The sequence below is a fragment of the Stenotrophomonas maltophilia genome (genome assembly GCF_003970865.1).
Classification (GTDB): domain Bacteria; phylum Pseudomonadota; class Gammaproteobacteria; order Xanthomonadales; family Xanthomonadaceae; genus Stenotrophomonas; species Stenotrophomonas maltophilia_AR.
In genome coordinates this window covers 1-43,281 of sequence record NZ_RXLZ01000043.1, presented here as the reverse complement: position 1 = coordinate 43,281, position 43,281 = coordinate 1, and the positions used below count along the sequence as shown (strand labels likewise).

The window sequence follows — 43,281 nt, the reverse complement described above, 5'->3', positions numbered from 1 at the left end:
TCCTACTACGCTGACTTGGGGTCGGTGTGTTTTTGTAGCACTGGGGGGGATGCTCGAGAGTCTAACCGGGATGATCAGGGGGGCACGTCAGGTGGGTATAAGGGCCAGGGCGTGAGCGCCATGGGCCCGAGGCATGCCTCGGGCCCATGGCGCTCACGCCCCTGCAACCGGACCCACCCCGCCTTCGACAGGTTCCTGCGATCTGTCGGAAGCGCATCCCGCTCTGGTAGGTGTCGACCTTGGTCGACACGCTTTCCCAAGGGTCAGAGGGGGTTCAGTGCCACGCGCTGAATGCGCGCCCCGGACGGGTAGACTGTGGCTCTTGCTCCCATGAATCCCGGTTGCCCGATGTCCGCCAAACTCCGCTGGTTGCCCCTGTTGTGCCTGGCCCTGGCGGGTTGCAGTCAGCTGGAAAATCCAGGCAATGTGACTGCTGCCGACAAGGCGGCGCGGGCGCCGGCCAGCGATGGCGAGAACATGGTGTCGATCAATGCGGCTGACGCACCGCCACCGCCGGCGCCACCGCGCAGCCGGGCGGATCGGCCATGGCCGCAGGCGCAGCTGGAGAATGGCCGCGCCTGGGTCAGCTGCAGCACGGAATATGCTGGCGATGCCGGCGACGGCGTCGAGCTGGAGGGCCTGCAGCGCGAGCAGATCACCCAGGCCCTGGCGCCGTGCGCCGAACGTGGCCTGATGCGCGTGCGCTACGCCGGCAAGATCAATCCGGGCTTCGCCGAAATGATGTGGCGGTTGGCCGTGGTCGCTGACGATCAGAAGATCCACAAGCGCATCCTCGATCTGGATTCCAGCGGCGGCCAGGTGGAATCGGCGATCGTCGCCGGTGACAGCATCGGTGAATCCGGCTGGACGATCTGGGTGCGCGAAGGCTCGATCTGCCACAGCGCCTGCGTCTTCGTGCTGGCCGCCGGTGACAACCGCCTGCTGTCGGGCAAGGTCGGCATCCACCGCATGATGCGCATCAGTTCCAAGGCCACCTCGCGCGCGGAACTCAACCGCGAGCTGCACGAGGTCTACGACAACGTGAAGGACTACCTGCAGCGCAACGGCGTGGCGGTGGGCGTGGCTGATCTGATGATGACCGTGCCCAATCGCAGCCTGCGGCTGCTGACGCCGGACGAGCTGCGCCAGTACGGCCTGGATGGCACCAACGCGGTGCAGGACGATCTGGAACGGATCAAGCAGATGCGGGCCTGCGGCGATGATTTCGTGCAGCGCAAAGATGCGTTCCTGATCGCCTTCGACCAGCAGTGCAAGCGCGAAGGCGCCGACATGGAATCGATCAACAGCTGCGGCCAGGCACTGAAGCAGCGCTTCGGCTTCCCGGATGCGGTGTGCCCGGAAGAAAGCCCGCTGTCGGAGATCGATGTGGCAACGCTGCCACCGGCACCGTCGGAGCCGCCGCCGGTGGCCGAACAGGCGCCGGCAGACACCGGCACGCCCGCCGCGCAGGCCGATGCCGCAGCGGTGGAAGGCAGCGCCAACGCGCGCTGACGGACAACTCACCGTGCTGGCGTAGACTGCGGTTCTTTCCCGAGAACCGGCGGTGTCCATGAAGCGCGTGCTCCTGCTGCTGTCCCTGATGCCCATGCTCGCGTTGGCGCAGACGCCAGCGCCCGCCACGCCCGCCCCGGCGCCCGCGCGCCCGGCACCGGCCTCGCCGTCGGCTGCAAAACCGGCCACCGCCGGTGCTCCGGCGTTGACCGCCGCGCAGCAGGCACAGGTGCAGAAACAGGATGCGGAAATGGGCGCGGCCGCAGTGAAGGCGGCGCAGCTGGTTGATGCCAACCGCGCCGGCGACTTGTGGGACGGCGCTTCGGCCGTCGCGCGCCGTGCAGTACCGAAGGCCGCTTTCGTCAGCCAATTGACCGCCGAGCGCACGCGTCTGGGTGCGCTGGCCGGGCGTGGCCAGCCGACTATCACCCGGGTCAAGTACAGCGCCGGTGCCGCGGTGCCGGAAGGGCTGTACATCAACGTCAGCTTCCCGACCCGTTTCGCCAACAGCGCACAGCCGGTGCGCGAGCTGGTCTCATTCCGTTTCGACGAGGACCAGGTGTGGCGCCTGGCCGGTTACAGCCTGCGTGCGTCGGCACCCTGAGGAGATGAATGATGGCAACTGAACTGACGATGCTGGCCTGGTCGGTGCTGCTGGGCTTCGTCTACATCTTCGCCACCTCCACGGTGGTGACCCGCGAGCGCGGGATGAAGTGGAATGCCTCGGCACGCGATGGCGATGCGAAGCCGGTCAGCCCGCTGGCCGGGCGCCTGCAACGTGCCCAGACCAACTTCCTGGAAACCTTCCCGTTCTTCGCCGCCGCCGCCATCGCAGTGGTCGTGGCCGGGCGCGGCAACGACACCACGGCGCTGGCCGCGCAGGCCTACTTCTGGGCGCGCGTGGTCTACCTGCCGCTGTATGCCGCAGGCGTGCCCTATGTGCGCAGCCTGGTGTGGGCGGTGTCGCTGCTGTCGATCCTGGCGCTGGTGTTCGCGTTGTTGTGATCCCGGCCTGATCCAGATCAAGGCCGGTCAGGTGCGTGGCGCTATGCTGGCCCGGACTGAATCAACGGCAGGAGGCGCGCATGCGCAGGATGGACGTGGTGGTGGTCGGCGCCGGACCGGCGGGTCTGTGTTTCGCGCGTGCGCTGGCCGGTAGCGGCCTGCAGGTCGGGCTGGTCGAAGTGCAGCCGCGCCAGGCGCTGGCCGAGGCCGCCTTCGATGGCCGCGAGATCGCGCTGACCCATGCCTCGCGGCAGAGCATGGAGCAGCTGGAGCTGTGGCAGCGCCTGCCGCAGGCTGAAGTCGCTGAACTGCGCGATGCCAAGGTGATGAACGGCGGCTCGCCGTTCGCGCTGACCTTCGCCAGCAGCCAGGTTGACGGCCAGCCGCTGGGCTGGCTGGTGCCCAACCATCTGATCCGCCGCGCTGCATGGGATGCCGTGCAGGGCCAGGACGGCCTGGAACTGTTCGATGGGCGCAAGGTGCAGGGCGTACAGGCCGATGCACAGGGCCATGTGGTCAAACTGGATGACGGCAGCCAACTTCATGCGCGGCTGCTGGTAGCCGCTGACAGCCGCTTCTCCGCCACCCGCCGCATGCTTGGCATCGGTGCGCAGATGCGCGACTTCGGCAAGTCGATGCTGGTGTGCCGCATGCAGGTCGAGCGCGACCATCACCACACCGCCTGGGAGTGGTTCGGCTACGGCCGCACGATGGCGTTGCTGCCGCTCAACGAGGGCCAGGCATCGGCGGTGATCACGCTGCCGCCGCGGCAGATTGAGGAGCTGCTGGCGATGGACGAGGTGGCCTTTGGTGAGGCCATCAGCGGTTGCTTCGAACACCGCTTGGGTCGCATGCAGCCGGTGGCCACGCCGCAGGCCTATCCGCTGGTGGGGGTGTACGCGCACCGCTTTGTCGGCGAGCGTTCGGCACTGATCGGCGATGCCGCCGTCGGCATGCACCCGGTCACCGCGCATGGCTTCAACCTGGGACTGGCCAGCGCACAGCGGCTGGCGCAGGGCATCGTCGAGCAGCAGCGTCGCGGTGCCGATATTGCCGCGGCCGGCATGCTGGGCAGCTACCAGCGGGGTCACCGGCTGGCGTCGCGGCCGCTGTACGAAGCCACCAATGCGATCGCCAGCCTGTACACCGACGATCGCCGTCCGGCGCGCCTGCTGCGGGCGGCCGGCCTGCGCCTGGCGCAGGGCGTGGCACCGTTCAGGCAGCTGATTGCCTCGCACCTGACCCAGCGCGTGGCCTGAACCGGTTCAGATCAGCCCGTTCAGATCAGCCGGCGGCCAGCACCCGGATCTGGCTGTCGGCGAATTCGACCACTTGGCCTGCGCGGATCTTGCAGGCCTTGCGCAGTTCGACTTCGCCGTCCACCCGCACCTGGCCGTCACTGATGACCATCTTGGCTTCGCCGCCACTGGTGACCAGGTCGGCCAGCTTGAGCAGCTGCTTGAGTTCGACGTAGTCACCGTCGAGGTCGAATTCGAGAATCTGCATGGAGCGGGGTTCCTGGGAAGAGGGCGCAGGCCAGCGGCCGGGCCGGGAAGAGGGCGCGTATTGTGCGCCAGCACGGGGCATGACGGCACGCGCACGGCAAGCTGTACGCCTTGTTCAGGATCAATGCGGTATGATTCCGCTCTGAGCGAGTGAAATCTCCTCCAACCGAGCAGCGCCAGGGCACGCGATAAGAAGGGCGCCCAAAGCGCGGACCATCACCTTTTTTATCGCACTGCCAGGAAGACGGCAGTGTCTTCGGAGTTCCCCATGTCCCAAGATTCCCAAGCGCCGCTGCAGTTTGCGCAGCTCGGCCTGTCCGAGCCCGTGATGCAGGCGGTCACCGCCATCGGCTACGAAACCCCGTCGCCGATCCAGGCCGCCACCATCCCGGCGATGCTGGAAGGCCGCGACGTGCTGGGCCAGGCCCAGACCGGCACCGGCAAGACCGCAGCGTTCGCGCTGCCGGTACTGTCCAACATCGACCTGCAGCAGATCAAGCCGCAGGCCCTGATCCTGGCACCGACCCGCGAACTGGCCATCCAGGTTGCCGAGGCGTTCCAGTCCTATTCGTCGAAGATCCCCGGCTTCCGCGTGCTGCCGGTGTACGGCGGCCAGCCGTATGGCCAGCAGCTGTCGGCCCTGCGCCGCGGCGTGCACATCGTGGTCGGTACTCCCGGCCGCGTGATCGACCACCTGGATCGCAGCACCCTGGACCTGTCCGAGCTGAAGACGCTGGTGCTGGACGAAGCCGATGAAATGCTGCGCATGGGCTTCATCGACGACGTCGAAGCCGTGCTGAAGAAGCTGCCGGAGCAGCGCCAGGTGGCCCTGTTCTCGGCCACCATGCCGCCGCAGATCCGTCGCATCGCGCAGACCTACCTGCAGGATCCGGTCGAGGTCACCATCCAGGCCAAGACCACCACTTCGGCCAACATCCGCCAGCGCTACTGGTGGGTGAGCGGCATGCACAAGCTGGACGCGCTGACCCGCATCCTGGAAGTCGAGCCGTTCGACGCGATGATCATCTTCGCGCGTACCAAGGCCGGCACCGAAGAACTGGCCAGCAAGCTGCAGGCCCGTGGCCTGGCCGCTGCCGCCATCAACGGTGACATGCAGCAGGCCCAGCGTGAGCGCACCATCGCCATGCTGAAGGAAGGCAAGCTGGACATCCTGGTCGCCACCGACGTGGCCGCCCGCGGCCTGGACGTGGAGCGCATCAGCCACGTGCTGAACTACGACATTCCGTACGACACCGAAAGCTACGTGCACCGTATCGGCCGTACCGGTCGTGCCGGCCGCAGCGGCGAGGCGATCCTGTTCGCCACCCCGCGCGAGAAGGGCATGCTGCGCCAGATCGAGCGCGCCACCCGCCAGCCGATCGAAGAGATGCAGCTGCCGAGCGTGGAAGCGGTCAACGACAACCGCATCAACAAGTTCACCACGCGCATCACCGAAACCCTCGGTGCCGGCGGCCTGGACTTCTACCGCCAGCTGCTGGAACGCTTCGAGAACGAGCAGAACGTGCCGGCTATTGAAGTGGCTGCCGCGCTGGCAAAGATGCTGCAGGGCGATACCCCGTTCCTGCTGCAGCCGCCGGTGCGTGCCCCGCGTGAAGAGCGCGCGCCGCGCGAGCGTTTCGACCGTGGCGACCGTCCGGAACGTGGCGATCGCTTCGACCGCAACGAACGTGGTCCGCGCTTCGAGCGTGGCCCGCGTCGCGATGACGCCGAAGGTGGTTTCGAGCAGCGTCCGCGCCGTGAGGTTCCGCCGCGTGGTGCGCCGGAGCAGGGCATGGAGACCTACCGTATTTCGGTGGGCCACCAGCATGGCGTGAAGCCGGCCAACATCGTCGGCGCCATTGCCAACGAGGCCGGCCTGGAAAGCCGCTTCATCGGCCGCATCGACATCCACGACGACTTCTCGCTGCTGGACCTGCCGGCACAGATGCCGTCGGACGTGCTGTCGCACCTGCAGAAGGTCTGGGTGTCCGGCCAGCAGCTGCAGATGCGCGCGCTGGCCCCGGGTGAAGACACAAACCCGGCGCCGCGCCCGTTCAAGCCGCGCTTCGACAAGCGTGGTCCGGGCGGTCCGGGTGGCCCGCGTCGTGGCGGCCCGGGTGGTCCGGGTGGCCATGGTGGCGACCGCGGCGGTGACCGCGACAGCCGCCCGCCGCGTCGTGACGGCTTCAAGCCGCGCGGCCCGCGCAGCTTCTAAGCCGCGCCCGCAGCCGTCCTGATCAACGCCAGCCTCCGAGCTGGCGTACAGAAAAGGGGACGGAGGGGATTAAGTCGTATATGGCAGGCCATGCGCTTATGCCGAAAACGACTTAATCCCCTCCGTCCCCTTTTCGCATGGCAAACACATTGCCGGTCATAGGCTGGGCCAGTTCCAAGGGAGGTTGTCACCGCAGCACATTCGGGGGGATCCGGGATGGGTAGAAGTGGCACGGACCAGCAGAGCCGGCGGGTGCCGATGACCCGTGGCCTGGGATTGCGCTTTGCGTTGTTGACGGGCATGGCGATCGGGTTGGTCGCGTTGTCCGCGTTGATCCAGGAACTGCAGGCGGCCTCGACGGCCTGGATTGCCGGCCAGGGCTACTGGTCACGGGGGCAGCAGGATGCAACCGCTGCGCTGAGCCGCTACCTGGCGCGTGGCCATGCGCAGGATCTGGATGACGCGCGCCAGGCCCTGCGGATTCCGTTGGGGGATCTGCAGGCCCGGCTGGCGCTGGAACAGGCGGTACCGGACGAGGAGAAGGCCAGGCAGGGCTTCCTGCAGGGCGGCAACGCGCGCGCCGATATTCCGCGCCTGGTGTTCTCGTTCCGCTATGCACGCGACATCGGTGCATTCCGGGAAGCAACCACGCTGTGGCGACAGACCGATGATGAACTGTTGGCCGTGCAACGGCTGGTCGCCGAGCTGCAGTCGGGACACGCCCAGGGTGCGCTGCCAGTGGCCGACCGCGACCGGTACCTGCAACAGCTGCGTGATCTGGACCGGCGGCTGCAGGTGCAGGCGCAGGCATTTTCCCAGGCGTTGCTGCGCATGGCCACGATGGTGCGGATCGCCACGCTTGCCGTCGGCGGGCTGTCGGTGCTGGCGATCAGCCTGATGGCGGTGGCGCTGGCGCGTCGCGTCGGCAAGGACCTGACCGAGCATGAAAGCCGCTTCCGCGCGGCCTTCTACCAGGCCAATGTCGGCATGCTCAAGCTCGACACCGATGGAAAGGTGATCGAAGCCAACCAGGCGATGGCCGATATCCTCGACTACCGACGCGACGTGCTGCTGCAGATGTCGCTCGGCGATCTGCTGATGGAGGGCGAACTGGTCATCGATGGTGTCGGCCGCATTGACTGGGACCGGCAGCTGCGGCCGAGTGAGCTGCGCTTCTGCCGCCGCGATGGCAGCCTGGTGTGGGGGCGCTGGAGTGGCACCGGTGTGCGCAGCGCGGGAGGTGGCCTGTCGGTGTTTGCGATCATCGAGGATGTCAGCCAGAACCATGCCCTGGCACGCGAGATCGAACACCATGCCAGCCACGATCCACTGACTGGCCTGATCAACCGGCGCGAGATCGAGCGGCTGCTGGAGCGTTCGCTGCTGCAGGTGCGCAGCGACGGCGGTACGCATGCGCTGTGCTACATCAACCTGGACCACTTCAAGCTGGTCAACGACAGCTTCGGCCACGCCGCCGGTGACCAGATGCTGCGCAGTTTCGCCGACTACCTGGTGGCGGCGGTACGTGACGGTGACTGGGTTGGCCGCCTGGGCGCCGACGAGTTCGCCGTGTTCCTCGCCCATGCCGGGCAGGACGAGGCCAAGCGGGTGCTGCAGCGGGTGATCCGCAACCTGGGCCAGGCCACGTTCCCGATCAGCGAGGGCAGCCCGCAGCTGAGCTGCAGCATCGGCGTGGTTGAAGTCAGCGCCGACGCCCCCGATGTGAACTGGCTGATGAGTGCGGCTGACAGCGCCTGCTATGCCGCCAAGCAGGCCGGGCGCAACCGCGTGCACTGCTTCAATGAGAACCGCATGGCGCTGGAGGAGCGGCGGCAGGAGGCCGAGCGGTTGCAGGGCGTCAGCCTGGCGATGGCCGAGAACCGCATGCTGTTGTATGCGCAACGCATCGCCCGCGTGGGCGATCCGACCTACCTGCACTACGAGGTGCTGGTGCGCATGCGGGGCACCGACGGCAGCCTGCACCTGCCCGGACAGTTCATGCCGGCGGTAGAGCGCTATGGCATGGCGGTGGCGCTGGACCGTCACGTGCTCGGGCTGCTGTTCCGCCACCTGCAGGTGTGCCCGGCACACGTGCGCCAGCTGGGCCTGTGCAACGTCAACGTATCGGCGCAGTCGATCGCCGAGCCGGGATTCCTCGCCTTCGTCTGCGACCTGCTCGAGCGCAACCGCGCGCTGGCCTCCAAGCTGTGCTTCGAGATCACCGAAACCGCGGCGATCAGCAATCTCAGCCAGGCCCGTGCCTTCATCGATGCGGTGAAGGCGCGTGGTTGCCGGATGGCCTTGGACGATTTCGGTTCCGGCCTGTCCTCGTTCGGCTACCTGCGCCAGCTGCCGGCGGACATCCTGAAGATCGACGGCGCCTTCGTGCGGGACATGGATACCGACCCGGTCAGCCACGCCACGGTGCGCGCGATCAGCGAGCTCGGGCGCGAGCTGCAGATGGAGGTGGTGGCCGAGTGGGTGGAGACCGCCGAGGTTGCCGGTGCGCTGACCCGGCTTGGCGTACAGGGGCTGCAGGGCTATGCCATCGAACGGCCGCAGCCGCTGGAGCGGCTGACCCTGGCCGATCTGCGCCCGGTACGGCTGGTCGCGGTGAAGGGGCCGCCGGGGGCTGGCTGAACGGCGTGGCGGCGACTTTGGTCTACACGTGCGGCGCACGTCCGGCTGCGATAATGCCGGCCAGGGGCGACGCGCAGTGGGCGCGGGCGTAAGCAACAACAGGATGTGGCGTGGGCGGCAGGCAGTGGCAGTACGGAACAGGAGCGGTGCTGGTCGTACTGCTGGCGTGGTTGGCGACGCCGTGGCCGCTGCAGGCCGCAGCGGTGGAATCGGGGCGCGATTACCTGCTGGTCGGTGGCGCTACCGATGAGCCCACCCCGCATCGTGCGTGCACGCCGCGCATGCTGTCCGGCCCGCGCCAGCAGGTGCTGGTACCGGCTCCGCCACAGGGCTGGTCGGGCCAACCGCAGGCGCTGGACGTGTTCAACGTGTTTGCCGGTGAAGTCCGGGTGCAGCACGGTGACCGCGAGATCTGCGGCAACATGAACGACGCGCGCACCCGCGATTCACGTTTCCGGGCCGGTATCGGCCTGGTGGCCGTACCGCCGGCCGGCAGCCATGAGCCGTTCCTGGTCTCCTGGCAGACACCGCTGAAGACACGTTGGGTACCGACCCTGCGGCTGGGCGCGCCCAGCCCGGTGCAGCAGAACGACACCGCCCGCCTGCTGGTGCGCGCGGCCTGCATCGCGGTGGCGATCGCGCTGGCGCTGTCGGCGTTGATGGCCTTCCTGACCACCCGGGATCGCAGTTTCCTGGTCTACATCGCCGGCACCACCGTGATGGTGCTGTGGCAGGCCATCCTCGGCGGGCTGAGCGGCTATCCGGAACCCTGGCTGCCAGTGGGCGAGCGCGGCGCCTGGTGGCTGCTGGCGCTGACTGCTGCAACCCAGGCACTGGTGTTGCCGGCGCTGTGGCGGCTCAATGGCGGTGACCGTGTGCTGCCGCGCTCGCGGCCGCTGCAACAGGCCGTGCTGTGGGGCATGCTGGCGCTGGCCGCGCTGGTGCCGTGGCTGCGCTGGGAACATCTGGCGTGGGTCGCGCAGACCCTGCAGGTGTCGTACGTGCTGGGCTGTGGCCTGGCGTTGGGGGCCGGTATCTGGGCCTGGCTGCGGGGTGACCGCTGGGCGCAGGCGGGCTTGGCCGCACTGGCGCCGCTGCTGGTACTGATCATCGCTGACGCCTGCGGCGCCGAGTGGCTGATGGAGTACCGGGTGGAGGCGCTGCAGCTGGCGGTGACCTGGCTGCTGATGATGGCCGCCTATGCGTTGAACCAGCGGCTGGGCCGGCTGCGCCAGCAGCGTGATGAACTGCGCCAGCTGGCCGAGACCGACGGCCTGACCGGGCTTCCCAACCGCCGCGCCGGCCTGCAGCAGTTGGCCCGCCACCTGGAACGGGTTGACCGCGAGCGTGGCCCGTTGGTGATCGGCTTCCTCGACATCGACCTGTTCAAGGACATCAACGACCGCCATGGCCACGCGGTGGGCGACCAGGTGCTGGTGGCGGTGGCGCGTGCCCTGCGCACGGCGGTGCGCAGCCAGGACGAAGTGGTGCGGATGGGCGGCGAAGAGTTCCTGCTGCTGATGCCGGGCATGCCGCGCGAGGCGGCGTCGGCGCGGTTGGACCGGCTGCGCCAGCGCATCACCGAGGCCGGCCAGGCCCTGCAGGTGCCGGGGCTGGAAGTGACCGCCAGCATCGGCCTGGCGCAGTGGCGGCCGGGCGAGGACGATCTGGCTGGGCTGCTGCGGCGGGCCGACCATGCCATGTACGTGGCCAAGCGGGCGGGCCGCAACCGGGTCTTCGATGGCGAGGAGCTCGATCCGCCTGCCCTGGCATGAAGCGCAGCGGGCGGCGATGCCGGATAATGGGCCAATGACCACCCGACTCAACAAACATATCGCCGACACCGGCTTCTGCTCCCGCCGCGAGGCCGATCGCCTGATCGCCGCGCGCCGCGTTACCGTCAACGGCCACCCGGCCGGTACCGGCGCGGTGGTGGGCGAGGAAGACCAGGTGCTGGTCGACGGCCAGCCGCTGCGCGCGCGCGTCGCACGCAAGCCCGGCGCCCGCCGCCACGTCTACATCGCGCTGAACAAGCCGGTAGGCGTCACCTGCACGACCGAAACCTCGGTCAAGGGCAACATCGTCGACTTCGTCGGCCACGAACAGCGCATCTTCCCGATCGGCCGCCTGGACAAGGAATCCGAGGGGCTGATCCTGATGACCAGCAACGGCGACATCGTCAACCAGATCCTGCGCGCCGAGAATGGCCACCAGAAGGAATACCTGGTAGCGGTGAACAAGCCGGTTACCGATGAGTTCCTGCGCGGCATGGCGCGCGGCGTGCGCATCCACGACCAGATGACGCTGCCGTGCAAGACCTCGCGCATCGCCAAGTTCGGTTTCCGCATCACCCTGCAGCAGGGCCTGAACCGGCAGATCCGCCTGATGGCTGCCGAATTCGGCTATCGCGTGACCCAGCTGCGCCGCGTGCGCATCGACAACATCAAGATCGGCGCGCTGAAGCCGGGCCAGTGGCGCAACCTGACCGAACAGGAACTGCAGGGCCTGCTGCCGAAGCAGCTGGACTGGTAACGCGCGGTAGTGCCGGCCGGCGGCCGGCTGCACCAGGCATCGAATGAGCACGGGATGCCGGCCAGCAGCCGGCACTACCCGTTGTGCGGATTACGCACCGGCTTCGGCTAGACTCCGCAGTGACCTGCCGGAATGTGACGCTGCATGATCAAGCCCGACAAGCCTGCCAACGAAGCCCTTCGGCTCGAGGCGCTGTACCGTTACCGGATCCTTGATTCGCAGCGCGAGAAGTCATTCGACGACCTGGTGGCGATCGCCAAGGCGGTCTGCGGTACCTCGATGGCGGCGGTGACCCTGATCGACGTCGAACGGCAGTGGTTCAAGTCGATCCAGGGCATCGATGCGGCGGAGAACCTGCGCAGCGAATCGATGTGTGGTCACGCCATCCTGCAGCCGCAGGAAATCATGGTGGTCGAGGACGCGTTGCAGGACATCCGCTTCCACGACAATCCGGTGGTGACCGGCGACCCGCACATCCGCTTCTACGCCGGTGCGCCACTGATCAGTTCCGATGGCCTGCCACTGGGTACGTTGTGCGTGTTCGATGCGCATCCGCAGCACCTGCCCAGCGACAAGGCCGAAGCACTGGCCGCTCTGTCACGGCAGGTGATGCTGGTGATGGAGCTGCGCCGTTTCGCGCTCGACATCCAGAAGCACATGCTGGAACGCGATGACTACGAGCGCCTGCTGTCGGAGTACCAGGACGTGCTGCTGGCGCAGAATGCCGACCTAGCCGAACAGAGCCGCACCGATGCATTGACCGGCCTGCCCAACCGCCGCGCGATGGCGGCGGCACTGGAAGAGGCGGTGGCGGAGATCGATGGGCAACCGGGAGTGGCCTGCGTGGCCCTGCTGGACATCGACCACTTCAAGCACATCAACGACTTCCAGGGCCACGCCACCGGCGACCGGGTGCTGGCCGAGCTGGGCGTGCTGCTGCGCTCGCACTTTGCCGGTCGTGGCATGGCCGCGCGCTATGGCGGCGAAGAGTTCGTGGCGGTGATGCCGGGCACCGATCTGCGCACGGCCGAACTGCAATGCGAGTTCCTGCGCCTGGCCGTGGCAGACCTTCCGCTGGGTTTCCCGGTCACGATCAGCATCGGCGTTGCACAGCACCAGGCAGGTGAAAGCGTGGATGACATGCTGGCGCGCGCCGACAAGGCGCTGTACCGGGCCAAGGGCAATGGTCGCAACCGGGTGGAACCGGCCGGCTGAGCCCCGCATGCAGTAGATCCACGCCAAGCGTGGATGCTCTTGCCGATGGGGCAACGCCGTGTCGCGGCCTGTGCGATTGCGCCCGGCGAAGATGCCGTTCCTGTTCCCACGGACACCGACCATGCTGCAGACCCTGGCCATCGCTCACTATCGCTCGCTGCACGGGCTGGTACTGCCGCTACAGCAGTTGAATGTGGTGACCGGTGACAACGGCAGTGGCAAGTCCAGCCTGTACCGCGCGCTGCGCCTGCTGGCGGAGACCGCACAGGGCGGCGTCGCGGCGGTGCTGGCCCGCGAAGGGGGGCTTGGTTCGGCGCTGTGGGCCGGCCCCGAATCCATCGATCGCCGGGTTGCGGCGGGCGAGATCCCGCTGCAGGGCGGGCCCCGGCAGGCGTCGGTGGGGCTGAAGCTGGGCTTCACCACCGACGAGTTCGGCTATGCCATCGACCTGGGCTACCCGCCGCCCAGCCGTTCGGCGTTTGCGCTGGATCCGCAGATCAAGGCGGAGGCGATCTGGGCCGGGCCGTTCCTGCGCAGCGCCAACCTGCTGGTTGATCGCCGTGGGGCAATCGTGCGGCAACGCCAGGCGCGCGGCTGGGATCTCGTGGATGACCGGTTGTCTCTGTTCGACAGCCTGTTCACCCAGGTCGGCGATCCGCAGCGCATGCCGGAAACCATCGCCCTGCGTGAGTACATCCGGCGTTGGCGCTTCTACGACCATTTCCGCAGCGATGCCGATGCCCCGGCGCGGCAACCGGTGATGGCCACGCGCACGCCGGTGCTGCATCACGACGGCCGGGATCTGGCGGCAGCCTGGGTGACCATTCTCGAGATCGGAGATCCGGTCGCGTTGGCACGCAGCGTCGACGATGCGTTCCCCGGCGCCACGGTCGGCTTCGAAGAGCTGGACGGTCGACTGGCCCTGCGCTTCCACCAGCCGGGGCTGTTGCGGCCGTTGTCGATGGCCGAACTGTCTGACGGTACCCTGCGCTTCCTGCTGCTGGCTGCCGCGCTACATACGCCGCGGCCACCGCCATTGCTGGTGCTCAACGAGCCGGAGACCAGCCTGCATCCGGACCTGCTGCCGGCGCTGGCGCGGCTGATCATCGCGGCCAGTGCGCGCAGCCAGGTATGGGTGGTCTCACACGCCAGCCGATTGATCGCAGCACTGGAGCAGGCACCGGGTTGCCACTCGCTGCACCTGCACAAGGAACAGGGCCGCACGCTGTTGAGCGGGCAGGGCCTGCTGGATGCCCCGGCATGGCACTGGCCGCAGCGCTGACCGATTGATCCGCGCTCCGCTCGTCGCTGCGTTCAGTAGATCCACGCCATGCGTGGATGCACTCAATCGGCGATGTTGCGCGCTTCGGCCGTGCCAAGGATTTCCGGATGCTGCACCGGCTTGCGGCGGTTCAGCAGCGGATGCAGGAATACCGCGCCGACGATGATCGCCACGCCCAGGTAGAACCACGGCGTGACCTCGTGCTGCTCGCGCAGCAGCACCACCGCCAGCACCACCGCATAGACCGGCTCCAGGTTGGTCACCAACTGCACCGTATAGGCGCTCAGGTGGCGCAGTGCGACCAGGGCCAGGGCGAACGGCAGCAGCGTGCAGAACCCGGCCAGCACCAGCAGCAGGATGCCGTCGTGCAGATTCGGGATCACCCACAGCGGGCTGGCCAGTGCTGGCAGCAGATAGGGCATCAGCGGTGCCAGCAGGGTCAGGGTGAGGGTGCCGGCACCCAGCTCCAGGGCGGTGACCGTGAGCGGATCGGCGTGGCTGACCATGCGCTTGTTGAGCGAGCCGAACACCGCCACCAGCAGCGCCGATATCGCGCCGATCAAGACACCCAGGCGCATGCCATCGGGCACGCCACCGACCACCAGCGCAACACCCGGCAGCACCGCCAGGCCGAACGCCAGTTCACGCAGCTGGAACGGCCGCTTGGCTACCCAGGGTTCGATGATCGAGGTGAACACCGGGGCCAGTGCAATGCAGGTGGCGGCCACCGAGGCATTGGCCAGTTTCACCGCGCCGTAGAAGGTCAGCCAGTGCAGGGCGACCAGCGCACCGATGCCGGCGTAACCGGCCACCAGCCGCAGGGGCAGGGTGCGCAGCCCGCGCCAGACCCGCGGCAGCAGGGCCAGCATCGCCGTCACCAGCAGCATGCGCCACCACACCAGCGGCAATGCGGGCAGGGTGATCAGCTTGCCGAGGATGGCGGTGACGCCCCACAGCAGGACACAGAAGTGGATCTGCCACAGCGCTTTGCGGGTGTCGGGTGTGCTCATCCGCCTATTGTGAGGCAAGCCGATGACCGCAGCGCTATCCGCGTGGGGAATTGCTGGGGGCGTCCGCCCGCCGCTGCAGGGCCATCGCCGCCGCCGGGTTGCGTGCCTTGCCCGCGCCGATGCACAGCAGGTAGACCTCGCGCGGCTCTGCCGGGGCCGGCTCGGCCAGGCAGGGCAGGTCGTCCACCGGCTCGCCGCGTGACCAGCGGCGTGCGCGTTCGGCCCAGCGCTGCTGCACGGGTGCCGGCAGGCCCTCGTTCAAACGGGCCTGGCTGCGCTTGATCCGCGCGTAGACGAAGCCGGCACTGACATCGCCGTGCAATGGCGCCTCGTCGCTGTCCTCGATCACCAGCGCCACGCCGTGGCGGCGCGCGGTGTCGACCAGTGCCGGGCCATGTGCCTCGGCGTTGCGGACCTCCAGCGCATGCTGCAGCGGCACTCCTTCCAGCTGCTTCGGCAGCTGCGCCATCAGGGCACCCAATGCATCGGCATCGGCCGGATGGCGCGGATCGAACTGCCACAGCAACGGGCCAAGCCGGTCACCGAGCGCAATCGCCGCCTGCAGGAAAGGCGCGGCGGCCTCCACGGTGCTGGACAGGTCGCGGCGCTGCACCAGGTAGCGTGGCGCCTTCATCGAAAACTGGAAGCCTTCCGGCGTCTGTGCGGCCCACTGCGCGCACTGCGCCGCGGTGGGCGTGCGGTAGAAGGTGCCGTTGATTTCGATGCAACGCAGGGCACGGCTGGCGTGGGCCAGTTCTTCACGCTGCGGCAGGCCCACGGCGTAGAAAACGCCGCCGCGCCATTCGGGAAACACCCAGCCACCGATGCCGCAGCGGATCTCCGCCTGCCGGGCGGTCGCGGTCACTGGCCGTGGTCCGCGCGCCAGGGGTCGTAGCTGCCGAACCACCACAGATAGCCTTCCGGGTCGGCGCAGGCGTAGCCACGTCCGCCATAGTCCTGGTCGGCGATGTCGATGACGATGCGGGCACCGGCGGCCTTGGCCCGTGCATAGTGCGCATCGGCATCGGTGACGATCACGCAGGCGTTCTGGGTCTGGCGGCCGCCGACCTCATCAGGCATCGCCGCATGCTGGTTCCACTCGCTTTCCTTGTCGGCCGAGCCGAGCATGATCATGCCGGTGCCGAAGGTCAGCTGTGCATGGAACACCGTATCGCCATCGGCGTAGACGGCCTGGGCATGGAAGCCGAAGGCGCGCTGCAGCCAGTCGATGGCGGCCTGCGCGTCGCGATAGCGCAGGCACGGAATGATGGTGGAGCCGTTGCTCGGTTGGCCGTTCCCGCCCATGACACCCCTCCTATGGCACAGGGCAGGTTGCGCCGCAGACCGTTACCATCGCGCGAAACCCCGGTGACGGCCTGCACATGGCCGCCACCCCTGTTCGGAGATCGTGCTGGATGAAACCCTGGATTGGAGGAGCCGTGCTGCTGGCATGCACGACCATGGCGAGCGCTGCCACCCCGGCGCAGCTGCAGGACCTGGATGCGACCGTCGAGCGCGTGCGCGCGCAGTTCGACGTGCCCGGCATTGCCGTGGCGGTAGTCAAGGATGGCGAGGTGGTGCTGGAGCGCGGCTGGGGCGTGCGCGAGCAGGGCAAGCCGGAACCGGTACAGGCCGATACGCTGTTCGCCATTGCTTCCAACACCAAGGCGTTCACTGCCACCTCGCTGAACCTGCTGGCCGAGGACGGCAAGCTGAAAATGGACGACAAGGTGATCGACCACCTGCCGTCGTTCCGCATGTCCGACCCGTTCGTGACCGGGCAGATGACCATCCGCGACCTGCTGTCGCATCGCAGCGGCCTGAGCCTGGGCGCCGGTGACCTGCTGTTCTGGCCGACCACCTCCTACAGTAATGCCGAAGTGGTGGAACGGCTGGGCAAGGTGCCGCTGAAGGGCGGTTTCCGTGAGGGCTATGCGTACGACAACATCCTGTACGCGGTCGCCCAGCAGGTGATCGAGCATGTCTCCGGCATGAGCTACCAGCAGTTCCTGCAGACCCGCATCTTCAACAAGGTAGGCATGGCCGGCACGCGCTACAACGCCGATCACCTGAAGCCGGGCGACAAGGCCGCAGTTGGCCACGCCAAGTACGATTTCAAGGACCTGCGCACCGTTGCACCGCTGACCTGGTCGAACAATGCCGGCGCCGGTGGCATCTATTCCAGCGCACACGACATGGCGCGCTGGATGCAGGTGCAGTTGGCTGAGGGCAAGCTGGCCGATGGCACCGCGTTGTTCAGCGACAAGAGCCAGCAGCAGATGTGGCGGATGATCACCCCGCAGTCGATCCCGGCGCCGAGCGTGCCGGAGCTGGCACCGGCGCGGGCCAACTTCGCTGGCTACGGCGAAGGCTGGAGCCTGAGCGACTATCGCGGGCAGAAACTGGTCTGGCACACCGGTGGCTGGCCGGGCATGGTTTCGCGGCTGACCCTGGTACCGGGCGAGAAACTGGGCGTGGTGGTGCTGACCAATCAGGAAGTGGGCGCGGCGTTCAATGCGATCACCCTGAGCGTGATTGACGCTTACCTGGGCGGCGAGAAGCACGATTGGGTGGATGCCTATGCCAAGGCCGTGGCCAAGGGCCAGGACAAGGCCGATGAGGCCTGGGCCAAGCACCAGGGCGCGCGTGACAAGAGCAGCAAGCCGTCGCTGGCACTGGCCGGCTACACCGGCACCTTCCGTGACCGCTGGTATGGCGACATGCAGGTCAGTGCCGAGGGCAAGGGACTGCGCCTGCGCTTTGCCAAGACCGCGCAGCTGAGCGGACGCCTGGAGCACTGGCAGCACGACACCTTCATCGTGCGCTGGGACGACCGTTCGCTCAACGCCGACGCGTTCGTGAACTTCAGCCTGGACCCGGACGGAAAGGTACGCGAGGTGCGCATGCAGTCGATCTCCGACCTGACTGATTTCAGCTTCGATTTCCAGGACCTGCTGTTCACCCCGGTGAAATGACGACGCCGGGCGTGGCCCGGCGCTGCCGTTTGACGAATCCGATGGGTAGTGCCGGCCGCTGGCCGGCAACCTCATGATCCCCGGAAACGTCGCAAGGTTGCCGGCCAGCGGCCGGCACTACCGGAGCCGCGGCGAACGTCGGCTGGCGTACACACGCGGCGTGGGATACTCCGCCGGCTATTGATGGCGAGGGAATGCAATGTTCCGTTGGTTTGAATCCCTGATTCCGGTGTTCCCGCCCGTGGACGGGCGCATGCCACCGCGCAAGGTGCTGCCGTTCTACCTGCACTACCTGCGCCCGGTGTGGCCGGTGCTGCTGGCCACGCTCATCGCCGGCCTGCTGCTGGCGTTGGTGGAAGTGGCGATGTTCGATTACCTGGGCCGCATCGTCGACATGGTCGCCGAGCAGCCTGGTGCCGGTTTCTTCCAGCGCCACGCCAATGAACTGGGCTGGATGCTGTTCATCACGGTCATCGCGCGGCCGATCCTGGTCGGCCTGCACAACCTGCTGGTCAACCAGGCCATCGTGCCCGGCCTGAGCAACCGCTCGCGCTGGCTGATGCACAACTACGTGGTGCGGCAGAGCCTGAGCTTCTTCCAGAACGACTTCGCCGGCAGCGTCGCCAACCGGGTGATGCAGACCGGTACTTCGCTGCGCGAGTCGGCGGTGCAGATGGTCGATTCGCTCTGGTACATCGTGGTCTACACCGGCACCGCGCTGTACCTGTTCGCGCAGGCCGACTGGCGGTTGATGGTGCCGCTGATCCTGTGGCTGCTGGCCTACGCGGTGATCCTGGCCTACTTCGTTCCGCGGGCGAAGGAACGCGCATGGATTGCGTCCGAAGCACGTTCCAAGGCGATGGGCCGCATCGTCGATGGTTACACCAACATTCCCACGTTGAAGCTGTTCGCCCATGGCGGGCGCGAGCAGGCCTACGTGGCCGAGTCGATCCAGGAGCTGGCGGTCAAGCACCGCGCGCAGACCCGCATCACCACCGGCATGGACCTGACCATCGCCATCGTCAACGGCTTCCTGATTGCCGGCACCTGTGGTCTCGCGCTGTGGCTGTGGAACGGCGGCCACATCACTGTCGGTGCGATCACGCTGGCCACCGGTCTGGTGATCCGCATCCACAACATGTCCGGCTGGATCATGTGGACCATCAACGGCATCTTCGAGGACATCGGCACGGTGCAGGATGGCATCACCACCATCGCCCAGCCGCTGACCGTGCAGGATCGCGAGGATGCGGTGCCGTTGCAGGTGACCCGTGGTGCCGTGCACTTCCAGGACATCCACTTCCACTACGGCAAGAAGGGCGGCGTAATCGCCGGCCTGGACCTGATGGTGAAGCCGGGCGAGAAGATCGGCCTGGTCGGTCCGTCCGGTGCCGGCAAGTCGACCCTGGTCAACGTGCTGCTGCGCCTGTACGACCTGGAGAGCGGCCGCATCCTGATCGACGACCAGGACATTGCGTACGTCACCCAGGAAAGCCTGCGCCAGCAGATCGGTGTGGTCACCCAGGACACCTCGCTGCTGCACCGCTCGATCCGCGACAACCTGCTGTACGGCCGTCCGGACGCGACCGATGAGCAGTTGCGCGCTGCGGTGGCCAAGGCACGTGCCGAAGCCTTCATCGATACGCTGGTGGACGGACAGGGGCGTCGTGGCTACGACGCACATGTCGGCGAGCGTGGCGTGAAGCTGTCCGGTGGCCAGCGCCAACGCATTGCCATTGCCCGCGTGCTGCTGAAGGATGCACCGATCCTGGTGCTGGACGAAGCCACCTCGGCGCTGGATTCGGAAGTGGAGGCGGCGATCCAGGACAGCCTGGATCAGCTGATGGGCGGCAAGACGGTGATCGCGATCGCGCACCGGCTGTCGACCATCGCACGCATGGACCGGCTGGTGGTGATGGATCAGGGTCGCATCGTCGAGACCGGAACCCATGCCGAGCTGATTGCGGCCGGTGGCCTGTACGCGCGCTTGTGGGCGCGGCAGACCGGTGGTTTTGTGGCTGCCGACCAGTAGATCCACGCCATGAGTGGATGCATCCCTTGGGGTCGGAGACCCGCATGATTCGTTCTCTACGGCCCCTGCTGCTGGCGCTGGCACTGGTCGCCACAGCCGCAGCCGCTGCATCGCCATCAGTGGAAGGCGAAGCCCTCGAGCAGGTCATCCTGCTCAGCCGCCACAACCTGCGCGCGCCGGTGGTGGCATCGGGCGCCCTGGCCCATGCGACGCAGGAGCGCTGGCCACGCTGGGACGTAGGCCCCGGCGAGCTGACCACCAAGGGCGGCGTGCTGGAGGTTTACATGGGCCGCTACATCGGCCAGTGGCTGCGTCAGGCGCAGCTGTTGCCGGCCTCGGGTTGCCCGCAGCCGGCTGACTTCCACGCCCATGCCAACAGCCTGCAGCGCACCCAGGCCACCGCGCAGTTCTTCGTTGCCGGTGCCTTCCCGGGTTGTCATGTTGCGGTCGAGCAGCGCATGCCGCTGGGCACGATAGATCCGTTGTTCGACCCGGTTGTACACCGCGATGACGCGGCGTTCCGCACACGTGCGGTATCGGCGATGCAGCAGGCGCTGTCCGCATCCGATCTGGCACCGGCACTGTCCGTGGTGGAGGGGATCACCCTCTACCCGCAGTCGGCGGCATGTACGGGCCGCAGCAACTGCCATCTGGCGCTGGCCGATACCACCTTCAGTGCGGAACCGGGCAAGGAGCCTCGCGCGTCCGGATCACTGGCCCTGGCCAGCGGGCTGGTCGATGCCTTGTTGATGGAGCACTACCAGGGCAGTGGCATCCCCCGCGAAGGCTGGGGCCGGTTGACCACCGAGGCGCAATGGCAGGCGCTGGCGCAGATCCGCAACCGCTACCAGGACATCCTGTTCGGAACGCCCGAAGTAGCGCGCGATGTGGCCGGACCGCTGCTGGCACGCGTGGATGCGTTGTTGGAAGATCCCGCATCGCCGAAGGTGAGCCTGCTGGTCGGTCATGATTCCAATATCGGTTCGCTGCTGGCGGCGTTGGGTATCACGGACTACACGTTGCCGGGCCAATACGAGAAGACACCGATCGGTGGTCTGCTGCAGTTCGAGCGTTGGCGTGATCGCCAAAGTGGTGGTGAGCGTTTCCGCCTGGCCTACGTCTACCCGACCACCGCGCAACTGCGTGATGCGCTGCCGTTGAACGATGTACAGCCACCCGGTCGGGTGGAGCTCGCCCTTCCCGGGTGTGGGCAGTATGGATGCAGTGACGTGCAGTTCGAGCGCCTGCTGCATCGCGCGCTGAATTGAATGCCATCCACGCATGGCGTGGATCTACTGGCAGGCGGGTAGTAGATCCACGCCATGCGTGGATGGGGCCATCCCGGGGCGCCGAACAAAAAAACGGCCCGGGTTTCCCCGGGCCGTTCTGTTTCACCTCACACCGGCGCGATCACTCGATCGGCTGGTCCAGCATCAGCTGGCGTGCGAAACGCACCGGCGGTGCGCCGTAGGACAGCATCTGGTCGTGATAGGCCTTCAGGTTGAACTTGTCACCCAGCTTGTCCTGCATCGCCTTGCGGGTGTCGAAGTGTTCCTGCGCACCGACGAAGTAGGTCGGCAGCTGCGCCGAGGTCAGCTGCGCGCGCACCCACTTGCCCGAGGCTTCGCTTTCCTGCTGGAACGCATCGTGGGTCATCAGGTGCATCGCTTTCTCGCGATCCCAGTTGTCCACGTGCACGCCCTGGTCGAGGATCGCGTTGGAGATCGTGCGCAGGTAGAACTTCAGCTGCACCAGGTGGAACAGCGGGTCGTTGTTGAGGTAACCCTGCTCCTGCATCATGCGCTCGGTGTAGACCGCCCAGCCTTCGGCGAACAGGCCCGAACGCAGCACCGCACGCAGGGTGGAGGGGAACTTGGCCGAGTGCCAGCCTTCCAGGTAATGGCCCGGAGTACCTTCGTGGATGCTCAGCAGGTGGATCATGCGCGAGTTGTACTCACGCAGGAACGAGTCGACCTGCTTGTCGTTCCAGTCGTCCGGAATCGGCGACACGGCGTAGAAGGTCTTCAGGTTCTTGTCCAGCGGGCCCGGTGAATCGCAGTAGGCCACGGCCACGCCACGCTGGAATTCCGGCATCAGGATGATGTCCACCGGCGCGTCGGGCAGGGTCATCAGGTCGTGCTCGCGCACGAACGCGGTGGACTGCTCCAGTGCGGCCTTGGCATCGTCGACGACCTTGTCGCGTGCCGGCTTGTCGGCGTAGGCCAGTTCCAGCGCAGCTTCGATGGCCTTCTGCTGCTGCTCGTCGGTCGGCTGGGCCGGCATCTCCGGCGCACCCGGCTTGTCCTTCAGCACGGTCTGCGCGATGCCGTACATGTCTTCGCGCACACGCTTGAGTTCGGCGCGTGCACGCTCACCGATCTCCTGGCGCGACAGCGAGGAGCTCAGCGCGAACTTCAGCTTCTGGTCGTACTTTTCCGCACCGATGCGGAAGTCGCCCTTGGCATTCGGCACCAGGGTCTTGTCCAGCCAGGTCTGCTGCTCGTCCACGGCCTTCTTCAGGCCGTCGATGGCGGCCTGCAGGCGCTGCTGGTCGGCCTGCGGCAGTTCGCCGATGTGCGGGGTGATGAAGGTATCGACGATGCTGAGGATGCCCTTGTTCTGCTTGGCCACCGTCTCGGCATGGATCTTCGGCACGCGCGCCGGATCCAGGTTCTCGCGGGCCTGGGCGAAGATCGCCGGCAGCTTTTCCATGCGCGCGGTGGCCGACTTCAGGCGCTCCGGCAGGGGCGCGAACTCGCGCGCCATCAGGCCGTAGATCGCGCTGCCGGCGATGCCGTTGTACAGCTGCGGGTCCCACTTGCCGGACTGCAGTACTTCGGCGTTCCAGATTTCCGACTGCAGCTGGTTGCGCAGGATCGCCGCGTCCACCTGGTTCTCGCGGCCCAGCTTGGCCACGTCGATCTTGTCCAGCTCGCCCAGCAGCGCCTTGTAGGCGGCTACGGTCTTCTGCTGGCCGGCGGCACTGAGGTCGTCCAGCTCGCTGTCGTAGCGGTGGTCACCGATCTGGGTGGCGCTGACCGGCGACAGCTGCATCCAGGTGTCCAGGGCGCGCTTGGACAGATCGGCGAAGGCGGCATCGACCGCCGCGTCACCAGCCTGCTGGCTGGTGGCCGGGGTGGAAGCGTTGGTCGGGGCGTCGGCCGGCTGGCAACCGGCCAGGGCGGCGACCAGGGCGAGGGCAAGAAGATGCGGGCGCATCGGCGTTCCTGTACAGGGTCAAACCCCGAGCATAGGGCCCCGGAGCTGCTTTGTCCCCGTGCCATAGGATTACCATGGGCGCAGACACGGACCCTCCAGCGGAGCGCAGGACATGGAATACCAGGGAAGCTGTCATTGCGGCAGGATTGCATTCACCGTACAGGCCGAAGCCCCGATCAGCGACGTCATCGACTGCAACTGCTCGATGTGCCGTCGCCGCGGCAGCCTGCTGTGGTTCGCCCCGCGCGAGGCGTTCCAGTTGTGCACCGATCCGGCGGACGTGGCCACCTATCACTTCAACAAGGCCCACATCGATCATCACCACTGCCGTGAGTGCGGCGTCGCGCCCTACAGCGAAGCGGTGGACCCGCGCACCGGCACGCCAATGGTGGCAGTGAACGTGCGCTGCGTGCCGCAGGTGGATCTGGGCACGCTGGCGGTGATGTCCTACGACGGAGCGGCACTGTGAGGCCGCTGCGTGCGTGGACACGTGTGATAGCGACGCCGGTGCTGCTGGTGGCGCTGGCGGCCTGTGCCAAGAACGGTGAGCGCGCGGCAGAGGCCGGTGCCACCGCGGCCGATGCTGCTGTCGCTTCGCCGGAAGGCGCATTCCTCGCCTACGAACACGATGTGCAGGTGCAGCTGGAAGCGGCGCAGATCGCACCCCGCATCCAGCAGGTGGCGCAGGCCTGCCAGAGCGCGAAGTTCGGCGACTGTGCAGTGTTGCAGGTAGACCAGCGCAGCGGCGAGCAGCCCAGCGGCGAGGTCAAGGTGCGCATCGCGCCGAAGGGCACCGAGCCGCTGATCGCGATGGCCGGTGAAGGCGGCACGCTGCAGTCACGCAACACGCGCGCCGAGGACCTCGCGCAGGAGGTGGCCGATACGGCACTGACCAAGGCGAGGCTGGAGAAGGAACACGCGCGGCTGCTGTCCTACCAGGACCGCAAGGACCTGAAGATCGAAGACCTGATGGCGATCACCACGCGCCTGTCGGAGATCGAAGCGGGCGTCGAGCAGGCCAGCAAGGATGCCGCGCAGCAGCGCCGGCGCATCGATACGCAGCTGGTGACGATCCACTTCGACACCACCTCGGGCCAGCGCAGTCGCAGCGAGATCGGTGAGGCGCTGAGCGAATCGGGCGGCATCCTCAGCACCAGCGTTGCGTTCCTGATCCGCGCTGTTGCCGCGCTGCTGCCGGTGGCAGTGCTGGCCTTGATCGCGGCCTGGGGTGTGCGGGCGTGGTGGCGTCGCCGCCGTCGCAAGCTGCCGCCCAACCTCTGAGGTGAAGGCTGATGCCGGCAGCCAGCCGGCATCAGCCCTCGTCGGACTCGTACTCGACGAACACATCCAGCTCCAGCGCGAGTTCCTGCACGGCATCGCGCACCTTCTGCGCGGTGCTTTCATTGCCGACTTCAACTTCCAGTTCGTGGATGCCCGGGCCGATGTCGTCGGACAGCCCGGCCGAGCTGGAATCGTCGTCGTCCATGTGCGGCATCAGGTCGTCGGTTTCCTCGACATGTTCGATGCCCTCCAGGCCGAGCAGCAGGTCGCTGATAGCGCGGGCGTCGTCTTCGGTTCCGGTGATGCGCAGTCGCAGCATGGCCATGGCATAGGTACGTTGTGGGGTTCGCCAGCAGCCTAGCCAGCGTGAAGCAAAGAACGGGTGAGGGCGCAGTCAGGCGCGCGTGGCCGGGCGCCCGAGCAGGCTGTCCGGCAATGCCGGAATCGGCGTGCGTTCGTCCTGTGCCTGCTCCAGCAACCAGTCGATGAACAGGCGCGCGGCCGGGCTCGGCGGTTGTCCTTCGGCATGCACCACGTGATAGGCGTAGCGTGCCTTCAGCGCCGGGCCGGGCAGGCGTACCACCTCGTAGCGCTGCAGGTAGGGCTGGGCGATGTGGGTGCGCGCCAGCACCGCGCCCATGCCATACACCGCTGCACGCATCGCATCGGTACTGTCGGCGAAGGTGTGCATCGGCGGCAGCGGCGACGGTGGGCGCACACCGGCGTGGCGGAACCAGTCGCGCCAGCCCTGCGGCGACAGATCGGTCAGCAGCGGCAGGTCGGCGATGCGCGCCGGATCGACCAGTGCTTCGACCCCGGCCAGCGCCGGTGAGGCCACCGGGAACAGGTAGTCATCCATCAGGTGTTGTGCACGCAAGCCCGGCCATTGGCCCAGCCCGTAGCGGATGCCGACTTCCGGCCCGTTGTCGTCGTAGCGATCCAGGCCGCTGCCCGTGTGCAGCTCGATGCGGATGTGTGGATAGGCCTGGGTGAAGCGAGGCAGTCGCGGCAGCAGCCAGCAGTAGGAAAGCGAGCGCAGCGTAGTGATCCGCAACGGCACGCTGTCGGCATCCGGCTGCAGGTGATGGGCGACCGCCGCGACATCGGTGAAGGCGGCGCTGGCGGCGTCGGCCAGCTGCCGGCCCTCGGCGGTCAGGCGCACGCCGCGGGCGTGGCGCAGGAACAGCCGGGTTTCCAGCACCTCCTCCAGCCGGCGCACGTGGTGGCTGACCGCGCTGGCGGTCAGGTGCAGCTCCTGCGCGGCCTGGGCGAAGTTCTGGTGGCGTGCGGCGACCGCGAACACGGCCAGTGCGGGGAGCAGGGAAGGGCGTAGCTGCATATCGAGCCTCAAACCATATTTGTGGCTGGCAGCGATACTACGCGCTTGTGCGGCGGGCGTCTGCGCCCGATCCTGTCTGCCTTGGCGAGGAACAGACGATGGACGGAGGCAGGGCATGAATGCGGTCCCACAGGCGGCCGAGCGCGACTGGCGCACGCCGCTGGAATTGACCCTGCTGGGCGCCATCTGGGGCTGCTCGTTCCTGTTCATGCGGGTGGCGGTGCCGTCGTTCGGCCCGTTCGCGCTGGTCGAGGTGCGGCTGGTGCTGGGCGCGCTGGTGCTGCTGCCGTTCCTGTGGCGCGCCCGCGCGCAGTTCCCGCCGCGGCGCTGGCTGTGGCTGGCACCGATCGGCCTGATCAACTCGGCGCTGCCGTTCGTGCTGTTTGCCTACGCGGCCGAACAGGCACCGGCCGCGATCGGTGCGATCTGCAATGCGATGACCGTGCTGTTTGCCGCGCTGATCGCGTTCCTGTTCTTCGGCGAGAAGATTGGCATGCGCCGCGCCGGCGCGTTGCTGGTGGGCTTCGCCGGCGTGGTGGTGCTGGCCACGGCCAAGGTCTCTGGCCTGAGCATCGGTACCGCAGTGCTGGCCGGTGCGGCGGCTTCGCTGCTGTACGGCCTGGGCGTGAACCTGGTGAAGCGGCACATGACCGGCCTGCCGTCGGCAGCCGCGGCGGCGGCAACGCTGTCGTGTGCCTCGCTGTGGATGCTGCCGATGGCGGTGAGCCACTGGCCGCAGGCGGCGATTCCGGGCAAGGCCTGGGGCGCCGCGATCGCGCTGGGCGTGGCCTGCACCGGCGTGGCGTTCCTGATGTTCTACCGCCTGATCGGCCGTATCGGCCCGTCACGCGCGTCGACGGTGACCTACCTGATTCCGCTGTTCGGCGCAGCGTTTGCGTGGTTGTTCCTGGGTGAGCCGGTGACGTTGCAGATGCTGATTGCCGGTGCGTTGATTCTGGGTAGCGTGGCGGTGAGTCAGAAGGGCTGAGGGTGCCGAAGCGCTGGTAGTGCCGGGCGCTGCCAGGCAGGTCTTTTCCGCGCCTGCGGGGAGGTGTCACTTTCTTTGCTCGTGCAAAGAAAGTAACCAAAGAAACACGCCGCCAGGTCGCGAGCCGCCGTGCTTCACACGTCGGTCCCCTGCGCTTCTCGGTGAATCAGGGGACGGTGCCGAACTCGCTGCGCTCAGACATCGGCACCTCTTCACCCCTGATTCCCCTGCGATGCTCGGCTCGCTCAAGGCGGACCCAGATCAAATGCCACAGCCGCACTCAGTAGATCCACGCCATGCGTGGATGCTCTTGCTATTGATCTTGACCTTCCAGTCCGCCTTGAGCGAGCCGAGCACCGCAGGTCCGGCGAGGGCGAAGAGGCGCGGGTGTCTGAGCGCAGCGAGTTCCCGCGCCGTCCCTCGACGGGCCGAGGAGCACAGGGCACCGATGCGCAGCATCGGCTCGCGGCTGGCGGAACGTTTCTTTTGGTTACTTTTCTTTGCGTACAAAGAAAAGTAACGCCCATGAACGATGAAGCGCCTTCAGCACGCGTAACGTGCGGAAACCATCACCGCACCGGCACCGGAATATTGCAAAGATCGATATGCCCCGCCGGGCGCTTGTAGAAATCATCCACGCGATTGCGGCGTGCCTCCACCGTATCGGCGAAGGTCTTTGAGTCGGTACGCAGCACCTGGATCGGCGTGCGCTCGGCCACCGGCACATCGCTGGCACGGCGGATCGATACGATCGGCGTACGCAGCTTCGGGTCGGTGTAGAAGCCCATCGGCGCCGGGCCGCGCGGCGTTGCGCTGAGCAGTTCCATGCCCTTCAGCACGCGACCCACGAGGGTGATGTTGCGGTCCAGCTGACGCGGTGACTGGCCGGTCACCACGTATAGTTCGGCACCGATGCTGCTGTCTTCCTCGTTGCTGCGGCCGGCGCCGAGCATGCCGTAGCAGTGCGCCAGCCAGGCCTTGCCGGCCTGCGGGTCCTGGCCGACTGGGAAACCGTCGACGAAACCGGTCTGCGGAGCCCAGCCATCGCGGTCCGGCAACACGCTCACCTTCAGTCCGGTGCTGGCGCGTTCGAACTCGGCCGGCAGCTTGCGCGCGGCACTGCCGAACGGCTTGGCCTTGGCGGCGTCATCGGCGTCGGCATCACCGAACTGCACCACGAAATTGTCCTGCGAGCGGTAGATGCTGGTGCCGTCCCAGAAGTGCTCGTGGGCGAAGGTCTGGATGTTGGCGACATGGCGTGGGGCGAACTGCGGCGCCAGCTCGATGATCACCCGACCGGCCGGCAGGTCCATGTACAGCAGGTTGGCCGGGTCCGGCGTGCGCCAGTCGCTGGCGGCCGAGGCGTCCAGGATCTGCTGCGGGCTGCGGTAAGGCGAGGCCGCGCTGGCCAGGGCGGGCAGCAGGCAGGCGAGGGCGGTCAGGGCAAGGCGACGACGGTGCGGCATGGGAACCCCGGAACATGAACAAGGCTTCGATTCTGCGCGAGCAGCTCTCCAACGCCAACCGGCACGATGACTAACGACACATTCGGTATACCGAACTTCGCACTACTGTGGACTTCAACGTAGTGGAGGGCCGGTCATGTCCGAGGACGATGTCCACCTGAAGAAGTTCCAGAAGGAGCTCAGCGCCGGAACGGTATCGCTGGCCCTGCTGGCGGTACTGGCCCGGGCCGGGGAGCCGCTGTACGGCTACCTCATTGCCAAGGAGCTGGAGCGGGTGGGCGAGGGCGTGCTGAGCGGCAAGCAGAGCGCGCTGTACCCAGTGCTGCGCAACCTGGAGGGCGCTGGCCTGCTGGAAAGCCATGTGGAGCCGTCCAGCAGCGGGCCGCCGCGGCGCTACTACCGCATCAACGAACGTGGCCGCGAAGTGCTGGCGCAGTGGCGCCAGGCCTGGCAGGCCACCCGCGATTCCGTCGATTCCGTGTTGGAGGGGGTACCGCAATGAACGACCCGAGCCTGGCAGGCCGAGCCCTGCCCACGACCATCCCGCAGTATCTGGCGCAACTGCGCGCGGCGCTGGAAGGCGCCGACCCGGCGATGGTGCAGGATGCCCTGTACGACGCCGAGGAATACCTGCGTTCGGAGCTGGCGGCGCAGCCCGGCCGCAGCGAGGCCGAGGTGATCGCCGACGTTGCCGGCAGCTATGGCGCGCCGGACGAAGTGGCCGAGATCTACCGCGAGACCGAAGTGACGGTGAACCGCGCGCTGCGCACGCCGCGTGCGGATACCGCGCCGGTGCTGCGCGCAGCGGCAGAAGCCAGTGGTGTCGAGCCGGCCGCACCGCCGCCGTCGCCGGTGCAGCGCTCGCTGCTGGCGCGCTTCTTCGGTGTGGTGACCGATCCGCACACCTACGGTGCGCTGTTCTACATGCTGCTGTCGCTGGCCACCGGCATCTTCTTCTTCACCTGGGTGGTGACCGGCCTGTCGCTGTCGCTTGGCCTGCTGATCCTGATCGTCGGCATTCCGCTGACCGTGCTGTTCTTCGGCTCGGTGCGCGGGCTGGCGCTGCTGGAAGGGCGGCTGGTGGAAGCACTGCTGGGCGAGCGCATGCCGCGCCGTCCGCGTTACACCGACCGCAGCCGCACGTGGCTGCAGCGCATCGGCGACATGTTCACCGATGGCCGTACCTGGCTGACGCTGCTGTACTTCGTGCTGATGCTGCCGCTGGGCGTGGTCTACTTCACCATCGCGGTGACGTTGCTGTCGCTGTCGCTGAGCCTGATCTGGGCACCGGTTGCGGCCATCTTCAGTGGCGACATCCCCGGCGTGTACATCAACGACGTGAATGTATTGCCGATGGCGGCCTCGCCGCTGGTGGCGATCGCGGTTGCTGCGGCGGGCGCGCTGCTCCTGGTGCTGACGATGCACCTGGCACGCGGCATCGGCAAGCTGCACGGGCTGATCGCCAAGAACCTGCTGGTGCGGCTGTAAGCGGGAATCCACGCTTCGGCAGGTGCCAACCCTGGTTGGCACGATCCATCAGCGTCGGGACGTTTGGCGGGATCCGCTTTGGTAGGTGCCAACCTTGGTTGGCACGCTCCATCAGCGTCGGGGCGTTTGGCGGACTTCGCTTTGGTAGGTGCCAACCTTGGTTGGCACGCTCCATCAGATACCGGGATTCATGGCATGGCACCGACCCAGGTCAGCACCCACCACCGGCGGGTTACCCCGCCTTTCGCCGCAACGGGGTGACGTTGCTCTTCTTCTTCGTAGCCTTCGCCGCCGGTGCTTCGGCATGCGCGGCGAAGAAATCGCGCACCTTCGGGTACACCACTTCGCGCCAGCGACGGCCGCTGAAGATGCCGTAGTGGCCGGCACCTTCGACGATGAAATGCTCACGGCGGTCCGCAGTGATGCCGGTGCACAGCGCCTGTGCGGCTTCGGTCTGGCCGAGGCCGGCGATGTCGTCCAGCTCGCCCTCGATGCTCAGCAGCGCGGTATCGCGGATCGCCGACGGATCGACCTTCTCGCCGTTGACCACCCACTCACCACGCGGCAGCAGGAAGTCCTGGAACACCACGCGGATGGTATCGAGATAGTACTTGGCCGGCATATCCAGCACCGCGTTGTACTCGTCGTAGAAACGACGGTGCGCGTCGGCGTCTTCCAGATCGCCCTTGACCAGGTCGGTGTAGAAATCCCAGTGCGAACTGAAGTGGCGGCTGGGGTTCATCGACAGGAAGCCGGCGTGCTGCAGGAAGCCCGGATACACGCGACGGCCGGCACCGGGATAGCTGGCCGGCACGGTGTGGATGACGTTGTTCTCGAACCACGACAGCGGGTTCTGCGTGGCCAGGTTGTTCACTGCGGTCGGGCTGCAGCGCGCATCGATCGGGCCACCCATCATCACCAGCGTGCGCGGCGTCGGCTCGCCACGGCTGGCCATCAGCGAAACCGCAGCCAGCACCGGTACGGTCGGCTGGCACACGCTCACCACGTGCAGGCGCTCCACGCCGAGGTGGCGGATGAATTCCTGGATGTAGACGATGTAGTCGTCCAGGCCGAATTCGCCTTCGCTGGACGGCACCATGCGCGCGTCGACCCAGTCGGTGACGTACACGCGGTGGTCGCGCAGCAGCGTGCGCACGGTATCGCGCAGCAGCGTGGCGTGGTGTCCGGACAGCGGCGCCACCACCAGCACGAACGGCTGGTTGAGCATCGTGTGCAGCTGGTCTGCTTCATTGCTGTGGCGCTTGAAGCGCAGCAGCTTGCAGAACGGCTTGCTCACTTCCTCGTGCACGACGATCGGCACGCGTTCGCCATCGACGTCGATTTCGTTGATGCCCCACTCGGGCTTCTCGTAATCCTTGCCGATGCGGTGGAAGAGTTCATTGACCGCCGCCAGGCGATCAGCGCCGGGCATCTGCGACCACCAGTGGCCCTGGTTGGCGAAGAACTTGGCGTTGGCCTGGGCCTGGTGCACCCAGGGGGCGAGCAGGTTGCGGGTCAGTTCGTGCAGTTGATAGAGCATGACGACCGAATATGTATGGTCATATGTTGCCGCGCAGCATATCCCATCCGGCTGTCCCGCAGGTTAAGTTGGCTGAAAATAATGAATCCGGATTCACATCCGTTCCAGCGCGGCCGCATCGCCTGCCAGGGCGGGGCCGAGCCAGCAGTGCGACCCCACCGGCTGCAGGCCGTGCCGGGCCAGCGTGCGGCGGTACCAGCGCGCCGGTCGGGCCTGGAAGCCGTCGTGGTCGCCGTCGAACTCGTCTTCGGCGGCGAAGGTTTCCAGGAAGGCCACGCCGCCGGTCAGCTCGGCCACGCCGGCCAGTCCGGCACGCAGCTCGCGGTCGGGCACGTAGTGCATCACGTCCGAGCAGATCAGCAGGTCGACCGGGGCACAGGGCCGCAGCCAGGCGAAATCGCCGAAGCGGGCCATGTGCAGGTTGCGGGTCCTGCCGTAGCGGCGCACAGCGTACTCGCTGCTGTCGAAGCCGAGGTATTCGACCTTCGGACGCAGCTTCAGCAGCGGCGCGCGCCAGGCGCCTTCACCGCAGCCGATATCCAGCACACTGCGGATCGGCCGCTCCAGGTAGTACTCGGCGCTGGCCACGGCCAACGCGACCTTGCGCGCCAGGCGGGCGCTGCCGCCGATGTCGGCACGGCGGTACCAGCGTTGGAAGTAGGCGGCGTCGTAGGTCTTGTCCATGGGGCGGTGCACGATCGGGGAAAACGGCGTCTATCGTACGGTGTTGCGCCCCCGGGTGTGGCGGACCTGCAGTAGAGCCACGCCATGCGTGGCTGCCATGGTGCGGCGATTGGACGCGGCAGCCACCCATGGGGTGGCTCTACTGCGACAATAGGTATCCACCTACGCCAGCCGCCGGAGCGAGCGCATGCAGAGCTACTATTGGGTCAAGACCTTCCACATCGTGTTCGTGGTGGCGTGGATGGCCACGGTGTTCTACCTGCCGCGCATCCTGGTGAACCTGGCCGAGACTGCGGGCCAGCCGGCGGTGACCGAGCGCCTGCAGCTGATGGGCCTGCGGCTTTACCGCTTCGGCCACTCGATGTTCGGCCTGGCATTCCTGCTCGGCCTGGTGCTGTGGCTGGGCTACAAGGTCATCCCCGATTTCCCGACCATGGTCGCGCCCGGTGGCGCCGGCTGGCTGCATGCCAAGCTGGGGCTGGTGGTGCTGCTGCTGGTGTACTTCAGCTGGATCGGCCGCCTGCTCAAGGGCGTGGCCAAGGGCAGGGCGCTGCCGTCGTCGCGCGCGCTGCGCTGGATCAACGAGATCCCGCTGCTGGCCTTCATTCCGATCGTGTGGCTGGTGCTGGCCAAGCCGTTCTGACAGTCCGTTATCCGTAGAGCCATGCTTGGCTCTACGAGTTCGCGTGATTCTTCGCCAAAGCAGAGGCATCCACGCATGGCGTGGATCTACTGGGTGCAGCTGTGGCTTTTGATGTTCAGGTCCGCCATGAGCGAGCCGAGCATCGCAGGTGAAACAGGGGCGAAGAGGCGCCGATGTCTGAGCGCAGCGAGTTCGGCGTCGTCCCCTGATTCACCGAGAAGCGCAGGGAACCGGTGCATCGCACCGGCTCGCGTTCGGCGGCGTGTTCTTTGGTTACTTTCTTGCACGAGCAAGAAAGTAACAAGCCGATGAATCAGGCTGCTTCGTACGTGCCGTAGCTGCGCAGGCGGGTGTAGCGCTGTTCCAGCAGCTGTTCGGTGGACAGCTTGTCCAGCGCGTCCAGTTCGTTCAGCAGCACCGCCTTCAGGCGCTTGGCCATCTGCGTCGGGTTGCGGTGGGCGCCACCGGTCGGCTCGCGCACAACCTTGTCGACCAGGCCCAGGCTCTTCAGGCGCGGGGCGGTCAGGCCCAGCTGTTCGGCCGCGTCCTTGGCCTTGCCGGCATCCTTCCACAGGATCGAGGCGCAGCCTTCCGGGGTGATGGTCGAGTACACCGAGTACTCCAGCATCACGGTGCGGTCGCCCACGCCCAGCGCCAGCGCGCCGCCGGAGCCGCCTTCACCGATCACGGTGCAGATGATCGGCACCTTCAGTTCGGCCATCTCGATCAGGTTGCGCGCGATCGCTTCAGACTGGCCGCGCGATTCGGCGTCGATGCCCGGCCAGGCGCCGGCGGTGTCGATCAGGGTCAGCACCGGCAGGCCGAAGCGCTCGGCCATCTTCATCAGGCGCAGGGCCTTGCGGTAGCCCTCCGGCTTGGGCATGCCGAAGTTGCGCTTGATCTTTTCCTTGGTGTCACGGCCCTTCTGGTGGCCGATCACCATCACTGCACGGCCGTTGATGCGGGCCAGGCCACCCATGATCGCCTTGTCGTCGGCGAAGGCACGGTCGCCGGCCAGCTCCTGGAACTCGTCGAACATGACGCGGAGGTAGTCGGCGGTATACGGGCGCGACGGATGACGGGCCAGCTGCAGCACCTGCCACGAGGTCAGGTTGCGGAAGATCTGCGCGGTGCGCATGCGCAGCTTGTCCTGCAGCGCGTGCACTTCCGCCTCGACATTGACCGCCGGCCCGGCACTGGCGTTGCGCAGTTCCTGGATCTTGGCTTCCAGGTCGGCGATGGGTTGCTCGAAGTCGAGGTAGTTCGGATTCATCGGAAGCCGTCGTGTAAAGAAGAGGGGAATTCTAGCCGAATGCGTGCAAACCACCCGTACGCCTTCGTCTGGAAGGCGACGGTAGCGCAGCCGGGCAGGGCGCGCCAGTCAGCTCAGGGCACCACCAGGGCGCTGCGGCCCATCAGCTGGCTGCGCTGGGAAACGAAGTCGTTGTAGGCCTCGTTGGCCTCACGGCCGAGCCCGCTGCCCAGGGTGGCGGTGGCCGAGGTGAAGGCCATCTGGGCGGCGAAGTCCTGCTTGCGCAGGGCCTTCTGTTCATCGGCGGTGGTGGCCTTCAGCCAGCGCGCATAGACCTCGCGCAGCGGCGCGGCATGCGCCTCGAAGGCCGGCACCAGCGCCGGCAGGCTGGCCGGGGCCGGTTCCAGGCTGAAAGCAGGGGCCACGTAGCCGGCCGGCTGCTCGCGCTTGAAGGCGCCGGGCTCGCCCATGCCTTCTTCCACGTAAGCGATGAAGTCCGGCGCGGTGAACACCTTGGCCACGATCTGGCCACCGCTCGCGTCGACGTGGGCCACCACCTTTTCCTTCGGGAAGGGTTCGCGCACGCCGTAGGTCCAGGTCTTGTCGATGAACAGTTCGTGGCTCTTCTCGAACGGGCCTTCGAAGTCGACGCCGCCCAGCTCGATGCCGGCCTTGCCGGTGCCGAAGTTCTTCAGCTTGCTCTCGTCGGTGACATAGACCTCGCGGGCGATCACGTACTCGCTCAGGGTCGGGTTGATCAGTCCGCCACGACCGTCGGTGTAGACGATGAAGCGCACATCACCGAGCTTTTCGGTGTGCAGGTGATGCTCGCCCACGGCCAGCGAGATCGGGCGCGAGCCCTGTGCGGCCACCGGCAGGTCCTTGCCATCGATGCTCAGTGCCAGCGGCGCGTCGGTCGGGTTGTCGATCTGGAACTCGACCTTCGACGGCGAGCAGGCGGCCAGGGCCAGAGCGGCAGCGAACGGGAACAGCAGGGTCTTCATCGGCAATCGTCCTTGATACATGGAACGGGAAAGCAGGGGTTTCAGCAGAACCAGGGAGCCAGCTTCAGCTGGCCCACGGCGGGCTGTAGCGCACCTTCAGCGTGCGCACGGCCGGGTCGGCGCGCAGCGCCTCCATCAGCTTGGAATCGATGCGTACCGCGCTCTGCCCGGACACATCGAGCATGCCGGCGACGCCGCCCTGCGGCCCCTTCAGCAACAGGTCCAGGCGCAGTGGCGTGCGCCCCGGGCGATGGCGGTCGAGCAGTGCATCGATGCGCTCCCAGACCGGGCGCTGCTGGCGCAGGTCCAGGCGCAGCGACAGGCGCGTGGCGTAGTTGGCGCAGACTTCGTCGAAGTCCCAGCACTGGCGGATGCGCAGCGCGAAGCCGCCGTTGAATTCGTCCTCGCGCAGGCCGCCCTTGACCACCAGGATGCGGTCCTTGGTCATCAGGTGGCCGAACTCGGCCATCGCGTCGGAAAACGCGCTGCACTCGACGCGGCCGCGGCCGTCTTCGAGCTGGATGAAGATCTGGCTCTCGCCCTTGCGGCGCACGCCGACCACCTGGCCGGCCAGCACGGTCTGCACTTCCGGGCGCCAGCGCTTTTCGCCGCCACCACCGCCACCGCTGTTGGCGCTCCAGATCTTCTCCACCGAGCCCAGGTCGTTGCCGACCAGGTCGCGTACATCATCGCGCCAGGGATCGAACGGGTGGCCGCTGAGGTAGAAGCCCAGCGTGTCGCGCTCGCCGTTCAGGCGCTGCAGCAGCGGCCATTCCTCGGCTTCGGGCAGGTCCAGCTGGATCGTGGTCGCGCTCGGGTCGGGACCGCCGAACAGCGAGTTCTGGCCGGACGCACGTTCGCGCGCCATCTGGTCGGTGGCCTTGATCACTTCCGGCAGCTGCAGCATCAGCGAGGCGCGGTTGTGCCCGAGCTCGTCCAGTGCGCCGCAGTTGATCATCGCTTCCAGCGTGCGCCGGTTGAGCTTGGCCGAGCCGACGCGGGTGCAGAAGTCGAGCAGGTCCTTGTAGTCGCCGCCCTTCAGGCGTTCGTCCACCACCGCTTCGCAGGCACCCTGGCCGACGCCCTTGATCGCGCCCAGGCCGTACTGGATGGTGTCCGGGGTGACGGCTTCGAACATGAAGGCAGAGTGGTTCACCTTCGGCGGCAGCACGGTCAGGCCGAGGTTGCGCACTTCATCCAGGAAGCCGACCACCTTCTCGGTGTTGTCCAGGTCCGAGGACAGCGTGGCCGCCATGAACTCGGCCGGGTAATGGCGCTTCAGCCACGCGGTCTGGTAGCTGACCAGTGCGTAGGCGGCGGCGTGTGACTTGTTGAAGCCGTAGCCGGCGAACTTCTCCATCAGGTCGAAGATCGCGTCGGCCTTGGCTTCGTCCACGCCGTCCTTGGCCGCGCCTTCGCGGAAGATCTCGCGGTGCTTGGCCATTTCGGCCGGCACCTTCTTGCCCATCGCGCGGCGCAGCAGGTCGGCGCCGCCCAGCGAGTAGCCGCCGACGATCTGCGCCATCTGCATCACCTGCTCCTGGTACACCATGATGCCGTAGGTGTCCTTCAGGATGGCTTCGGTGCGCGGATCGGGATAGATGATTTCTTCCTGGCCGTGCTTACGCGCGTTGAACGAAGGAATCAGGTCCATCGGGCCGGGGCGGTACAGCGACACCAGCGCGATCAGGTCTTCGAAACGGTCGGGGCGTGCGTCCTTCAGCAGGCGGCGCATGCCCGAGGATTCGAACTGGAACACCGCGCCGGTGTTGCCGTTGGCGAAGATGTCCTTGTAGGTGGGCGTGTCGTCCAGCGGGATCGCGGCGATGTCCACCGGCGGAATCCCGGCGCGCTCATGGCGCTTGTTGATCGCCTTCACCGCCCAGTCGATGATGGTCAGCGTGCGCAGGCCGAGGAAGTCGAACTTCACCAGGCCCACTTCTTCCACGTCGTTCTTGTCGAACTGGGTGACCGGGTTCTTGCCGAGGCCGTTCTCGTCGTGTTCGGCGTACAGCGGGCAGAACTCGCTCAGCGGCTCGGGTCCGATCACCACGCCACCGGCGTGCTTGCCGGCGTTGCGGGTCAGGTCTTCCAGCTGCAGCGCCAGGTCGATCAGGTCGCGGACATCGTCCTCGGTCTCGTAGCGCTGGATCAGTTCGGCCGACGCCATTTCCGAGCTGGGGCCTTCCTTGCCCTTGCCCAGCGCATCCTTCAGGTGGATGCCGAGGATGTTCGGGATCAGCTTGGAAACGCCGTCGACCAGGCCGTACGGGAAACCGAGCACGCGGCCGGAGTCGCGCACCACCGCCTTGGCGGCCATGGTGCCGTAGGTGATGATCTGGCTGACGCGCTCGCGCCCGTACTTGCGTGCGACGTAGTCGATCACCTCGTCGCGGCGGTCCATGCAGAAGTCGATGTCGAAGTCGGGCATCGACACGCGTTCCGGGTTCAGGAAGCGCTCGAACAGCAGGTTGTATGGCAGCGGGTCCAGATCGGTGATCTTCAGCGCCCAGGCCACCAGCGAACCGGCACCCGAACCACGGCCCGGGCCGATCGGGATGCCCTGGTTCTTGCCCCACTGGATGAAGTCGGCAACGATCAGGAAGTAGCCGGGGAAGCCCATCTTGATGATGGTGTTGAGCTCGAACTCCAGGCGTTCGAAGTACTCTTCGCGGGTCTTGCCCGGCGCCAGCGGATTCTTCTCCAGGCGCTCTTCCAGGCCATCGCGCGACATCTTCTGGATCCAGGTGTCCAGGGTCTCGTCGTCGGGTACCGGGTAGTTGGGCAGGAAGTAGGTGCCCAGCCGCATCTCGATGTTGCAGCGCTCGGCCAGCGCCAGCGTGTTGTCGATCGCATCGGGGATGTCGGCGAACAGCGCGCACATCTCCTCGGCCGACTTCAGGTACTGCTGGTCGCTGTACTCGCGCGGGCGCTTGGGATCGTCCAGCACGCGGCCGGTGGAAATGCACACGCGCGCTTCGTGCGCGCTGAAGTCCGACGGCGACAGGAAGCGCACGTCGTTGCTGGCCACCACCGGCAGGCCACGCTGGCCGGCGGCCATCAGCGCGAACTGGTTGAAGGTTTCCTCGCCCTCACGGCCGGTACGGGTCAGTTCCAGGTGCAGACCATCGCCGAACACGCGCTGCCAGTCGGCCAGCTGCTGCTCGGCCAGTTCATGCTTGCCGTCCAGTGCCAGGCGCCCGGCCAGGCTCTGCCGGCCGGCCAGCGCGAACAGGTTGGCGTTGCCGGCTTTCAGCCAGTCCGGGTGCACGGCCACGCCGCCCTCGGGGCGATGGCCTTCCATCCAGGCGCGGGTCAGCAGCCGCGACAGGCTCAGGTAGCCTTCGCGATCGCGGCACAGCAGGGTCATCCGCCACGGGTCCTGGCCCTCTTCGGCGATCAGCACGTCGGCGCCGGCGATCGGCTTGATGCCCACGCCTTCGGCGGCCTTGTAGAACTTGACCAGGGCGAACAGGTTGTTGAGGTCGGTCACTGCCAGCGCGGGCAGGCCGAGTTCGACCGAGCGCGACAGCAGGTTGGCCTGCTTGGCCTTCTTCGGGTCCGCCTGGTCCGGTTTGGCCGGCACACGGATGGTGGAGTCCGCCAGCGAGAACTCGGTGTGGACGTGGAGATGTACGAAGCGGGAGTTGGACATGCCGGACCAGGTTGGAGCGCGCGGGCCCCGGGTGCTGACGGGGGAATCGTCGCCGGGGTCGGGAAGCGCTGGAGTGCCCGGTCAGGGTAGCGAGGGCAGGGGGGCGCGACAAGCTCTTGACGGCACGCGATATCGCATTCGCGCCATCGCTTCCCACGGTTCGCAGGCGAACCGCGGGCCCCGTCCCACCCTGCTTCCGCAGCCGGGTGCAGCGGCCGTTCAGGCGATTCAGGCGATTGCGATGTCTGCGGTCACAGCTGCCGGGTTTTCCAGGCACTCGCGCACCGGGGCGAAGCTGCGCCGGTGCTCCATGCAGGGGCCGTGCTCGCGCAGGGCGGCCAGGTGGGCCGGGGTGCCGTAGCCCTTGTGCTGCTCGAAGCCGTACTGCGGGTGGCGGGCATGCACGTTCTGCATGTAGCGGTCGCGCGAGACCTTGGCCAGGATCGATGCGGCCATGATCGCGCGGTCGATGCCATCACCGCCGACCAGCGCCTGCGCCGGCAATACCAGGCCCTTGGGTACCACGTTGCCGTCGATGCGCGCGAAACCGGCCACGTGGGCGACCGCTGCAACGACGTCACGCATGCCCTGCAGGGTGGCCTGGTAGATGTTCAGGCGGTCGATGGTGTCCACGTCCACCAGCACCACGTGCCAGGCCAGGGCGCGCTCGATGATGCGGTCATGCAGCTGCTCGCGGCGCGCGGCGGTGAGCTGCTTGGAATCGTCCAGGCCGTTGATGCGTGGTCGTGCCGGGTCGAACACCACCGCCGCCACCGCCACCGGCCCGGCAAGCGGACCACGGCCGGCCTCATCGACGCCGGCGACCAGGCGTTCCGGCTCGATTACCGCGCTGCCATCGAACAGGGCCAGGCTGGCTGCGGCGGCATGGCGGCGGCTCATGCCTGGGCCTGGTCGCGCATCAGCAGCTCGCCGACGGCGTCGGCGGCCCGTGCCGAAGCATTGCGGCGCAGGCGTTCATGCAGGCGGGCATAGGTGTCCTGCAGGTCGGTCACCCGTTGAGGGTGGTCGAACCACTGCTGGATGGCCGCGGCCAGCTTGTCCGGCGTGCAGTCGTGCTGCATCAGTTCCGGTGCCAGGTCCTGCCCGGCCAGGATGTTGGGCAGGGCGAAGCGATCGACCTTGATCAGGCCGAATGCCTTGACCAGACGGTAGGTCAGTTCGTTGACACGGTAGCCGACCACCATCGGCCGCTTCACCAGCATCGCCTCCAGGGTCGCGGTACCGGACGCCAGCACCACCACGTCGGCAGCGATCATGGCGTTGCGGGCCTGGCCGTCGAGCACATGCGAGTACGCCACCGGCAGCGCCGAGCGCGACAGCTGCTCTTCGATCAGCCGCTTGCATGCGGGGTTGGCGGCAGGCACCACCACGTGCAGGCCGGGGATGCGCTCTGAGACCTGCCAGGCGGCTTCAAAGAACGGCTCGCCCAGGCGCGAGATTTCGCCCAGGCGGCTGCCCGGCAGCACCGCCAGCACCTTGGCCGAAGTCGGCAGGCCAAGCGCGGCGCGGGCTTCCTCACGGTTGCCCTGCAGCGGAATGTCGTCGGCCATCGGATGGCCGACGAAGCGCGCGTCGATGCCGTGCTTGGCATAGATGGGCGGTTCCATCGGGAACAGGCACAGCACCAGGTCGGCGCTGCTGCCGATCTTCTCGGCGCGCTTCTCGCGCCAGGCCCAGACCGAGGGGCTGACGTAATGCACGGTGCGCACGCCACGCTGCTTCAGCCAGCGCTCGATGCCCAGGTTGAAGTCGGGGGCGTCGATGCCGATGAACACGTCCGGCTGCCAGTCCAGCGCCCGCTGGCGGAACGCCGAGCGCAGCTTCAGCAGGCGCGGCAGATGGCGCAGCACTTCGGTCAGGCCCATCACCGCCAGCTCGCTGGCATCGTGCCAGGTCTGGCAGCCGGCGCTGCGCATGGCGTCGCCACCGATGCCGGCGAACTCGGCATTCGGGAAGCGCGCTTTCAGTTCGCGTACCAGGCCCGCACCGAGCAGATCGCCGGAGGCCTCACCGGCCACCAGCGCGATCCGCAACGGGCGCTCGCTGAGCACCCGTTGCGCGGGGACGCTGCCGGTCATGGAGGCCAGCGGAATCACAGCGGCGCCGGCCGGCGCCTGGCCGGTCGTGCTGCTCATCGCAGCAAGGGCCTCTCGGCGTGCTCGATGAAGTCCAGCATGGCCTTCACGTCATCGCTGTCACGCGCCTGTTCGGTCAGCTGCACCTTGGCCTCGGCCAGCGGCAGGCCCGCCACATACAGGGTGCGGTAGGCACGCTTGATGGCGGAAATGCGCTCGGCGTCGAAGCCGCGGCGCTTCAGGCCTTCGCTGTTGATGCCGCGCGGGCGGCCCAGCGAATCGGTGCCGACCATGGTGAACGGCGGAACGTCGCCATTGGTCAGCGCACCCATGCCGAGGAAGGCATGCGCGCCGATCCGGCAGAACTGATGGGCACCGGCGAAGCCGCTGATGATCACGTAGTCGCCCACGGTCACGTGGCCGGCCAGGGTGGTGTTGTTGGAGAACACGCAGAAGTTGCCGACATGGCAGTCATGCGCCACGTGCGTGTAGGCCAGCATCCAGTTGTCGTCGCCGATGGTGGTGATGCCACCGCCGCCGCCGGTACCGCGGTTCAGCGTGACGAACTCGCGGAACACATTGCGGTCGCCGATCACCAGTTCGGTGCGCTCCCCTGCATACTTCTTGTCCTGCGGTTCGCCACCGACGGCTGCGTGGCCGATGAAGCGGTTGTCGCGGCCGATCTTCGTCGGGCCGTGGATGCTGCAGTGGGGGCCGATCACCGTGCCGGCACCGATTTCCACATCGGCACCGATCAGGGTGAACGCGCCCACCTGGACGTCATCGGCCAGGCGCGCGGCCGGGTCGATGACGGCGGTCGGGTGGATCCGCGGTGCGTTGTCAGTCATTCCTGCCTCCAGTGGATCAGCCCTTGGCGCCGGCACACATGACTTCGGCCGAGGCAACGACTTCACCGTTGACCTTGGCTTCGCCGTAGTACCAGCCCATGTTGCGGATCAGGCGCTTCATCTGCACATCCAGCATCAGCACGTCGCCGGGAACGACCTGCTTGTTGAAGCGGGCGTTTTCCACCTTGACCATGTAGAACAGCTTGGACTGCGAGTCACGGCCGAGCGTGAGCTGGGTCATCACGCCACCGGCCTGCGCCAGCGCTTCGATGATCAGCACGCCGGGCATGATCGGGCGGCCCGGGAAGTGGCCCTGGAAGAACGGCTCGTTGATGCTGACGTTCTTCTGCGCAAGGATGCGCTTGGCTTCGATGTCGAGCTCAAGCACCCGGTCCACCAGCAGGAACGGGTAGCGGTGCGGGAGCAGTTCCTGGATCTGGCAGACGTCGATCGGAAGCTGCAGCGTGTCGTTCATTCTTTCTCCTTGCCAGCAGCCAGGACGCGGCGAGCCAATGCGTCCAGCTGCTTGAAGCGCGCGGCGTTCTTGCGCCACGTGCGGTTGTCGGTCAACGGGGTGCCGGACGAGTACTCGCCCGGCTCATGGATGGAATTGCGGACCACCGACTTGCCGGTGATCACGACCTTGTCGCAGATCTCGAGGTGGCCGACCACGCCGACGTGGCCGCCGAGCAGGCAGTAGCGGCCGATCTTGGCGCTGCCGGCGATGCCGGTGCAGCCGGCGATGGCCGAGTGCGCGCCGATCTGCACGTTGTGCGCGATCTGCACCAGGTTGTCCAGGCGCACGTCGTCGTCCAGCACGGTGTCTTCCAGCGCACCGCGGTCGACGCAGGTGTTGGCGCCGATCTCGCAATCATCGCCGATGCGCACGCCGCCGAGCTGCGGCACCTTGATCCACTTGCCGGCGTCCATGGCCAGGCCGAAGCCATCGGCGCCGAGCACAGCGCCAGGATGCACGCGAACGCGCTTGCCGAGCTTGACCCGGGTGACCAGGGTGACCCGCGCGATCAGCTCGCAGCCGTTGTCCAGGCTGCAGTCTTCGCCGATCACGCTGCCGGTGCCGATGATGCAGTTCTCGCCGACCACGCTGCGTGCGCCGACGGAGACGAACGGGCCGATATGGGCGCTGGCGGCGACCTGTGCGCTGGGATCGATGACGGCGCTGGGGTGGATGCCCGGCGGGCGCGTCGGCGCGATGTCGAACAGCGCGGCGATCTTGGCGAAGGTGGTGTACGGGTCCTTGGCGACGAGCGCGGCGCCGGGGGCGGCCTCGGCGTCGTCGGCACGCAGGACCACCAGCGAGGCCTGGCTGTCGGCCAGCTGGGCGCGGTAGCGTGGATTGGCGAGGAAGGTCAGCTGGCCAGGACCGGCATGGGCGAGGGTGGCCACGCCATGGATGGCGGTGGCGGGGTCGCCATGGACCTGCAGGCCGAACTGCTCGGCGAGTTGCTGGGCGGTGTAGGTGGGAGTATTCACGGCGGGAGTTTAACGTGTGGCGCCATTTCGGTCATGCGGGGGCGGTTGTACAGCCAACGGCAGGGGCCCCTCGCGGCCGGCAGAGCCAGTGTCATGGGCTGGGTCGGACGGGGCGGGGCTGCGGGGGGCGGCGCAAGTACGTCCATGTAGCCTTGGTCGCCGCATGCTCGCATGCGCTGTCCTGCTCACGCGGCAAGACCTGGGTTGGGCGTCCTGCCCAACCCGCCCGAGGCATGCCTCGGGCCTGTCCCTTTTCCACTCCCCCTGCCCCCCCCCCCGCCCCCCCTCACGCTATCCCCTCCTTCCTTGTCAAAAAAAAAAGAAAGTGAAAAATACTCTGATCTGTTGGACATACAACAGA

General features: G+C 67.1%; 37 protein-coding genes. 19 read left to right on the top strand and 18 right to left on the bottom strand.

Annotated elements, in window-relative coordinates; translation table 11 throughout:
• The first annotated feature begins 348 nt into the window (after positions 1–348).
• The 4 genes from EKL94_RS14880 to ubiM all read left to right on the top strand — a co-directional run bounded on the left by EKL94_RS14880 (position 349) and on the right by ubiM (position 3,776).
• Positions 349–1,512, top strand: a complete 1,164-nt coding sequence (locus EKL94_RS14880) for a COG3904 family protein (RefSeq protein ID WP_126929668.1) — start codon at positions 349–351, stop codon at positions 1,510–1,512.
• Between the two features lie 58 nt (positions 1,513–1,570).
• Complete coding sequence (locus tag EKL94_RS14875; protein WP_126929667.1) at positions 1,571–2,116, top strand: DUF4019 domain-containing protein; 546 nt, start codon at positions 1,571–1,573, stop codon at positions 2,114–2,116.
• A gap of 11 nt (positions 2,117–2,127) precedes the next feature.
• The gene (locus EKL94_RS14870) at positions 2,128–2,517 is read left to right on the top strand and encodes an MAPEG family protein (protein WP_126929666.1); all 390 of its coding nucleotides are present in this window, start codon (positions 2,128–2,130) and stop codon (positions 2,515–2,517) included.
• Positions 2,518–2,597: 80 nt separating this feature from the next.
• Positions 2,598–3,776 (top strand): 5-demethoxyubiquinol-8 5-hydroxylase UbiM, encoded by a 1,179-nt coding sequence (ubiM, locus tag EKL94_RS14865; protein WP_126929665.1) that lies wholly within the window; start codon positions 2,598–2,600, stop codon positions 3,774–3,776.
• Between the two features lie 25 nt (positions 3,777–3,801).
• Here ubiM and EKL94_RS14860 read toward each other — a convergent pair whose 3' ends face one another.
• A complete protein-coding gene (locus EKL94_RS14860) occupies positions 3,802–4,023 on the bottom strand; it encodes an RNA-binding S4 domain-containing protein (RefSeq protein ID WP_012479588.1) in 222 nt (73 codons plus the stop codon).
• Between the two features lie 267 nt (positions 4,024–4,290).
• Here EKL94_RS14860 and EKL94_RS14855 point away from each other — a divergent pair, with 267 nt between their 5' ends.
• The 6 genes from EKL94_RS14855 to EKL94_RS14830 all read left to right on the top strand — a co-directional run bounded on the left by EKL94_RS14855 (position 4,291) and on the right by EKL94_RS14830 (position 13,906).
• Complete coding sequence (locus tag EKL94_RS14855; RefSeq protein ID WP_126929664.1) at positions 4,291–6,237, top strand: DEAD/DEAH box helicase; 1,947 nt, start codon at positions 4,291–4,293, stop codon at positions 6,235–6,237.
• A gap of 216 nt (positions 6,238–6,453) precedes the next feature.
• Positions 6,454–8,877 (top strand): putative bifunctional diguanylate cyclase/phosphodiesterase, encoded by a 2,424-nt coding sequence (locus EKL94_RS14850; protein ID WP_126929663.1) that lies wholly within the window; start codon positions 6,454–6,456, stop codon positions 8,875–8,877.
• A gap of 110 nt (positions 8,878–8,987) precedes the next feature.
• Positions 8,988–10,652 (top strand): sensor domain-containing diguanylate cyclase, encoded by a 1,665-nt coding sequence (locus tag EKL94_RS14845; protein ID WP_126929662.1) that lies wholly within the window; start codon positions 8,988–8,990, stop codon positions 10,650–10,652.
• A 34-nt stretch (positions 10,653–10,686) separates the two neighbouring features.
• Entirely contained in the window at positions 10,687–11,409 is a 723-nt protein-coding gene (locus EKL94_RS14840) for a pseudouridine synthase (RefSeq protein ID WP_005408708.1), read from the top strand.
• Between the two features lie 144 nt (positions 11,410–11,553).
• On the top strand, positions 11,554–12,624 hold the full coding sequence (locus EKL94_RS14835; protein WP_126929661.1) for a sensor domain-containing diguanylate cyclase: 1,071 nt from the start codon (positions 11,554–11,556) through the stop codon (positions 12,622–12,624).
• A gap of 121 nt (positions 12,625–12,745) precedes the next feature.
• On the top strand, positions 12,746–13,906 hold the full coding sequence (locus EKL94_RS14830; protein WP_126929660.1) for an AAA family ATPase: 1,161 nt from the start codon (positions 12,746–12,748) through the stop codon (positions 13,904–13,906).
• Positions 13,907–13,968: 62 nt separating this feature from the next.
• Here EKL94_RS14830 and EKL94_RS14825 read toward each other — a convergent pair whose 3' ends face one another.
• The 3 genes from EKL94_RS14825 to EKL94_RS14815 are packed head-to-tail and all read right to left on the bottom strand — an operon-like array spanning position 13,969 to position 16,221.
• Positions 13,969–14,916, bottom strand: a complete 948-nt coding sequence (locus tag EKL94_RS14825) for a DMT family transporter (RefSeq protein ID WP_126929659.1) — start codon at positions 14,914–14,916, stop codon at positions 13,969–13,971.
• Positions 14,917–14,950: 34 nt separating this feature from the next.
• A complete protein-coding gene (locus tag EKL94_RS14820; protein WP_126929658.1) occupies positions 14,951–15,781 on the bottom strand; it encodes a DUF72 domain-containing protein in 831 nt (276 codons plus the stop codon).
• Complete coding sequence (locus tag EKL94_RS14815; protein ID WP_032128347.1) at positions 15,778–16,221, bottom strand: VOC family protein; 444 nt, start codon at positions 16,219–16,221, stop codon at positions 15,778–15,780. Before EKL94_RS14815 ends, EKL94_RS14820 begins: the two co-directional genes overlap by 4 nt.
• A gap of 110 nt (positions 16,222–16,331) precedes the next feature.
• On the opposite strand from EKL94_RS14815, the gene EKL94_RS14810 reads away from it, so the two are divergent.
• From EKL94_RS14810 to agp, 3 genes are all read left to right on the top strand, one after another.
• Positions 16,332–17,891, top strand: coding sequence for a serine hydrolase (locus tag EKL94_RS14810; protein ID WP_126929657.1), 1,560 nt, complete (start codon positions 16,332–16,334; stop codon positions 17,889–17,891).
• A gap of 199 nt (positions 17,892–18,090) precedes the next feature.
• Positions 18,091–19,923: a multidrug efflux ABC transporter SmrA gene (gene smrA, locus EKL94_RS14805; protein ID WP_126929656.1), complete on the top strand. Its 1,833-nt coding sequence runs from the start codon at positions 18,091–18,093 to the stop codon at positions 19,921–19,923.
• Between the two features lie 44 nt (positions 19,924–19,967).
• Positions 19,968–21,191 (top strand): bifunctional glucose-1-phosphatase/inositol phosphatase, encoded by a 1,224-nt coding sequence (agp, locus tag EKL94_RS14800; RefSeq protein ID WP_126929655.1) that lies wholly within the window; start codon positions 19,968–19,970, stop codon positions 21,189–21,191.
• 142 nt (positions 21,192–21,333) lie between these two features.
• On the opposite strand, the gene EKL94_RS14795 is transcribed toward agp, so the two are convergent.
• Positions 21,334–23,142, bottom strand: a complete 1,809-nt coding sequence (locus EKL94_RS14795; RefSeq protein ID WP_126929654.1) for a DUF885 domain-containing protein — start codon at positions 23,140–23,142, stop codon at positions 21,334–21,336.
• Positions 23,143–23,254: 112 nt separating this feature from the next.
• On the opposite strand from EKL94_RS14795, the gene EKL94_RS14790 reads away from it, so the two are divergent.
• The gene (locus EKL94_RS14790) at positions 23,255–23,611 is read left to right on the top strand and encodes a GFA family protein (RefSeq protein ID WP_126929653.1); all 357 of its coding nucleotides are present in this window, start codon (positions 23,255–23,257) and stop codon (positions 23,609–23,611) included.
• Positions 23,608–24,423: a DUF4349 domain-containing protein gene (locus EKL94_RS14785; RefSeq protein ID WP_185830038.1), complete on the top strand. Its 816-nt coding sequence runs from the start codon at positions 23,608–23,610 to the stop codon at positions 24,421–24,423. Before EKL94_RS14790 ends, EKL94_RS14785 begins: the two co-directional genes overlap by 4 nt.
• 31 nt (positions 24,424–24,454) lie before the next feature.
• On the opposite strand, the gene EKL94_RS14780 is transcribed toward EKL94_RS14785, so the two are convergent.
• Both EKL94_RS14780 and EKL94_RS14775 read right to left on the bottom strand, forming a co-directional pair.
• Entirely contained in the window at positions 24,455–24,748 is a 294-nt protein-coding gene (locus EKL94_RS14780) for a hypothetical protein (RefSeq protein ID WP_126929652.1), read from the bottom strand.
• A gap of 69 nt (positions 24,749–24,817) precedes the next feature.
• A complete protein-coding gene (locus EKL94_RS14775; RefSeq protein WP_126929651.1) occupies positions 24,818–25,762 on the bottom strand; it encodes a LysR substrate-binding domain-containing protein in 945 nt (314 codons plus the stop codon).
• Between the two features lie 115 nt (positions 25,763–25,877).
• On the opposite strand from EKL94_RS14775, the gene EKL94_RS14770 reads away from it, so the two are divergent.
• A complete protein-coding gene (locus tag EKL94_RS14770) occupies positions 25,878–26,750 on the top strand; it encodes a DMT family transporter (protein ID WP_126929650.1) in 873 nt (290 codons plus the stop codon).
• 569 nt (positions 26,751–27,319) lie between these two features.
• On the opposite strand, the gene EKL94_RS14765 is transcribed toward EKL94_RS14770, so the two are convergent.
• Positions 27,320–28,216 (bottom strand): peptidylprolyl isomerase, encoded by an 897-nt coding sequence (locus EKL94_RS14765; protein ID WP_126929649.1) that lies wholly within the window; start codon positions 28,214–28,216, stop codon positions 27,320–27,322.
• Positions 28,217–28,352: 136 nt separating this feature from the next.
• Between EKL94_RS14765 and EKL94_RS14760 the strand changes: the two genes are divergently transcribed.
• Both EKL94_RS14760 and EKL94_RS14755 read left to right on the top strand, forming a co-directional pair.
• Positions 28,353–28,718: a PadR family transcriptional regulator gene (locus EKL94_RS14760; RefSeq protein WP_004150914.1), complete on the top strand. Its 366-nt coding sequence runs from the start codon at positions 28,353–28,355 to the stop codon at positions 28,716–28,718.
• Complete coding sequence (locus EKL94_RS14755) at positions 28,715–29,704, top strand: sensor domain-containing protein (RefSeq protein WP_126929648.1); 990 nt, start codon at positions 28,715–28,717, stop codon at positions 29,702–29,704. The genes EKL94_RS14760 and EKL94_RS14755 overlap by 4 nt, the downstream gene beginning before the upstream one ends.
• 232 nt (positions 29,705–29,936) lie before the next feature.
• On the opposite strand, the gene EKL94_RS14750 is transcribed toward EKL94_RS14755, so the two are convergent.
• Positions 29,937–31,244, bottom strand: a complete 1,308-nt coding sequence (locus EKL94_RS14750) for a polyhydroxyalkanoate depolymerase (protein WP_126929647.1) — start codon at positions 31,242–31,244, stop codon at positions 29,937–29,939.
• Between the two features lie 93 nt (positions 31,245–31,337).
• Complete coding sequence (locus tag EKL94_RS14745) at positions 31,338–31,928, bottom strand: class I SAM-dependent DNA methyltransferase (protein WP_126929646.1); 591 nt, start codon at positions 31,926–31,928, stop codon at positions 31,338–31,340.
• A 187-nt stretch (positions 31,929–32,115) separates the two neighbouring features.
• On the opposite strand from EKL94_RS14745, the gene EKL94_RS14740 reads away from it, so the two are divergent.
• Positions 32,116–32,571: a CopD family protein gene (locus EKL94_RS14740; RefSeq protein WP_049433848.1), complete on the top strand. Its 456-nt coding sequence runs from the start codon at positions 32,116–32,118 to the stop codon at positions 32,569–32,571.
• Between the two features lie 313 nt (positions 32,572–32,884).
• On the opposite strand, the gene EKL94_RS14735 is transcribed toward EKL94_RS14740, so the two are convergent.
• From EKL94_RS14735 to lpxD, 8 genes are all read right to left on the bottom strand, one after another.
• On the bottom strand, positions 32,885–33,844 hold the full coding sequence (locus EKL94_RS14735; RefSeq protein ID WP_054171326.1) for an acetyl-CoA carboxylase carboxyltransferase subunit alpha: 960 nt from the start codon (positions 33,842–33,844) through the stop codon (positions 32,885–32,887).
• Between the two features lie 113 nt (positions 33,845–33,957).
• Positions 33,958–34,827, bottom strand: coding sequence for a hypothetical protein (locus tag EKL94_RS14730; RefSeq protein ID WP_126929645.1), 870 nt, complete (start codon positions 34,825–34,827; stop codon positions 33,958–33,960).
• A 64-nt stretch (positions 34,828–34,891) separates the two neighbouring features.
• Positions 34,892–38,482, bottom strand: coding sequence for a DNA polymerase III subunit alpha (dnaE, locus tag EKL94_RS14725; protein ID WP_094000196.1), 3,591 nt, complete (start codon positions 38,480–38,482; stop codon positions 34,892–34,894).
• Between the two features lie 228 nt (positions 38,483–38,710).
• Positions 38,711–39,382 (bottom strand): ribonuclease HII, encoded by a 672-nt coding sequence (locus EKL94_RS14720; protein WP_126929644.1) that lies wholly within the window; start codon positions 39,380–39,382, stop codon positions 38,711–38,713.
• Positions 39,379–40,638 carry a lipid-A-disaccharide synthase gene (gene lpxB / locus EKL94_RS14715; RefSeq protein WP_049455669.1) on the bottom strand — a complete coding sequence of 420 codons (1,260 nt, stop codon included), beginning with the start codon at positions 40,636–40,638 and terminating at the stop codon, positions 39,379–39,381. The genes EKL94_RS14720 and lpxB overlap by 4 nt, the downstream gene beginning before the upstream one ends.
• Positions 40,635–41,426, bottom strand: a complete 792-nt coding sequence (gene lpxA / locus EKL94_RS14710; RefSeq protein ID WP_032128327.1) for an acyl-ACP--UDP-N-acetylglucosamine O-acyltransferase — start codon at positions 41,424–41,426, stop codon at positions 40,635–40,637. The genes lpxB and lpxA overlap by 4 nt, the downstream gene beginning before the upstream one ends.
• A 16-nt stretch (positions 41,427–41,442) precedes the next feature.
• Positions 41,443–41,901, bottom strand: a complete 459-nt coding sequence (gene fabZ, locus EKL94_RS14705; protein ID WP_008265823.1) for a 3-hydroxyacyl-ACP dehydratase FabZ — start codon at positions 41,899–41,901, stop codon at positions 41,443–41,445.
• A complete protein-coding gene (gene lpxD / locus EKL94_RS14700; RefSeq protein ID WP_126929643.1) occupies positions 41,898–42,920 on the bottom strand; it encodes a UDP-3-O-(3-hydroxymyristoyl)glucosamine N-acyltransferase in 1,023 nt (340 codons plus the stop codon). The genes fabZ and lpxD overlap by 4 nt, the downstream gene beginning before the upstream one ends.
• Between the last annotated feature and the right edge of the window lie 361 nt (positions 42,921–43,281).

What these genes read in the sequence shown, in the direction of transcription:
- lpxA (WP_032128327.1), bottom strand. Translation starts at nt 41,426, where the DNA reads ATGACTGACAACGCACCGCGGATCCACCCGACCGCCGTCATCGACCCG.
- EKL94_RS14775 (WP_126929651.1), bottom strand. Translation starts at nt 25,762, where the DNA reads ATGCAGCTACGCCCTTCCCTGCTCCCCGCACTGGCCGTGTTCGCGGTC.
- EKL94_RS14750 (WP_126929647.1), bottom strand. Translation starts at nt 31,244, where the DNA reads ATGCTCTATCAACTGCACGAACTGACCCGCAACCTGCTCGCCCCCTGG.
- EKL94_RS14815 (WP_032128347.1), bottom strand. Translation starts at nt 16,221, where the DNA reads ATGGGCGGGAACGGCCAACCGAGCAACGGCTCCACCATCATTCCGTGC.
- lpxB (WP_049455669.1), bottom strand. Translation starts at nt 40,638, where the DNA reads ATGAGCAGCACGACCGGCCAGGCGCCGGCCGGCGCCGCTGTGATTCCG.
- EKL94_RS14760 (WP_004150914.1), top strand. Translation starts at nt 28,353, where the DNA reads ATGTCCGAGGACGATGTCCACCTGAAGAAGTTCCAGAAGGAGCTCAGC.
- EKL94_RS14745 (WP_126929646.1), bottom strand. Translation starts at nt 31,928, where the DNA reads ATGGACAAGACCTACGACGCCGCCTACTTCCAACGCTGGTACCGCCGT.
- EKL94_RS14720 (WP_126929644.1), bottom strand. Translation starts at nt 39,382, where the DNA reads ATGAGCCGCCGCCATGCCGCCGCAGCCAGCCTGGCCCTGTTCGATGGC.
- fabZ (WP_008265823.1), bottom strand. Translation starts at nt 41,901, where the DNA reads ATGAACGACACGCTGCAGCTTCCGATCGACGTCTGCCAGATCCAGGAA.
- smrA (WP_126929656.1), top strand. Translation starts at nt 18,091, where the DNA reads ATGTTCCGTTGGTTTGAATCCCTGATTCCGGTGTTCCCGCCCGTGGAC.
- EKL94_RS14780 (WP_126929652.1), bottom strand. Translation starts at nt 24,748, where the DNA reads ATGGCCATGCTGCGACTGCGCATCACCGGAACCGAAGACGACGCCCGC.
- EKL94_RS14855 (WP_126929664.1), top strand. Translation starts at nt 4,291, where the DNA reads ATGTCCCAAGATTCCCAAGCGCCGCTGCAGTTTGCGCAGCTCGGCCTG.
- EKL94_RS14880 (WP_126929668.1), top strand. Translation starts at nt 349, where the DNA reads ATGTCCGCCAAACTCCGCTGGTTGCCCCTGTTGTGCCTGGCCCTGGCG.
- EKL94_RS14860 (WP_012479588.1), bottom strand. Translation starts at nt 4,023, where the DNA reads ATGCAGATTCTCGAATTCGACCTCGACGGTGACTACGTCGAACTCAAG.
- EKL94_RS14790 (WP_126929653.1), top strand. Translation starts at nt 23,255, where the DNA reads ATGGAATACCAGGGAAGCTGTCATTGCGGCAGGATTGCATTCACCGTA.
- EKL94_RS14755 (WP_126929648.1), top strand. Translation starts at nt 28,715, where the DNA reads ATGAACGACCCGAGCCTGGCAGGCCGAGCCCTGCCCACGACCATCCCG.
- EKL94_RS14825 (WP_126929659.1), bottom strand. Translation starts at nt 14,916, where the DNA reads ATGAGCACACCCGACACCCGCAAAGCGCTGTGGCAGATCCACTTCTGT.
- dnaE (WP_094000196.1), bottom strand. Translation starts at nt 38,482, where the DNA reads ATGTCCAACTCCCGCTTCGTACATCTCCACGTCCACACCGAGTTCTCG.
- EKL94_RS14870 (WP_126929666.1), top strand. Translation starts at nt 2,128, where the DNA reads ATGGCAACTGAACTGACGATGCTGGCCTGGTCGGTGCTGCTGGGCTTC.
- EKL94_RS14830 (WP_126929660.1), top strand. Translation starts at nt 12,746, where the DNA reads ATGCTGCAGACCCTGGCCATCGCTCACTATCGCTCGCTGCACGGGCTG.
- EKL94_RS14740 (WP_049433848.1), top strand. Translation starts at nt 32,116, where the DNA reads ATGCAGAGCTACTATTGGGTCAAGACCTTCCACATCGTGTTCGTGGTG.
- ubiM (WP_126929665.1), top strand. Translation starts at nt 2,598, where the DNA reads ATGCGCAGGATGGACGTGGTGGTGGTCGGCGCCGGACCGGCGGGTCTG.
- EKL94_RS14835 (WP_126929661.1), top strand. Translation starts at nt 11,554, where the DNA reads ATGATCAAGCCCGACAAGCCTGCCAACGAAGCCCTTCGGCTCGAGGCG.
- EKL94_RS14795 (WP_126929654.1), bottom strand. Translation starts at nt 23,142, where the DNA reads ATGCGCCCGCATCTTCTTGCCCTCGCCCTGGTCGCCGCCCTGGCCGGT.
- agp (WP_126929655.1), top strand. Translation starts at nt 19,968, where the DNA reads ATGATTCGTTCTCTACGGCCCCTGCTGCTGGCGCTGGCACTGGTCGCC.
- EKL94_RS14770 (WP_126929650.1), top strand. Translation starts at nt 25,878, where the DNA reads ATGAATGCGGTCCCACAGGCGGCCGAGCGCGACTGGCGCACGCCGCTG.
- EKL94_RS14840 (WP_005408708.1), top strand. Translation starts at nt 10,687, where the DNA reads ATGACCACCCGACTCAACAAACATATCGCCGACACCGGCTTCTGCTCC.
- EKL94_RS14850 (WP_126929663.1), top strand. Translation starts at nt 6,454, where the DNA reads ATGGGTAGAAGTGGCACGGACCAGCAGAGCCGGCGGGTGCCGATGACC.
- EKL94_RS14735 (WP_054171326.1), bottom strand. Translation starts at nt 33,844, where the DNA reads ATGAATCCGAACTACCTCGACTTCGAGCAACCCATCGCCGACCTGGAA.
- EKL94_RS14730 (WP_126929645.1), bottom strand. Translation starts at nt 34,827, where the DNA reads ATGAAGACCCTGCTGTTCCCGTTCGCTGCCGCTCTGGCCCTGGCCGCC.
- EKL94_RS14875 (WP_126929667.1), top strand. Translation starts at nt 1,571, where the DNA reads ATGAAGCGCGTGCTCCTGCTGCTGTCCCTGATGCCCATGCTCGCGTTG.
- EKL94_RS14810 (WP_126929657.1), top strand. Translation starts at nt 16,332, where the DNA reads ATGAAACCCTGGATTGGAGGAGCCGTGCTGCTGGCATGCACGACCATG.
- EKL94_RS14765 (WP_126929649.1), bottom strand. Translation starts at nt 28,216, where the DNA reads ATGCCGCACCGTCGTCGCCTTGCCCTGACCGCCCTCGCCTGCCTGCTG.